General features: G+C 73.0%; 53 protein-coding genes (2 of these 53 running past the window's edge). 13 read left to right on the forward strand and 40 right to left on the reverse strand.

Going from position 1 to position 56316, the window contains the following annotated elements; translation table 11 throughout:
• From SGUI_RS04020 to SGUI_RS04030, 3 genes are all read right to left on the reverse strand, one after another.
• Nucleotides 1-634, reverse strand: the 5' portion of a protein-coding gene (locus SGUI_RS04020) for an acetyl-CoA C-acetyltransferase (protein WP_066636606.1). 575 nt of this gene lie to the left of the window's left edge; the window shows 634 of its 1209 coding nt (coding positions 1-634); the start codon lies at nucleotides 632-634; its stop codon lies beyond the left edge, outside the window.
• Nucleotides 635-666: 32 nt separating this feature from the next.
• Nucleotides 667-1815 carry an acyl-CoA dehydrogenase family protein gene (locus SGUI_RS04025; RefSeq protein WP_066636609.1) on the reverse strand — a complete coding sequence of 383 codons (1149 nt, stop codon included), beginning with the start codon at nucleotides 1813-1815 and terminating at the stop codon, nucleotides 667-669.
• A gap of 107 nt (nucleotides 1816-1922) precedes the next feature.
• Nucleotides 1923-3413: an aldehyde dehydrogenase family protein gene (locus tag SGUI_RS04030; protein WP_066636611.1), complete on the reverse strand. Its 1491-nt coding sequence runs from the start codon at nucleotides 3411-3413 to the stop codon at nucleotides 1923-1925.
• Nucleotides 3414-3504: 91 nt separating this feature from the next.
• Between SGUI_RS04030 and SGUI_RS04035 the strand changes: the two genes are divergently transcribed.
• On the forward strand, nucleotides 3505-3981 hold the full coding sequence (locus tag SGUI_RS04035) for a type II 3-dehydroquinate dehydratase (RefSeq protein WP_066636614.1): 477 nt from the start codon (nucleotides 3505-3507) through the stop codon (nucleotides 3979-3981).
• Between the two features lie 6 nt (nucleotides 3982-3987).
• Here the strand turns inward: SGUI_RS04035 and SGUI_RS04040 are convergent, their stop codons facing one another.
• The 3 genes from SGUI_RS04040 to SGUI_RS04050 all read right to left on the reverse strand — a co-directional run bounded on the left by SGUI_RS04040 (nucleotide 3988) and on the right by SGUI_RS04050 (nucleotide 10177).
• Nucleotides 3988-5544: a phytoene desaturase family protein gene (locus SGUI_RS04040; protein WP_066636616.1), complete on the reverse strand. Its 1557-nt coding sequence runs from the start codon at nucleotides 5542-5544 to the stop codon at nucleotides 3988-3990.
• A gap of 43 nt (nucleotides 5545-5587) precedes the next feature.
• Nucleotides 5588-7900 (reverse strand): DEAD/DEAH box helicase, encoded by a 2313-nt coding sequence (locus SGUI_RS04045; protein ID WP_237141448.1) that lies wholly within the window; start codon nucleotides 7898-7900, stop codon nucleotides 5588-5590.
• A 168-nt stretch (nucleotides 7901-8068) separates the two neighbouring features.
• Nucleotides 8069-10177: a DNA gyrase/topoisomerase IV subunit B gene (locus SGUI_RS04050; RefSeq protein WP_191090943.1), complete on the reverse strand. Its 2109-nt coding sequence runs from the start codon at nucleotides 10175-10177 to the stop codon at nucleotides 8069-8071.
• Nucleotides 10178-10361: 184 nt separating this feature from the next.
• On the opposite strand from SGUI_RS04050, the gene SGUI_RS04055 reads away from it, so the two are divergent.
• Complete coding sequence (locus tag SGUI_RS04055) at nucleotides 10362-10577, forward strand: DUF7455 domain-containing protein (protein ID WP_066636621.1); 216 nt, start codon at nucleotides 10362-10364, stop codon at nucleotides 10575-10577.
• A gap of 91 nt (nucleotides 10578-10668) precedes the next feature.
• Nucleotides 10669-11157 carry a DUF456 domain-containing protein gene (locus SGUI_RS04060; protein ID WP_066636624.1) on the forward strand — a complete coding sequence of 163 codons (489 nt, stop codon included), beginning with the start codon at nucleotides 10669-10671 and terminating at the stop codon, nucleotides 11155-11157.
• Between the two features lie 92 nt (nucleotides 11158-11249).
• Here the strand turns inward: SGUI_RS04060 and SGUI_RS04065 are convergent, their stop codons facing one another.
• The 10 genes from SGUI_RS04065 to SGUI_RS04110 all read right to left on the reverse strand — a co-directional run bounded on the left by SGUI_RS04065 (nucleotide 11250) and on the right by SGUI_RS04110 (nucleotide 22326).
• Complete coding sequence (locus tag SGUI_RS04065) at nucleotides 11250-12041, reverse strand: class F sortase (protein WP_066636628.1); 792 nt, start codon at nucleotides 12039-12041, stop codon at nucleotides 11250-11252.
• Between the two features lies 1 nt (nucleotide 12042).
• Nucleotides 12043-12807 carry a CHRD domain-containing protein gene (locus SGUI_RS04070; RefSeq protein WP_066636631.1) on the reverse strand — a complete coding sequence of 255 codons (765 nt, stop codon included), beginning with the start codon at nucleotides 12805-12807 and terminating at the stop codon, nucleotides 12043-12045.
• A 160-nt stretch (nucleotides 12808-12967) separates the two neighbouring features.
• Nucleotides 12968-13738 (reverse strand): anti-sigma factor, encoded by a 771-nt coding sequence (locus tag SGUI_RS04075; protein WP_191090944.1) that lies wholly within the window; start codon nucleotides 13736-13738, stop codon nucleotides 12968-12970.
• An 11-nt stretch (nucleotides 13739-13749) separates the two neighbouring features.
• Nucleotides 13750-14394 carry an ECF RNA polymerase sigma factor SigK gene (gene sigK / locus SGUI_RS04080; RefSeq protein WP_083190482.1) on the reverse strand — a complete coding sequence of 215 codons (645 nt, stop codon included), beginning with the start codon at nucleotides 14392-14394 and terminating at the stop codon, nucleotides 13750-13752.
• Nucleotides 14364-14792 carry a DUF3040 domain-containing protein gene (locus tag SGUI_RS04085; RefSeq protein ID WP_237141449.1) on the reverse strand — a complete coding sequence of 143 codons (429 nt, stop codon included), beginning with the start codon at nucleotides 14790-14792 and terminating at the stop codon, nucleotides 14364-14366. Before SGUI_RS04085 ends, sigK begins: the two co-directional genes overlap by 31 nt.
• A gap of 184 nt (nucleotides 14793-14976) precedes the next feature.
• A complete protein-coding gene (gene dinB, locus SGUI_RS04090; protein ID WP_472537420.1) occupies nucleotides 14977-16170 on the reverse strand; it encodes a DNA polymerase IV in 1194 nt (397 codons plus the stop codon).
• The gene (locus SGUI_RS04095; RefSeq protein ID WP_066642720.1) at nucleotides 16137-20141 is read right to left on the reverse strand and encodes a DNA polymerase III subunit alpha; all 4005 of its coding nucleotides are present in this window, start codon (nucleotides 20139-20141) and stop codon (nucleotides 16137-16139) included. Before SGUI_RS04095 ends, dinB begins: the two co-directional genes overlap by 34 nt.
• Before the next feature lie 59 nt (nucleotides 20142-20200).
• Nucleotides 20201-20638 (reverse strand): SAV_6107 family HEPN domain-containing protein, encoded by a 438-nt coding sequence (locus SGUI_RS04100; protein WP_066636638.1) that lies wholly within the window; start codon nucleotides 20636-20638, stop codon nucleotides 20201-20203.
• A 70-nt stretch (nucleotides 20639-20708) separates the two neighbouring features.
• Complete coding sequence (locus SGUI_RS04105) at nucleotides 20709-21089, reverse strand: DUF6504 family protein (protein WP_066636642.1); 381 nt, start codon at nucleotides 21087-21089, stop codon at nucleotides 20709-20711.
• A 151-nt stretch (nucleotides 21090-21240) separates the two neighbouring features.
• Nucleotides 21241-22326, reverse strand: a complete 1086-nt coding sequence (locus SGUI_RS04110; protein ID WP_066636645.1) for an IS110 family RNA-guided transposase — start codon at nucleotides 22324-22326, stop codon at nucleotides 21241-21243.
• A 411-nt stretch (nucleotides 22327-22737) separates the two neighbouring features.
• Between SGUI_RS04110 and SGUI_RS04115 the strand changes: the two genes are divergently transcribed.
• The gene (locus tag SGUI_RS04115) at nucleotides 22738-23820 is read left to right on the forward strand and encodes a polyprenyl synthetase family protein (RefSeq protein WP_066636647.1); all 1083 of its coding nucleotides are present in this window, start codon (nucleotides 22738-22740) and stop codon (nucleotides 23818-23820) included.
• 41 nt (nucleotides 23821-23861) lie between these two features.
• On the opposite strand, the gene SGUI_RS04120 is transcribed toward SGUI_RS04115, so the two are convergent.
• On the reverse strand, nucleotides 23862-24167 hold the full coding sequence (locus tag SGUI_RS04120; RefSeq protein WP_066636651.1) for an Rv2175c family DNA-binding protein: 306 nt from the start codon (nucleotides 24165-24167) through the stop codon (nucleotides 23862-23864).
• A gap of 211 nt (nucleotides 24168-24378) precedes the next feature.
• Between SGUI_RS04120 and SGUI_RS04125 the strand changes: the two genes are divergently transcribed.
• Nucleotides 24379-25647 carry a LysM peptidoglycan-binding domain-containing protein gene (locus tag SGUI_RS04125; RefSeq protein ID WP_191090945.1) on the forward strand — a complete coding sequence of 423 codons (1269 nt, stop codon included), beginning with the start codon at nucleotides 24379-24381 and terminating at the stop codon, nucleotides 25645-25647.
• Between the two features lie 71 nt (nucleotides 25648-25718).
• On the forward strand, nucleotides 25719-27680 hold the full coding sequence (pknB, locus tag SGUI_RS04130; RefSeq protein WP_066636654.1) for a Stk1 family PASTA domain-containing Ser/Thr kinase: 1962 nt from the start codon (nucleotides 25719-25721) through the stop codon (nucleotides 27678-27680).
• An 18-nt stretch (nucleotides 27681-27698) separates the two neighbouring features.
• Here pknB and SGUI_RS04135 read toward each other — a convergent pair whose 3' ends face one another.
• The 4 genes from SGUI_RS04135 to SGUI_RS04150 are packed head-to-tail and all read right to left on the reverse strand — an operon-like array spanning nucleotide 27699 to nucleotide 31656.
• A complete protein-coding gene (locus tag SGUI_RS04135; RefSeq protein ID WP_066636656.1) occupies nucleotides 27699-28298 on the reverse strand; it encodes a molybdopterin-dependent oxidoreductase in 600 nt (199 codons plus the stop codon).
• Nucleotides 28295-29353 (reverse strand): threonine aldolase family protein, encoded by a 1059-nt coding sequence (locus SGUI_RS04140; protein WP_237141450.1) that lies wholly within the window; start codon nucleotides 29351-29353, stop codon nucleotides 28295-28297. Before SGUI_RS04140 ends, SGUI_RS04135 begins: the two co-directional genes overlap by 4 nt.
• A gap of 1 nt (nucleotide 29354) precedes the next feature.
• Nucleotides 29355-30722, reverse strand: a complete 1368-nt coding sequence (locus SGUI_RS04145; RefSeq protein ID WP_083190484.1) for a class II 3-deoxy-7-phosphoheptulonate synthase — start codon at nucleotides 30720-30722, stop codon at nucleotides 29355-29357.
• 43 nt (nucleotides 30723-30765) lie between these two features.
• Nucleotides 30766-31656: a 1-acyl-sn-glycerol-3-phosphate acyltransferase gene (locus SGUI_RS04150; protein WP_066636658.1), complete on the reverse strand. Its 891-nt coding sequence runs from the start codon at nucleotides 31654-31656 to the stop codon at nucleotides 30766-30768.
• A 118-nt stretch (nucleotides 31657-31774) separates the two neighbouring features.
• On the opposite strand from SGUI_RS04150, the gene SGUI_RS04155 reads away from it, so the two are divergent.
• A complete protein-coding gene (locus SGUI_RS04155) occupies nucleotides 31775-32236 on the forward strand; it encodes a hypothetical protein (RefSeq protein WP_066636660.1) in 462 nt (153 codons plus the stop codon).
• On the opposite strand, the gene SGUI_RS04160 is transcribed toward SGUI_RS04155, so the two are convergent.
• The 3 genes from SGUI_RS04160 to SGUI_RS04170 are packed head-to-tail and all read right to left on the reverse strand — an operon-like array spanning nucleotide 32237 to nucleotide 34944.
• A complete protein-coding gene (locus SGUI_RS04160) occupies nucleotides 32237-32923 on the reverse strand; it encodes an endonuclease/exonuclease/phosphatase family protein (protein ID WP_066636662.1) in 687 nt (228 codons plus the stop codon).
• Nucleotides 32924-32974: 51 nt separating this feature from the next.
• Complete coding sequence (locus SGUI_RS04165) at nucleotides 32975-33991, reverse strand: ROK family glucokinase (RefSeq protein ID WP_083190485.1); 1017 nt, start codon at nucleotides 33989-33991, stop codon at nucleotides 32975-32977.
• Nucleotides 33988-34944 (reverse strand): ROK family glucokinase, encoded by a 957-nt coding sequence (locus tag SGUI_RS04170; protein WP_066636664.1) that lies wholly within the window; start codon nucleotides 34942-34944, stop codon nucleotides 33988-33990. Before SGUI_RS04170 ends, SGUI_RS04165 begins: the two co-directional genes overlap by 4 nt.
• Before the next feature lie 79 nt (nucleotides 34945-35023).
• On the opposite strand from SGUI_RS04170, the gene SGUI_RS04175 reads away from it, so the two are divergent.
• Nucleotides 35024-36826 (forward strand): AMP-dependent synthetase/ligase, encoded by a 1803-nt coding sequence (locus SGUI_RS04175; RefSeq protein ID WP_066636667.1) that lies wholly within the window; start codon nucleotides 35024-35026, stop codon nucleotides 36824-36826.
• Nucleotides 36827-36842: 16 nt separating this feature from the next.
• On the opposite strand, the gene SGUI_RS04180 is transcribed toward SGUI_RS04175, so the two are convergent.
• Nucleotides 36843-37202, reverse strand: coding sequence for a hypothetical protein (locus SGUI_RS04180; protein WP_066636670.1), 360 nt, complete (start codon nucleotides 37200-37202; stop codon nucleotides 36843-36845).
• Nucleotides 37203-37350: 148 nt separating this feature from the next.
• Here SGUI_RS04180 and SGUI_RS04185 point away from each other — a divergent pair, with 148 nt between their 5' ends.
• Entirely contained in the window at nucleotides 37351-39147 is a 1797-nt protein-coding gene (locus SGUI_RS04185) for a DEDD exonuclease domain-containing protein (RefSeq protein WP_083190486.1), read from the forward strand.
• Between the two features lie 95 nt (nucleotides 39148-39242).
• On the opposite strand, the gene SGUI_RS04190 is transcribed toward SGUI_RS04185, so the two are convergent.
• From SGUI_RS04190 to ctaE, 6 genes are read right to left on the reverse strand one after another with little or no spacing between them, the layout of a single operon-like run.
• Nucleotides 39243-39524: an Lrp/AsnC family transcriptional regulator gene (locus SGUI_RS04190; protein ID WP_066636673.1), complete on the reverse strand. Its 282-nt coding sequence runs from the start codon at nucleotides 39522-39524 to the stop codon at nucleotides 39243-39245.
• A gap of 20 nt (nucleotides 39525-39544) precedes the next feature.
• The gene (locus SGUI_RS04195; protein WP_066636675.1) at nucleotides 39545-39880 is read right to left on the reverse strand and encodes a metallopeptidase family protein; all 336 of its coding nucleotides are present in this window, start codon (nucleotides 39878-39880) and stop codon (nucleotides 39545-39547) included.
• Between the two features lie 55 nt (nucleotides 39881-39935).
• Nucleotides 39936-41741, reverse strand: a complete 1806-nt coding sequence (qcrB, locus tag SGUI_RS04200) for a cytochrome bc1 complex cytochrome b subunit (RefSeq protein ID WP_066636677.1) — start codon at nucleotides 41739-41741, stop codon at nucleotides 39936-39938.
• Entirely contained in the window at nucleotides 41738-42850 is a 1113-nt protein-coding gene (gene qcrA, locus SGUI_RS04205) for a cytochrome bc1 complex Rieske iron-sulfur subunit (protein WP_066636679.1), read from the reverse strand. The genes qcrB and qcrA overlap by 4 nt, the downstream gene beginning before the upstream one ends.
• A 2-nt stretch (nucleotides 42851-42852) precedes the next feature.
• Nucleotides 42853-43656, reverse strand: a complete 804-nt coding sequence (qcrC, locus tag SGUI_RS04210) for a cytochrome bc1 complex diheme cytochrome c subunit (RefSeq protein WP_157621732.1) — start codon at nucleotides 43654-43656, stop codon at nucleotides 42853-42855.
• A 53-nt stretch (nucleotides 43657-43709) separates the two neighbouring features.
• Nucleotides 43710-44396, reverse strand: coding sequence for an aa3-type cytochrome oxidase subunit III (gene ctaE / locus SGUI_RS04215; RefSeq protein ID WP_472537422.1), 687 nt, complete (start codon nucleotides 44394-44396; stop codon nucleotides 43710-43712).
• A gap of 91 nt (nucleotides 44397-44487) precedes the next feature.
• Here ctaE and SGUI_RS04220 point away from each other — a divergent pair, with 91 nt between their 5' ends.
• From SGUI_RS04220 to SGUI_RS04230, 3 genes are read left to right on the forward strand one after another with little or no spacing between them, the layout of a single operon-like run.
• Nucleotides 44488-44904 (forward strand): response regulator transcription factor, encoded by a 417-nt coding sequence (locus tag SGUI_RS04220; protein ID WP_066636689.1) that lies wholly within the window; start codon nucleotides 44488-44490, stop codon nucleotides 44902-44904.
• Nucleotides 44901-45983 (forward strand): anthranilate phosphoribosyltransferase, encoded by a 1083-nt coding sequence (trpD, locus tag SGUI_RS04225; protein WP_066636691.1) that lies wholly within the window; start codon nucleotides 44901-44903, stop codon nucleotides 45981-45983. The genes SGUI_RS04220 and trpD overlap by 4 nt, the downstream gene beginning before the upstream one ends.
• A 24-nt stretch (nucleotides 45984-46007) precedes the next feature.
• Nucleotides 46008-46979 (forward strand): quinone oxidoreductase family protein, encoded by a 972-nt coding sequence (locus SGUI_RS04230; RefSeq protein ID WP_066636694.1) that lies wholly within the window; start codon nucleotides 46008-46010, stop codon nucleotides 46977-46979.
• A 103-nt stretch (nucleotides 46980-47082) separates the two neighbouring features.
• Here the strand turns inward: SGUI_RS04230 and SGUI_RS04235 are convergent, their stop codons facing one another.
• The 9 genes from SGUI_RS04235 to SGUI_RS04275 all read right to left on the reverse strand — a co-directional run bounded on the left by SGUI_RS04235 (nucleotide 47083) and on the right by SGUI_RS04275 (nucleotide 55995).
• Entirely contained in the window at nucleotides 47083-47484 is a 402-nt protein-coding gene (locus SGUI_RS04235; protein ID WP_066636695.1) for a cytochrome c oxidase subunit 4, read from the reverse strand.
• Nucleotides 47484-49265, reverse strand: a complete 1782-nt coding sequence (ctaD, locus tag SGUI_RS04240) for an aa3-type cytochrome oxidase subunit I (RefSeq protein ID WP_157621733.1) — start codon at nucleotides 49263-49265, stop codon at nucleotides 47484-47486. The genes SGUI_RS04235 and ctaD overlap by 1 nt, the downstream gene beginning before the upstream one ends.
• A complete protein-coding gene (ctaC, locus tag SGUI_RS04245; protein WP_237141451.1) occupies nucleotides 49265-50095 on the reverse strand; it encodes an aa3-type cytochrome oxidase subunit II in 831 nt (276 codons plus the stop codon). Before ctaC ends, ctaD begins: the two co-directional genes overlap by 1 nt.
• Nucleotides 50096-50208: 113 nt before the next feature.
• Nucleotides 50209-50910 carry a leucyl/phenylalanyl-tRNA--protein transferase gene (gene aat, locus SGUI_RS04250; protein ID WP_191090946.1) on the reverse strand — a complete coding sequence of 234 codons (702 nt, stop codon included), beginning with the start codon at nucleotides 50908-50910 and terminating at the stop codon, nucleotides 50209-50211.
• Nucleotides 50911-50942: 32 nt separating this feature from the next.
• Nucleotides 50943-51293, reverse strand: coding sequence for an iron-sulfur cluster insertion protein ErpA (gene erpA / locus SGUI_RS04255; RefSeq protein ID WP_066636700.1), 351 nt, complete (start codon nucleotides 51291-51293; stop codon nucleotides 50943-50945).
• Between the two features lie 85 nt (nucleotides 51294-51378).
• On the reverse strand, nucleotides 51379-52479 hold the full coding sequence (locus tag SGUI_RS04260) for a glycerate kinase (RefSeq protein ID WP_066636703.1): 1101 nt from the start codon (nucleotides 52477-52479) through the stop codon (nucleotides 51379-51381).
• A gap of 11 nt (nucleotides 52480-52490) precedes the next feature.
• Entirely contained in the window at nucleotides 52491-53630 is a 1140-nt protein-coding gene (trpS, locus tag SGUI_RS04265) for a tryptophan--tRNA ligase (RefSeq protein ID WP_472537421.1), read from the reverse strand.
• A 24-nt stretch (nucleotides 53631-53654) separates the two neighbouring features.
• The gene (locus tag SGUI_RS04270) at nucleotides 53655-54617 is read right to left on the reverse strand and encodes a glutathione S-transferase family protein (protein ID WP_083190487.1); all 963 of its coding nucleotides are present in this window, start codon (nucleotides 54615-54617) and stop codon (nucleotides 53655-53657) included.
• Entirely contained in the window at nucleotides 54610-55995 is a 1386-nt protein-coding gene (locus tag SGUI_RS04275) for a dipeptidase (protein ID WP_066636704.1), read from the reverse strand. Before SGUI_RS04275 ends, SGUI_RS04270 begins: the two co-directional genes overlap by 8 nt.
• A 78-nt stretch (nucleotides 55996-56073) precedes the next feature.
• Between SGUI_RS04275 and SGUI_RS04280 the strand changes: the two genes are divergently transcribed.
• A protein-coding gene (locus SGUI_RS04280) for a DUF3043 domain-containing protein (protein WP_066636705.1) crosses the window boundary here: on the forward strand, nucleotides 56074-56316 show its beginning. It continues 366 nt past the right edge of the window; 243 of the gene's 609 nt are visible here — the first part of the coding sequence; the start codon lies at nucleotides 56074-56076; its stop codon lies off the right edge, out of view.

Below are 56316 nucleotides of genomic sequence, written 5' to 3' on the forward strand. Positions count from 1 at the left end.
CCTCCGGCCTGCGGTGCTCGTCGGTGGCGAGGACGGGGACCCCGTTGAGGTCGCTGACCGGGACCACGCTGCCCGCGAAGCGGCCCTCGGCCCAGGCCTCCTCGGCGCGCCGCTGGGACTCCACGGCATACGCGTCGACGTCCTCCCGGGAGAAGCCGTCGAGGGTGGCGATGAGGTCGGCCCCGATGCCCTGCGGCACGAAGTAGTGGTCGTAGGCGGTCGCCGGGTCCTGGTGGTATGCCCCGCCGTCCGATCCCATCGGCACCCGCGACATGGACTCCACGCCCCCGCCCACGACGATGCCGTCACCGGCGAGCACCTTGGCGGCCGCCGTGTTCACCGCCTCCAGGCCGGAGGCGCAGAAGCGGTTGAGCTGGACCCCGGCGACCGTCTGCGGAAGACCGGCGACCATCGCCGCGCTGCGGGCGATGACGCTGCCCTGCTCCCCCACGGGGGAGACCACACCCAGCACGACGTCGTCGATCGCGTCCGGGTCGAGCCCGGGGTTGCGTGGCGCGAGCTCGCGCAGCAGCCCGGCGACGAGGTCGATCGGTTTGACGGTGTGCAGCGAGCCACCGCGGTTCTTCCCCCGGGGGGTGCGCAGGGCGTCGTAGATGTAGGCGTCCTCAGGCATGGTGCTCCTCCCTCTCGTCGGTCCGCGGTCGCTCAGAGCCCGAGCCCACGGCCGACGATCTCCTTCATGATCTCGGTGGTGCCGCCGTAGATGGTCGACACGCGGGCGTCCTCGTAGTCGCGGGCGACCTGGTACTCCCGCATGTAGCCGTAGCCGCCGTGCAGCTGGAGGCAGCGGTTGACCACCCGCTGCTGCAGCTCGGTCGACCACCACTTCGCCATGGCGGCCTGCTCCGGCGTGAGCTCGCCCTGCAGGTGCTTGCTCACGCAGTCGTCGGCGAAGCTGCGCGTCACCGCCAGCTCGGTCGCGACCTCGGCCAGCACGAAACGCGAGTTCTGGAAGGAGCCGATCGCCGACCCGAAGGCCTTGCGCTCGGTGACGTACTCCAGGGTGCGCCGGAAGGTCCCCTCGGCGGCCGCCAACGACCCCAGGGCGATCGACAGCCGCTCCTGCGGCAGGTTGCTCATGAGCCCGGCGAAGCCCTGGCCCTCCTCGCCGAGCAGGTTGGTGACCGGCACCCGCACGTCGGTGAAGCTCAGCTCGCTCGTGTCCTGGGCGTGCAGACCGATCTTGTCCAGGTTGCGACCCCGCTCGAAGCCCTCCATCCCGCGCTCCAGCACGAGCAGCGACAACCCGCGGTGCGGGTCCTCCCCGGTGCGCACGGCGGTGGCCACCAGGTCGGCGTTCTGGCCGTTGGAGATGAACGTCTTGGCGCCGTTGACGACGTAGTGGTCGCCGTCCCGCACGGCGCTGGTGCGGATCCCGGAGAGGTCGCTCCCCGTGCCCGGCTCGGTCATGGCCACGGCCGTGATCAGCTCGCCGGCAGCGATTCCGGGCAGCCAGCGGGAGCGTTGCTCCTCGTCGGTGAGGTCGGTGAAGTAGGGGAAGACGATGTCGTTGGACAGGCTGATCCCGCCCATCCCGTTGCTGGCCCCGGAGCGGCCGAGCTCCTCGTTCATCACCGCGTTGAACCGGAAGTCCTCCACCCCGGCTCCGCCGAACTCCTCGGGGAGCCCAAACCCGAGCAGCCCGTCCTGCGCGGCCTGGGTGAACAGCTCCCGGTCCACCTTGCGCTGCTCCTCCCAGCGCTGGGCGTTCGGCGTCACGTGGCGCTCCACGAACGCCCGGACCGTCGCCCGGAAGGCCTCGTGCTCCTCGTCGTACAACGCCTGCGTCGCCATCTGTCGCCACCACCTCTGATGTGAACGGATATTCACATCATAGGTGAACCACGGTTCACTCCGCTAGGGCTCCTGCCACCACCGTGTCCGCGGCCCCCGACGGGCCGTCACCACCGGGCGTTGATCTGCTGGATCTGGGTGAAGCCCTCGAGCATCCCCTCGAGCGAGAGCTCCCGCCCCTGACCGCTGCCCTTCATCCCGCCGTAGGACTGGCCGACCTGCTGCGCGCCACCCTGGTTGACCTGCACCCACCCGGACTCGATGCGCTGCGCGGTGCCCAGCGCCATACCCACGTCCCGGGCGAAGACGAAGGCGGCCAGGCCGTAGTGGCTGTCGTTGGCCATGGCGACCACCTCGTCCTGCTCGCGCCAGCGCAGCACGGACAGCACCGGCCCGAAGATCTCCTCCCGCGCGATCCGCCAGCCGTTGTCGACCTGGGTGAGGATCATCGGGGCGTGGTAGAAGCCGGGCTCCCCGACGGTGAGCCGCTCCCGGCCGTCGTAGGCCACCCGCACGCCCTCGGTCGCCAGCCCCTCGTCGATGAAGCTCTGGACCCGGTCCCACTGGCGCTGGTTGATGATGCAGCCGATGTCGGTCGACTCCTCGCGCGGGTCGCCGACACGCAGCTGCGAGACCTTGGCCACCAGCTTCTCCAGGAAGCTGTCGTGGATGTCCTCGTGCAGGAAGAGGCGGGACCCCGAGGTGCAGCTCTGCCCCTGGCGCGCGAAGCGGGTGGCCAGCAGCACCTGCTCGACCACGTCGTCGGTGTCGGCGTCGGGGAAGACGATGCACGGGCTCTTGCCCCCGAGCTCCAGGCTGACCTGGGCCAGCCGCTCCCCCGCCGTGGCCGCGACCCCGGCACCGGTGGCGGTCGAGCCGGTGAACGAGACCTTGTCCACCCCGGGGTGCTCGACCAGCGCCTGCCCGACCTCCGGGCCGTAGCCGGTGAGGACGCCCAGCACGCCGGCCGGCAGGTGACGGGCGCAGACGGCGGCCAGCTCCAGGATCGTCGTCGGGGCGTCCTCGGCGGCCTTGAGCACCACAGCGTTGCCGGTCACCAGCGCGGCCGGGACCTTGAAGGCGGCGATCATCAACGGGCTGTTCCACGGCAGGATCCCGGCCACCACCCCGACCGGGAGCCGCCGGGTAAGCGACAGCTCGTCCGCGCCGACGGGCAGGGTGACGCCCTTGACCTCCCCGGCGAGCCCGGCGAAGTAGCGGAAGGCGCGCACCAGCAGCTGCGCCTCGGGCCGGGCCTGGGTGCGGATCGCGTTGCCGGTGTCGAGGGCGGTGAGGGCGGCGAGCTCCTCGACGACGTCCTCGAGGTCGTCGGCGATCCGGAGCAGCGCGCGCTGCCGCTCGGTGAAGGGCAGCGCCGCCCACCCCGGCTGGGCGGCCCGCGCGGCGGCGACCGCACGGTCGGCGTCCTGCGCCCGGGCCCGCGGCACGGTCCCGATCACCCTCGTCCGGTCCACGGGCGTGATGACCTCGATCGTCTCCCCGGAGACCGCGTCCACCCAGTCCTCGCCGATGAGCATCCGGTATGCGCTCGGTGAGGTGGCCTCGGAGGTGGACGCAGCGTCGGTGCCGGTGCTCATGGTGCTCCTCGTGGACGGGGCGGGCCGGGGACAGGAGGGACACTAGTCAACCTCACCCGGGCCCGGAGAGGCCGTGTGAGAGCGTAGGCGCATGGCGCGGCGCATCGTGGTCCTCAACGGCCCCAACCTCAACCTGCTCGGCACCCGTGAGCCGCACATCTACGGCACCGCGACGCTGGCCGATGTGGAGGAGCTGTGCGCCGGACGGGCGGCCGCGCACGGGCTCGAGGTGAGCTGCCGGCAGAGCAACCACGAGGGGGAGCTGGTCGACGCGCTGCAGGAGGCGGGAGCGGACCCGGAGTGCGTCGGCGCCGTGCTCAACGCCGGGGCCTACACGCATACCTCGATCGCGCTGCACGACGCCGTCAAGGCCACCGGGCTGCGCCTCGTGGAGGTGCACCTGTCCAACCCGCACGCCCGCGAGCCGTTCCGGCACACGTCCTTCCTCTCCCCCGTCGCGGAGATGGTGGTCGCCGGCGCCGGGATCGACGGCTACGGCTACGCCGTGGAGCACCTCGCCACGACCCCCGGCCCCCGGGCGGAGAGCTCGGCCGACCCGCGCGGCTGAGCGCGCTCAGGCGTCCTCGAGCAGGGCGCGGACGGCGTGGTAGCCACCCAGCCCGCTGACCCCTCCGCCGCGCCGTGACCCCGCGCCGGCCAGCAGCACGCCGGGGTATGCCGTCTCCACGCCCCAGCGCTGTGCCGCGGTCTCGAGCGGGGCGTCGTCGTCGGCGAAGGGCCACTCCAGCGGCCCGTGGAAGATGTTGCCCCCGGGCATCGCCAGGCTGGCCTGCAGGTCGCGGGTGGTCCGGGTCTCGATGCACGGCCGACCCTGCGCGTCGGGCAGGACGACGTCGTCGATCGGCTCGGCCAGCACCGAGGACAGCGAGTCGAGCACCGCGCGCTCCAGCTCGGCCCGGACCTCCTCGCCCCGCCCGTCCAGGAGCCGGTCCGGGGTCTGCAGGGTGAAGACGGTCATCGTCTGTGCCTCCGGGTGCTGCTCGCGCAGCTGCGGCGTGAGGATGCTGGGGTCGGTGAGCGAGTGGCAGTAGATCTCGGCCGGCATCGGGCTCGGGACCTGCCCGCGCTCGGCGGCGGCCGCGGCCTCCTGCAGCTGGGTGTAGGTCTCGTTGATGTGGAAGGTCCCGCCGAAGGCGGCCTCGGGTGCGACACCCGCCTCCCGCAGCCGCGGCAGCCGCGAGAGGAGCAGGTTGACCTTCACCTGGGCCCCCTCGACCCGCTCCCCCGGCTGGCCCCCGGCGACCTCGTCGAGCACCGCCGGGGCCGCCGCCCACAGGATCCTGCCTGCGGTGGCGCGCTGCGGCCTACCCTGCGCGTCCTGCCAGGTGACCGCACCCTCCTCGAGCCCGGTGACGGTGGCATCGGTGACGAGCTCCGCCCCGGCCTCGCGGGCGGCCCGCTCCAGCTCCCCGGAGACCTGGCCCATGCCCCCGATGGGCACGTCCCAGTCCCCGGTGCCACCGCCGACGACGTGGTAGAGGAAGCAGATGTTGTGCCGCAGGTGGGCCGCGTGGGCGTCGGCGAAGGTGCTGATGAGGCCGTCGGTGAGCAGCACGCCGCGCACGAGGTCGTCGGCGACCCCCGCCTCGATCACCTCACCGAGGGGACGCTCCAGGAAGTCGCGCACCAGCCCCGGGTCGCCGATGCGCCGCGCCATGTCGCGCCGCCGCACCAGCGGCTCGGTCATCGTCGGCCACACGGCCCGGGCGAGCTCGCCCACCCGGGCGGAGAAGTGCTCCCAGCGGGGGGCGTCGGCGGCGGCGCCCACGGCCGTGAACGAGGCGGCCGAGGCCTCCGGGTCACCGTGGTCGATGAGCAGACCCGTGTCCCCGCCGGGCACCGGTGTGTAGGAGGAGTAGCGCCGACGACGCAGCGACAGGGACAGCCCGAGGTCGTCCACGACCTGCTGCGGCATGAGGCTGACGAGGTAGGAGTAGCGCGACAGCCGCGCACCCATCCCGGGGAAGGCCTCGGCGGAGACGGTGGCGCCTCCCAGGCTCGGCGAGCGCTCCAGCAGGAGCACCGAACGGCCTGCGCGGGCCAGGTAGGCGGCTGCGGTGAGGCCGTTGTGCCCACCACCGACCACCACGACGTCGTGGCTGGAAGTCATGGGGCCGATGGTAGGCGTTGCCCGTCAGTCGCGCGGGCGCCGGTCAGTCGCGCGGGCGCCGGTCCTGTCGCCGGTCGCCCTGCCGGCCTGCCCCACGGCCCTGGCCCGGGCCACCGCGGCCCTGCGGGCGGCGGCCGCCCTGTCGCGGCCCACGCGGACCGCGCGGACCGCCACGGCCGGGACCGCGCTTGGGGCGCATGACGTCGTCCAGCCGGCTCTGGGGCACCGGCTCGGCGTCCGGGACCGCACCGCCGGCGGTCTCGATGACCGCGTGGTCCTCGGGCGCCACCGTGCGCGGCTCGGTCTCCACGCCCGCGGCGTCCAGCATGCGGGCGACCTGGCGCTTCTGGTGCGGCAGCGCCAGGGTGACGACCACGCCGTCCTCGCCGGCCCGGGCCGTCCGGCCGGAGCGGTGCAGGTAGTCCTTGTGGTCGGCCGGCGGGTCCACCTGCAGGACGAGCGAGACGTCGTCGACGTGGATGCCGCGGGCGGCCACGTCGGTGGCCACGAGCACCGGCAGCGTGCCGGACTTGAAGGCGTCCAGCACCCGGGTGCGCTGGGCCTGGTTGAGCCCGCCGTGCAGGGCGGCCGCGAAGACCCCGGACTCGCGCAGCTGCAGCGCGACCCTGTCGGCGCCGAGCTTGGTGCGGCAGAAGACGACCGTGCGTCCGGACCGGTTGGCGATCGCGGCGGTGATCGGCTTCTTGTGGTGCGGGTGCACGAGGAAGACGTGGTGCGCCATCGTCGTGACGCTGGCGCGCGCGTCGTCGGTCGAGTGGGTGACCGGGTCCTTGAGGTAGGTCCGCGCGACCTGGTCGACCCCGTGGTCCAGCGTGGCGGAGAAGAGCAGGCGCTGCCCGCCGGACGGCGTGAGGTCGAGGACCTGTCGGATCGCCTCGACGAAGCCCATCTCGGCCATGTGGTCGGCCTCGTCGAGCACCGTCACCTCGACCTCGGAGAGGTCCGCGGCGTTGCGCTCGATGAGGTCGATGAGACGGCCCGGGGTGGCGACGAGGACGTCCACGCCCTTCTCCAGCGCCTTGAGCTGCGGGGTGTAGGACATGCCCCCGGCCACGAGGACGAACCGGCGGTCGACCGCGCGCATCAGCGGCGCCAGCGCGTCGACGATCTGCATGGCCAGCTCACGGGTCGGCGTGAGGATCACCGCGCGCGGGCGGTGCGGCACGGCACGGGGCCGGGCGGCGAGCCGGTCCAGCAGCGGCAGCCCGAAGGCCATCGTCTTGCCCGAGCCGGTCTGGCCACGACCCAGCAGGTCGCGCCCCGCCATCGCGTCGGGGATGGTCGCCGCCTGGATCGGGAAGGGGGTCGTGATGCCGATCCGCGCCAGCGTCGTCACCAGCTCCTCGCGGAGCCCGAGCGGGGCGAAGCCGTTGTCCGCCTCCACCGCGGCCGACACGTCCTCGCTGTGTGCCGCGGACACCCGGTCCTGGTATGCCGCGTCCGCCGCGTCGCGCTCGGCCTCGGCCTCGGCGAAGGCGTCGTCGGCGCTGCCGCGCTCCCACGAGTGGGACGGCCTCCCGCGCTCACCGCCGCGGCGGTCCTCCCAGCGGTCACCGCGCGGACCACGGTCCTCGCGCCGGCGCCCCTCGTCCCAGCTGCGACCCTCGTGCCGCCCGCGGCCCGGGCGACCTTCCCGCTCCTCGCGGTGCGAGCGCCAGGTCCGCTCCTGGTAGCCCGAGCCCTGCTGCCGACCCTGGCCCTCTCGCGAGCCACCCCGGTCGTCGCGGCGGTAGCCACCGCGGTCGTCACGGTCGTCCCGGCGGTAGCCGCCGCGGTCGTCGCGCTCACGGCGGTAGCCGCCGCGGTCGTCGCGCTCACGGCGGTAGCCACCCCGGTCGTCACGGTCGTCGCGGCGGTAGCCACCGCGGTCTCCCCGGTCGTCACGGTCGTCGCGGCGGTAGCCACCGCGGTCTCCCCGGTCGTCCCGGCGGTAGCCGCCCCGGTCGCCCCGGTCGTCCCGGCGGTAGCCGCCCCGGTCGTCACGGTCATTCCGGCGGTAACCACCGCGGTCGTCCCGGCGATAGCCATCTCGGTCGTCCCGGCGGTAGCCGCCCCGGTCACCCCGGTCGTCGGCGCCGTCGCGACGACGCTGCGCCCGCTCGCCCTGCCCGCGGGGGTCCCGCTCGTCGCGGTCGCGCCACCGCTGCTTGCCGCCCGGACGCTCGTCCTGGGCGCCGCGGCTCGAACCGCGCCGGTCGCCACGACCGCCCTTGAGCTGGGCGCGGGCCTGCTTCTCCCGCGCCTGGCGGGCGGCCTTCTTCTGGGCGGCGGTGTGGCGGGGCTTCTTCTTGCCGGACGCACCGGCGCGTGCTGGTTTGGCCATGGTGAGGCTCACCTCTTCGAGTGGGTCGAGGTGGGTTCTCGCCTCGACGCCTCTGGCGTGACCGGACCTACCTCCAGGCGCTCGTCACGGCGCCCGATCTCCCCCGAGGATCGGATCGTCCTGAGGGGTTCGCCCGGTCGCGCACAAGCGGATACCGGGGAAGGACCAGTCTACCGCGCCTCAGGCGTCGATCCGTTCACGGTCCAGGTCGTGGGCGGACTCGACGATGAAGTCCTTGCGCGGCGCGACCGAGGACCCCATGAGCAGATCGAAGACCTCGTCCGCCCGGGCGGCGTCGGCCAGCGTGATCCGCCGCAGCGTCCGGTGCCGTGGGTCCATGGTGGTCTCTGCCAGCTGGTCCGCGTCCATCTCGCCCAGCCCCTTGTAGCGCTGCATCGGTTGCTTGACGGTGCGCCCCTTCTTCTCCAGGCCCGCCACGGTGCGGCGCATCTGCGCCTCGGTGTAGGTGTAGAGGAACTCCCGCTCGCGGCCCTTCCCGCGCCCGCCGGCGACCTCGATCCGGTGCAGCGGGGGCATCGCGGCATACACGCGGCCCGCCTCGACGAGCGGGCGCATGTAGCGGAAGAAGAGGGTGAGCAGCAGGGTGCGGATGTGGGCGCCGTCGACGTCGGCGTCGGTCATGATGATGACCTTGCCGTAGCGCACGAGGTCGAGGTCGAAGGACCGGCCGGAACCGGCACCGATCACCTGGATGATCGCGGCGCACTCGGCGTTGGCGAGCATGTCCTGGACCGAGGCCTTCTGCACGTTGAGGATCTTGCCCCGCAGCGGCAGCAGCGCCTGGTAGTCGCTGCTGCGCGCGAGCTTGGCGGTGCCGAGGGCGCTGTCGCCCTCGACGAGGAACAGCTCGGAGCGGTCGGTGTCGTTGCTGCGGCAGTCGGCGAGCTTGGCGGGCAGCGAGCTGGACTCCAGGGCGTTCTTGCGGCGCTGGGTCTCCTTGTGCAGCCGCGCCGAGATGCGCGACTTCATCTCGGCCACGACCTTCTCCAGCAGCAGCGAGGCCTGCGCCTTGTCGCCGCGGTGCGAGCTCGTGAGCCTCTCGGTCAGGGCCTTCTCGACGGTGCGGGACACGATGGTGCGCACGGCGCTGGTGCCGAGCACCTCCTTGGTCTGTCCCTCGAACTGCGGCTCCGGGAGGCGGACCGTCACCACGGCGGTGAGGCCCGCGAGGATGTCGTCCTTCTCGACCTTGTCGTTGCCGACCTTGAGCTTGCGCGCGTTGGTCTCCAGCTGCTTGCGGAAGACCTTCATCAGCGCCTGCTCGAAACCGGCGACGTGGGTGCCGCCCTTGGGGGTGGTGATGATGTTGACGAAGCTGCGCACCACGGTGTCGTAGCCGGTCCCCCAGCGCAGGGCGACGTCGACCTCGCACTCGCGCTCCACCTCGCGGGACACCATGTGGCCCAGCTCGTCCAGCATCGGCACGGTCTCGCTGAAGCTGCCGGTCCCCTGCAGCCGCCACACGTCGGTCACCGCGACGTCCGGCGCGAGGTACTCGGCATACTCCGCGATGCCGCCGGAGTAGGCGAAGGTCTCCTCCGTCGGCCCCTCGGCCCCCGGCGTCCCCGGCAGCCGGCGCTCGTCCCGGATCACCATGGTGAGGCCGGGGACGAGGAAGGCCGTCTGCCGGGCGCGCGCGACGAGCTCGTCGTGGGCGAACTGCGCCTGCGCCAGGAAGATCTGCGGGTCCGCCCAGTAGCGCACCCGGGTGCCGGTGACCCCGCGCCGTGCCTTGCCCACGACGGCGAGCTCGCTGCTGCGCTCGAAGGGCGTGAAGGGCGCGGTCGGGTCCGGTGTCCCGCGGTCCGCGAAGGTGCCCGGCTCGCCGCGCCGGAAGCTCATGCCGTAGGTCTTGCCGGCGCGGTCGACCTCGACGTCCAGCCGGGCGGACAGCGCGTTGACCACCGAGGCGCCGACGCCGTGGAGACCGCCGGACGCGGCGTAGGAGCCGCCCCCGAACTTCCCGCCCGCGTGCAGCTTGGTGAAGACCACCTCGACCCCGGACAGGCCGGTGCGCGGCTCGATGTCGACGGGTATGCCCCGCGCCCGGTCCCGCACCTCGACCGACCCGTCCGCGTGCAGGATCACCTCGATCCGGTCCCCGTGGCCGCCCAGCGCCTCGTCGACCGCGTTGTCGATGATCTCCCAGAGGCAGTGCATGAGACCCCGGGCGTCGGTGGACCCGACATACATGCCCGGGCGCTTGCGCACCGCCTCCAGGCCTTCGAGGACCTGCAGGTGCCGGGCGGAGTAGTCCTGAGTGGTCACGTCCGGCAGGCTAGCGCGGGCCGCCGACAGGCCCCGGGAGGCGCGGCGCGCGGGTGGACGGGAGCCCGGGCTTACGCGCAGAGCGAAACGTGCCCCACCCGGGGCACAAAGACGCGGTCCGGGGACGTTGGCATGTTTGACTGTGACGACCAACCGTTGGTTGGCCACTGGAGAGGAGACCGCCGTGAACGCCACTCTGACCCCTGAACTCAACGCTGCCGACCGCTGCGACCGCTGCGGGGCCCAGGCCTACGTCCGGGCCCGCCTGGGCGACGGCCTCGAGCTGCACTTCTGCGCCCACCACGGGCGGGAGCACCTCGACAAGCTGCGCGCGGTGGACGACGTGGACATCACCGACGAGACCCACCGGCTGCAGGAGCAGGAAACCCCCGCGGTCTGAGGCCTCGCCCGACGCGCCCCTGAGCCGCACCGACGCCCGTCCGGCACCCGTGCCGGGCGGGCGTCGGTCTGCGTCGGGCACAATCTGCTCCATGGAGCCGGCCGAGATCCTCATCCTGGTGTTCATGGCGATCGGCGTCGTGGGGATCGTCCTGCCGATCCTGCCCGGTCTGCTCATCGTGCTCGTGGGGTCCCTCATGTGGGCGCTGACGCAGCAGAGCACGCTGGGATGGGTGGTCTTCGCGCTCTCGGCGCTGGTCTACGCGCTCGGCGTCGCCCTGCAGTGGGCCATCCCCGGCCAGCACATGCGCCGCGCCGGGGTCCGCACCTCGACCCTCGTCATCGGCGTGCTCTGCGCGCTGGTGCTGGGCTTCGTCATCCCCGTCGTGGGCCTCTTCCTGGGCTTCCCCCTCGGGATCTTCCTCGTCTCCCTCGCCCGCACCCGGGACCGCCGTGAGGCGCTGGGCCACACCCGGCTGGCGTTGCGGGCGGTCGGCCTCAACATCCTCATCGAGCTGGCGACGGCCTTCGCGCTCATCGCGATGTTCGTCGTGAGCGCGCTGGTGCTCACCCCCTCGTGAGCACGAGAGACGTCCTCCGGTGCCTGTCTCCCTGCGGACGGCACCGGAGGACGTGGTTCGTGGGTCCTGCCTGTGATCGGTCGCTGCGCCGGTCAGCCCTCGACCATGCGGGCATACGCGACGGTGTTGTCCTCGTGGTGTCCCGTGGACTCGTCGAACTCACCGCCACAGGTGATGAGCCGCAGCTCGGGCTCCTCCGTCGGTCCGTAGACGTCGACGGTCGGGAACTCGTCCTTGGGGAACTGGTCGACACGGTAGACCTCGTAGGTCACCGTCCGGCCGTCCTCGCGGTCCACCTCGGCGGTGTCCCCGGGCTCCAGGGCGCCGAGCTCGAAGAAGATCGACTCGATGCCTCCGGCACCCGTCACGTGGCCCTCGATGATGGTCGGTCCGACCTCACCGGGAGTCGGTGAGCCGTCGTACCACGCGGCCTCGTGGTAGCGGTCGCCGCTGGGCACCTCCAGGGTGCCGTCGTCGGCGAGACCGAGGGCGTGCAACGGGCTGGTGACCGAGATGGAGGGTATGCGCACCTCCACCGGCTCCGAGGGCTCCAGACCCTCGACGGTCGGCTCGGCGTCGGACCCGTCCTGCTCCTCCGACTCCTCGGGACCCGGCACCGCACCCGCGGCCTCGTCGGAGGCCTCGGCCTCCGCCGTGGTGGGCGCGGCGTCGCTGTCTGACCCGCTGTCGGGGTCCTGCGTGGCCGCGGCGCCGTCCTGCTCCGGAGCGGTCTGCTCCGCGCTGGCCGGGGTCGGCGAGGGCGGGTCGGGCCGCTGCGTGCCGAAGCCGACGCCGACGAGGACCACACCGACGAGGACGGCGAGCACGGCCAGGGCCGTGAGGACAAGGCCCCCACGGCCCCGGTCGGTGTGCTCGGCAGACATGTCAGCTGTCGGTGCGACGACGCTGGTTCAGCGCGAAGGCACCGGCACCGGCAGCGAGGAGCAGGGCACCGCCGGCGATCATGCCGGAGTTCTCCATCCCGCTGGTGCTGCCACCACCGGTCTCCACGCCACCACCGGGGGCGCTCATCTGGCCCATCTCGAAGGCGCCGCACAGGGCCGGGTCGGTGGCCTCCGAGGGCAGGCTGTCGTCCAGGTCGGACATCTGCTCGCCGTCGTACTCGCCGGAGCCGTTGTGGTCGACACCGTGGACGACCACGACACCCTGGCCGTCGTGCAGGCTCTGGGCGATGTCGTCCGGCACCTCGAAGGTGCGCTCGTAGGTGTAGGTGCCGTCGGACGGGAAGTTGGCGACGTCCAGCGCGCCGGCCTCGGAGGTGTCCGCGTCGTTGCCGGTCAGCGAGACCCGGACGGCGCCGTAGCTGTCGATGGCGTCGGTGGTGCGGATGGCACCCTCGAAGCCGCTGCCCTCCATGTCGGGGTCGGGGCACTCGCCGGCGCCACCGAGGTGGATGTGCTGGGCGTGCGGGGCGCCCTCGAGCAGGCCCTGCACCTCGACCTTGATCCAGACCTCGTTGCCGGTGACCTTGGCCCAGGCCTCGCCGCTGCCGCCCGAGTCGTTGAGCTCGGTGAACGTGGTCATGAGCTCCACGGTCTCGTCCTCGTGCGCGGCCAGCGCCGGGGCGGCGCTCACCGCGAGCAGGGCCGGGGCGGCCAGGGTGGCCATGGCTGTCGTGAGCTTCTTCATCCGGGGGTCACTCCTCCAGTTGGTGCCGCTGCAGCCGTGTGCCACAGCGTGAGTACACCGGGGATTCGGCGCGGGCCCAGGAACGGATTGGAGTTGTGACGGAGATCACATCGTGACGCCGAGGGCCCCTGCGCCGTCGTCGGCGGCAGGGGGCGGCGGCTCAGGTGAGGGGGACGACGACAAAGGGGTCGGTCGTCGGCTGGGTCGAGCCTCCCGTGGGCTCCACGGTGAAACCGACCGCGACCGCGTCGTCGGGCGAGCCCTCGAGCAGGGCCTGGCCCTCCTCGAGCATCTCGGGCTGCAGCACCCCGGCGGAGCGGGCCGAGCCGTCGGCCCCGACGAACCAGGCCTGGTAGACGCTGCCGGCCTGCGGTCCGGCGAAGTCGGCGGGCAGCTGCACCACCGCCCGACCCTCGGTCGCGGACACGACGACGGCCAACGGGCCGTCGGCGGTGTCGGCGGTGTGCTCGGAGGCGTCGTCGGCGCGGATGACCTGCGTCGCGGCGTCCGGGTTCAACGCCTGAGACACACCCCATACCCCACCGGCGAGCACCACCGCGGCGGCGGCCGCGGCCAGCCACCGGCCGGGCCGGGCCCGGCGACGCTGCTCGCGGGCCTGACGGCGGGAGGTCAACGAGGTGACCTGGGCGACGTCGGGCCGGTCTTCGCCACGGTCCTCGTGCGTCGTGACGGTCGTGGTGTCGCGACCGCTCCCCTGTCCCCCCGCCTCCGCGGCGATGAGGTCGAGCACGGTGGTCCGCAGCTGAGCGGGCGGCTCGACCTCGAGGTCCTCGCTGAGCAGGACGGACACGTCCTGCAGCTCCTGGACCTCGCGGCGGCACTGCGCGCAGGACTCCAGGTGAGCCTCGAACGCGGCGCGCTCCTCGGGGTCGACGGCATCGACGGCATAGGCCGCCGCCAAGTCGTGCATGTCGCCCTCCTTCATCCCTGCTCACCTCCGTCCAGCTGCTTGCGCAACTTCGTCAACCCGTCCCTGATGCGAGTCTTGGCCGTCCCCAGGGGGACGTCCATCCGCTGGGCCACCTCACGGTGGGTGAGCCCGGAGAAGTAGGCCAGGGCCACGGTGGTCCGGTGCGGCTCACCGATCCGGTCCAGTGCCGTGCGCACCCTGGTCGCCTCCATCCGCTCGACTGCCTCCTCAGCGGTCGCGTCGTACGGCGGTGTTGTCTGCTGGGATTCGTAGCGGTCCAGCCGATCGGATTGGGCCTGTTCGGAACGGACCCGATCCACGGCCCGACGATGGGTCAGGGTCAGCACCCAGCCCAGCGGCGATCCCCGCGAGGGGTCGACCTCGCCGGCCTGGCGCCAGATCTGGAGGAAGACGTCCTGGACGACCTCCTCGGCCATCGCCCGGTCCCGGACGACGCGCAGGGCCAGGCCGAACACGCGTGGTGACAGCAGGTCGTAGAGCTGCGCGAGGGAGGTCTGGTCACCGTCCGCGACGAGACCGAGCAGCTGGATCAGGTCCGGCCGCCCGGCCTCGGAAACGTCGACGACCCGGGCGTTGCCCGGGTCGTGGTCGTGGGTGTCGGAGGTCAGAGACCCTGCTCCCGTCGCCGGTCCCACTGGTGCTCCATCCGCTCCATGAAGGAGCCGGAACGGGAGGTCTTCTTCTTGACCGTCCCCGACGTGCCGGACCGGCGGACCGAGCCGTCCTTGCCCACGACACCGCGGGGGCCGGAACCTGCCTTGCCCGAGCCGGTCTTCCCGGAGCCCGTGCGTGCCGGTGACGCCGCCCAGGCGCCCCCCATCACCATCGCGAGGAAGCCCAGGGCACCGACCCAGATCATGGAGGACATGACGCCCACCACCACCAGGGCGAGACCGCCGAGGGCGGAGAGCACCCCGAGGACGAGCCGACGCCGGTCCAGCCCGCCGGCTGCACCGCCCGTTGCCGGGCGCTTGAGCTGGCTGGCGAGGCGAGGATCCTCGGCGTAGAGGGCCTGCTCCATCTGCTCGAGCACACGCTGCTCGTGATCTGAGAGCGGCACGTTCACCTCCGGTGGTGCGAGTCGAGGGTCGGTGACACGGAGACCGACACCATGTCCTGACATCAAGGATAAGACGTGAACGAGCGGAGCACTACCCGGAGTTCCCCGACCGGGTCGACGAGGGTCTGCGGTGCGTCGACCGGACCCGTCGGAGGGGTCAGCGGCACAGCAGGCTGGCCGGGCGCACCGCCTGGTGCCCGAACCGGGCGACCGCCCGGTCGGCGGCCCGCTCGGCCTCGCGCCAGCCCCGCTCGGGCTCGTCCAGCCTGCCCTGGACCAGGGTCTGCCCGACCTCGGTGATGCCCTCCACCCGCACCCCGAGCATGCGGATCCGGGCACGCTGCAGGCCCAGCGCGGCGTACAGCGAACAGGCGGTGCCGTGCACCTCCCGGGTGACGTCGGTGGGGACGGCGACGGTGCGGGACCGGGTGATGGTGGTGAAGTCGGAGAAGCGCACGGTCAGCACCACGGTGCGGCCCAGCACCCCGGCGTGACGCATGCGGCTGGCCGTGCGTTCGGCGAGGTGCAGCAGCTGCCGACGGACGAGGTCGGGATCGTCCACGTCATGGCTGAACGTCTCCGAGGACCCGACGCTGCGCTCCCGGCGCTGCGGCACGACCGGGTCCTCGTCGATCCCCCAGGCCAGGGTGTGCAGCCGCGCGGCGGACTGCTCGCCGAAGGCGCGGCGCAACGTCGTCAGGGGCACGTGGGCCAGCTGGGCCACCGTGTGCAGACCCAACCGGTGCAGCTCGGCCTCGGTGGCCTCCCCCACCCCCCACAGGGCACCCACCGGCATCGGGTGCAGGAAGGGGACGACGTCCTCCCGGGCGACCATCCTCATGCCGTCCGGCTTGGCCGCCCGGGAGGCCATCTTGGCGACGGCCTTGGAGGGAGCGGCGCCGACCGAGCAGGTGATCCCCTGCTCGTCGGCCACGGTGTCGCGGATCCAGCGACCGATGGCCTCGGGCCCGGCCCAGCGCCGCCCGGTCGCGGAGAGGTCGAGGAAGGCCTCCTCCATCGAGACCGGTTCGACCTGGGGGGTGACCTCGGCGAAGATCGCCATCACCGCCTCGGAGACACGGGCATAGCTGTCCGGGTCGGGCCGGACCACGACCAGGGGCGGGCACAGCCGGCGCGCGGTGGCCATGGGGATGCCGGACCGCACGCCGTAGGCCCGGGCCTCGTAGGTCGCCGCGAGCACCACGCTGCGCCAGCCTCCGCCGACCACCACCGGCAGGCCGCGCAGGTCCGGTCTCTCCAGCAGCGAGACCGCCGCGTAGAAGGCGTCCATGTCGACGTGCATCACCCACCCGCGGCTCACCACCCGGAGCTCCCCGGGCTGGAGTGCCACAGCTTGGTGCCCGGCTGCCGGGTCGCCTCACCCGCGGGCGCCACGTCGGCATACGGCGACTGGGCGAAGCCGGAGGCGTGCAGCAGCACCCGGCGGCCCGCCGGGGCACCGGCCTGCTCCGAGGCCCGCCGCGAGGCGTCCTCCGCCTCCTGCGCCACCAGGCGCGCGGTCCGCTCGGCCTGCTCCATCGCCTCGAGCGCCGCGGCGCGACCACCGAGCTCCCAGGCCTGGGCGACCTCACCCAGCTCCCAGGCCGCGGTCGCCCTGATCGACACCCCGCGCGGACCGGTGCGGCGCACCACACCACGCACCATGAGCAGCCAGGAGTGGAACACGGTCGCGGCGTAGGGACCCTGGACGTCCTCGAAGAAGGTGGCGTCCGCCGGTCCGCTGCCGTCGTCCACGGTGAGGAAGACCACCCGCCTCCCGGACCGCACCGGCGGGGTCTGGGTCGCCACCTTGGCACCGGCCACGAGCACCTCGGCACCGCCGCGGTAGGAGAGCAGGTCCCGGGACCGGGTCACCCCGAGGTCGGCCAGCATCGGGCCGAAACCGGCCACCACGTGCTGGCTGACGTCCATGCCGAGCACCTCCAGCTCGGCCCGCAACTGCTCGGACTCGCTCATCTCCGGCAGGCCGCTGCCGACGAGCGGTGCGGGGTCGTCACCGAGCTGCAGCGTCAGCTGCGTGGTCGCGGCGGCGGAGGCCTGGTGCCAGGACCGGCGCCCGACCGCCTGGTCCTCCGCCCGCGCGGCCACCTCGCCGGCCCCGAGGGTGGGGGCGGTCCGGAGGCGTCCGGAGCCGGTCCGGCCGCGGCCGCTGCCGGCGTGACGCGACCAGCGCTCCAGGTCGCGGACGTGCAGCATGAGGTCGCGCCGGGTCAGCCCGGCCCGGCCGGCGCCTGCTCCGCCCCGGGCCCCGGGACGTGCGGGGCGGGGGGTGCGCCGACCGACCCGGTGCAGCTCGTCCAGCCCTCCGGCCAGCACCAGCCGTTCGGCCGTCGGGCGGCTGGGGCGGGCCCGGTGCCACAGGTCGGACAGGGAGTCGTAGGGCTGGCCGGCGACGATCCTCGCGACCTCGTCCTCGCTGATGCCCTTGACGTCGGACAGGGACAGCCGGATGCCGTACCCACCTGCCCGGCGCTCGACCAGCCCCATCACCGCGTCGACCCGGTCGGGGGTCCGTCGCACCGTGCCCTGAGCCGTGGGTGACCGGTCCACGGCGGCGAGGAAGCCGTCGGGCACACCGGACCCGGATCCGGGCCTGCTGCCGGGCGCAGAGGGGTCGCCGTCCGCCCCGCGCGGGTCCACCCGCTCGACCCGGTAGGTCGCGCCCGAGGCGTTGACGTCGAGCCCGAGCACGTGGACCCCCATGGTCCTGGCCTCGTCCAGGATGAGCCGCTTGGGGTACATCCCCGGGTCGTGGGTGAGGACACCGGCGAGGAAGGCCGCCGTGTGATGCGTCTTGAGCCAGGCCGACTGGTAGGTCGGGAGCGCGAAGGCCGCGGCGTGCGCCTTGCAGAAGCCGAAGGAGGCGAAGGCGGCCAGCACCTCCCAGATCCGGTCCACCTCGTCCGGGCGGTAGCCCCGTGCCGTGGCCGCCGCACGCCACCACATCTCCACCTCCTGCTGCCCCGCCGGGCTGCCCATCGCCCGGCGCACCTCGTCGGCCTGGGCCAGCGTCACGCCGGTGGTCTCGGCGACGATCTGCAGCACCTGCTCGTGGAAGACCACCACCCCGCACGTCTGCTCCAGGTAGGGCACCAGGCTGGGGTGGAGGTACTCCGGCTCCCCCCACCCCTGACGTGCGTGGAGGAAGGGCCGGATCATGTCGGACTTGACCGGGCCGGGGCGGAAGAGCGAGATGTCGATGATGATGTCGGCGAAGTTCTCGGGCGCGAACTTGCCGACCAGCTCCCGCTGCCCGGGCGACTCGATCTGGAAGCAGCCGAGGGTACGGGTGGACTGGATCAGGGCGAAGGTGTCCGGGTCGTCGAGCGGCACCTGGGCCCGGTCGTCCAGGTCGATCCGCGCACCGTCGACCCGCTCGACCTCGTCGAGGGCGTGCGTCATCGCCGACTGCATGCGGATGCCCAGCACGTCGAGCTTGAGCAGGCCCAGCTCCTCGACGTCGTCCTTGTCGAACTGGCTCATCGGGAACCCCAGCCAGCTGGACTCGACCGGGGTGCGGTCGAGCAGCCCGGTGTCGGACAGGACCACCCCGCACGGGTGCATCGCGATGTGCCGGGGCAGGCCGTCCAGCGACTCCACCAGCTCCATGAGCAGCTGCATCCTGGGGGCGTCCAGCCCCTGACGGCGCAGCTCGGGGAGGTCACGGATCGCGGCGCGGGCGTCCCGGGCGCGGATGTGCGGGAAGGCCTTGGCGATGACGTCGACCTCCCCCGGCGGCATCCCCAGCGCGGCGGCGACGTCCCGCACCGCGTGCCGCACCCGGTAGGTCTCGGTCATCGAGACGCAGGTCACGCGTTCGGAGCCGAAGCGTTCCAAGATGCGCTCGTAGAGCTCGGTGCGCCGGGCGGACTCGACGTCGATGTCGATGTCCGGCAGCTGGGCGCGCAGCGGTGAGCAGAAGCGCTCCATGAGCAGGCCGTGCTCCAGCGGGTCCACGCCGCTGATGCCCAGCAGGTAGGTGACCAGGCTCCCGGCCCCCGACCCGCGGGCCGCCACCCGCACGCCCTGCTCCCGGATCAGGTCGCACACCTGGGCGACCGTGAGGAAGTAGGTCGGGTAGCCCAGCCCGGCGATGACGCCCAGCTCGTCCTCGAGCCGGTCGTGGATCCGGCGCAGGGACGAGGACCCCGTCCCGGGGTAGCGGGTGGCGACGGCCTGGGTGCAGCGCTCGGTGAGGACCTGGTGCACCTGCCCGACGCCCTGCACCCCCAGCACCTCCGGCTCGGGCAGGTGGACCGCCCCGATGCCGAGGTCGGACCGGGCGTCCTGGTGGCAGGCGGCCGCCAGCTCCAGCGTCTCGCGCAGCAGCTCCTCGGCACGGGCCCCGGGGCCGGCCGCGTGCTCGAGCTGGCGGGCCAGGCCGTGCATGGCGGAGGTCGTCGCCAGGTGACCGGCGCTGCTGACCCGGTCCAGGTGACGCTCGTCGAGCGCGACCCGCCGTCGGGCCGCGTCGAGGACGTCGACCACCCGGGCCTGCTCGGGTCGGGCGTGCCGCACCGCGGCCGTGAGCACGGCGGGGACCCCCACCTCCCGGGCCAGCGCCCAGGACGCCGTGGCGTGCGCCAGGCTGCCCGGCGTGCCGTCGGGTCCTCCGTGGCAGACCACCTCGACCCGCACCGCCCCTGCCGGGAGCAGCCGGACCCAGGCCAGGAGCAGCTCCCGGGCCCGGTCACGGCGGCGGGCGAGCAGCGCCCTGCCCACGTCGGAGTCCGGACCGAGCAGCAGCACGACCGGAGCCGCCCCGGCCGTGCCGGCCGCCGCCCGGGCGACCAGCTCGGGGGTGACCCGGGGGACGGAACGCTCCCCCGCCAGGTGGGTCTGGGTGACCAGGCGGCACAGCCTGGCCCATCCCGCCCCGGCCTCGGCGCCACCCCGCTGACCGCGGGCCAGCAGCACCACCCGCGGCTGCTGGTCGTCGACCAGCGTCCCTCCCTTGACCGGGCTGCGCGGGCCACGGCGTTCCGGGCGGGCGTCCGGGCCCTCGCCCCACCCACGCCCCGGGGCCACCTGACGCCGGTCCTTCCGCTCCTCGGTCCTGAGCCCGGTGACGAACGGGCTCCGGGCGACGTCGAGGTGGCCGGCTCGTCCCACCGGCCCGGACGGCGGACCCGCCAGGGCGAGGTCCACCCCCAGCACCGGCGCGACCCCGGCCTCGCCGCAGGCACGGACGAAGCGCACCGCGCCGTAGAGGCCGTCACGGTCGGTCAGCGCCAGCGCCGACTGCCCCAGCCCGGCGGCTCGGGCCACCAGCTCTGCCGGGTGGGACGCGCCGTACCGCATCGAGGCGCTGGAGGCGACGTGCAGATGGACGAAGTCGTCGCCGGCCCGGGTCACCGGGCTCACCCGTGACCCAGCGGGACCAGCTCGGCGTGCACCGGTACCTCGCACGGCAGGTGCAGCGAGGCACGCACCAGCTCCAGGAAGCGCTCCCCCGCCCGGACCAGGTCGTCGGCGTCCCGCGCGGTGACGGTGACGCTGCCGGCGCCGCGCTCCAGGGCGACCCGCCGCCGACCGGAGGCGGCGAAGAACGCGGCCCACTCGGTCAGCTCCGGTGCGACCGAGGAAAGCACCTCCCAGACGCTGCGCGGCCGGCTGCGGGGGACCGGCGTCGTGCGGGCGGCCAGCAGCGCCGCCCCGGCCCGCAGCGCAGCCAGGTGGGCACAGGTGTAGCGCTCGGCCGCGGTGGCGCTGTGGCACGCCTCCAGCAGCACCCCCCGTGATCGTTCCAGCAGGTCCAGCACGGCTCCGGCCGTGACCCCTGTCTCGATGACCGTCATCTCGTCGTCCTCTCCGTCGCTCTCGTCCTCGTGCTCATGTCGTCCTCACGTCCTCACGTCGCCTGCCCGCCTAGTCGGCCACCCGTTCCAGCCACCACCGCCCGCCCTGGACCAGGTCGTAGACCCCCGTCCCCGACGCCCTCCCGGCACCTGCCTCCACCCGCCAGACCACCCGCTCCAGCTCCGGCCGGGCTGCGGCGGGCTCCTCGTCCGCCGGGTTCGCCGGGTTCGCGCTCGTGCGCGCGTCCTCGCTCCGCCACCACGGCACCCGCTGGGTCCACCGGCCCAGCACCGCACGCACGAGATGCACCCGGCCCCGCCAGAGGAAGACGGTGGGGACCGGCGGGGACCCGCCGTCGGGGTCGAGCACCACCGCCCCGTCCAGCCGGACCCCGTGCTCGTCCGCGGCCCCGGTCCTGACCTCGACCGGTTCGTGATAGCTCCTGCTCATGCTGCGCCTCCTCGCGGACGATGAACCCAGGTCGATCACGAGGTCGCGGACGACCTCGTGATCGAACTTCTGTTCGATAGATGGGTACAAATGTACGACTCGGCTCCGACAGACTCAACCCCTCAGGTGAGCCTGATGCTCCTATGACCTGTCAAGCGGCTGGATCGAGGGTTGATGGTGCTTGCGGTGGGGCTGTGTCGTGGGCGAGTTCGGCGCGGATGGTGGGCAGGAGCTCGCGGATGAGGTAGCGCTTGAGGCAGCGGATGATCTCGGGTTTGCTCAGGTTCTGCTCGCTGCGTCGGGCCCGGTAGGCCTTGGTCCTGTCGTCGTGGCCGAGACGGACCATGATGATCCGCCAGAGGGCTTCGTTGGCGTGTCTGTCGCCGCCGCGGTTGAGCCTGTGGCGGTCGGTGCGTCCGGAGGATGCGGGTAGTGGGCTGACCCCGCACAGTGCGGCGAAGGAGGCCTCGGAGCGGATGCGGTCGGGGTTGTCTCCGGCGGTGATGAGCAGCTGGGAGGCGGTGTCGGGGCCGACTCCGAAGTGGTCCAGCAGACCGGGGGCGGTGTGCTTGACCAGGGCGTCGAGGTCGGCGTCGGCCTCGGCGATCTCCTCGGCCAGGACCAGGCAGCGGCGGGCGGTGCGGCGTAGCGCGAGCTTGACCGCCTGCTCGGGCTCGTGCAGGCGGTCGCGGTCCGGGCGCAGCCGCGCACACGCCTGGACGCGGGTGGTGCCGCTGAGTCCGTGCAGCTGCCCGCGGACCGGGTGCGGCGCGGTGATGACCAGCTGCACCAGGGCGGAGCGGGCAGCGACCATCGCCTTCATCGCGGCCCTCTTGGTCGCCTTCAGCGCGCGCAGCGACTCCACCGGCCCGGTGCGCGTCTTGGGTGTCGTCGTGGCCGTCCTGGCCAGCACGGCCCGGGCTGCGGCCTCGGCGTCCAGCGGGTCGCTCTTGCCCCGCTGACGACGCTGCTTGCGATCGGCGCGGTCGACCTCGACCACGTCCACGTCCTGGGCTGTGAGGTAGCGGGCGAGCTGGGCACCGTAGGACCCGGTGCCCTCGACCCCCACGCGGTCGACCTGCCCGTGCGAGCTCAGCCATCCCAGGGCTCGCCTGTTACCCGCCGCGGTCGCCGGGACACTCCTGGTGCCCAGCAGCCGGCCCTGGGCGTCGAGCGCGGCCAGGGTGTGCGTGTCGGCGTGGGTGTCGACCCCGCCGATGACGGTAGATGTCACCATGATTGGCGTCCTTCCGACTCTGATCCAGTTGGTTGGACACGCACCACCGGTCGGGCGGACAGCACAGTGACGAGGCCTACGCCAGGCTCCTATCAGGTCACGATCCGTCCGGCTGGTGCGTGCGCCCCGCCCGGCGACAGATCAGGCCAAAGGCACCAAGCCGGTGGACAACAGGGTCAGCCGGGCGGGACTTCCATCGAGCGTAACGACGGCACCAACAGCATCACTGTGGACAACTTCTGCGCCCGACGCAACGTCCGCAGCACGATGGACCCGTCGGCAGGTCCGGGTCGCAGGAGGGGGTGACCCGGACCCGCCGGCGCAGCGGATAGGCTCGGGTCAGGGCGACCAACCGGGCCACCGCCCTCCCGGCCCACCACCGGCGACCCCGTCCGCACAGGAGGACTCGTGATGCTCGTCCTGGACGGCGTGGACCTCCGCCCCCGCGTGCAGCGGGCCCTGGACGAGCACCTCGCCCGCCAGCGCACGGTGCTCGACGAGCTCGGTCCCCCGATGACCCCCCTGGTGGACGCTGTCGCCGAGCTGCTCTCCGGCGGAAAGCGGCTCCGGGCGGCCTTCCTCTACTGGGGCTGGCGCGCCCTGGGGCAGCCGGACGACCCCGCCGTGGTCCGCGCCGCCAGCGCCATGGAGATCTTCCAGGCGGCCGCGCTCCTGCACGACGACGTCATGGACAACAGCGACCTGCGCCGTGGGCGGCCCGCCGCCCACCGCACCTTCGCCACGTGGCACCAGCAGCGCGGATGGTCCGGGGACCCGGTCCGTTTCGGCCATGCGGCGGCGATCCTGGCCGGCGACATCTGCCTGAACTGGACCGACGAGGTCTTCTCGGCCAGTGGGCTGCCCCCCGCCGCCCTGCAGCGGGCCCGGCCCGAGTTCGACCGCATGCGCACCCAGCTCATGGGTGGCCAGTTCCTCGACATCCTCGAGGGCGCCCACGGGTGGGGCGACCTGGACCTCGCCGAGCGGTTGGACCGCTGCCGCACCGTGATCCGCCACAAGAGCGCCCGCTACTCCGTCGAGCAGCCGCTGCTCATCGGCGCGGACGCCGCCGACGCCCCGGAGGAGACCCGTGCCGGGCTGGCCCGCTACGGCGCGGCGCTCGGCGAGGCCTTCCAGCTGCGCGACGACGTCCTCGGCGTCTTCGGCGACCCCGAGCAGACCGGGAAACCCGCGGGCGACGACCTCCGCGAGGGCAAGCACACGGTCCTGGTCGCGTATGCCCTCGCCCACGCCGACCCCACCGGCGCCGCCCTGCTCGAGGCCTCCCTGGGCACCCCCGACCTGGACGAGCAGGCGGTGCAGTCCCTCCGCGACGTGCTCGTGCGGTCCACCGCGCTGCAGCGCACCGAGGACATGGTGAGCAGCGGCGCCGCCCGCGCCCTGGAGGCGCTGGACCAGACCCCCGGTCTGACCGACGAGGGGACGCAGGCGCTCCGGGAGCTCGTCGCGGTCTGCACCGACCGCGCCGTCTGAGGCGCCGTCGTCCCCGAGGCACCTCCCGACGACCGAGAAACCTAGAAGGCCTGCTCCTGGGCGCGGCGTCGCACCTCGGTCTTGGCGCCGGCGTGCAGGGAGGCGATCGCGCTGCCGCCCGGCAACGACTCGTCGGGGGCGTGCAGCCAGTCCACGATCTCCTCGTCGCTGTGCCCACCGTCACCGAGCACCGTGATGGTGCCGCGCAGCGCAGGCAGCGGGCCGTCGTCGACGAAGAAGGTGGCCGGCACCATCACCACCCGGTCCGGCCCCCGTCGCACCCCCACGACGTCGCGCTCGTCCAACCAGCGCCGCACGACCGGAAGGGTCGCGCCGGTGCGCTTCATGACGTCGGGGACGGTCAGCCACTCAGGAATCACATCGGTGTCACTTACCACATCTTCCAGTCAATCACATGATCCGACACGCCCAAAAGGTGGCGCGACGGACCACCGACGGGTACTGTCCCTCGTGCCTCACCGGTCACGCTGTCCCCGTGACCCACGGGAGGTGACTGAGATCATCGCCAACCTCATACGTCCCCCTGGAGGACACGACGTGAGTCCGCTCTTCGCCGCCCTGCCGCCCGGAGACCTTCCTTCCCACGCCTACGTCGCGCCCACCGGGGTGCACGCCACCGCTCCCCTGGCCCTTCCCACGGCCCGGGACACCACGCACACCGTGCAGGCCGGCGACACCGTCTACGACATCGCGGCGCGCTACGACGTCAGCGCCCGCGCCATCGTCCGGGCCAACTCCCTGCGCGACGGGGGCCGCTGGATCATGCCCGGCGCGACACTGCGGATCCCGGCCGGCGGCGGCACGAGCGCCGCCCCCGAGCCGTCGGCGTCCGACGCCTCGTCCGGGAGCGAGGGGAAGGGCTCGGGCTCCAAGGCCCGCGGTGGCACCACCATCACGGTGCGGCCGGGCGACACGCTGTCGCACCTCGCCGTGCGGCACGGGGTCAGCGTCGAGCAGCTCGTCGACGTCAACGCGATCAGCAACACCCGGCTCATCTACCCCGGGCAGGTCCTGCGGCTGCCCGGCTCCGGCGGCGGCTCCGCGCCCCGGGAGCAGGCCGCCCCCGCGCAGCGCCCGTCCTCCTCGGAGAACTCCTCGGGAACCACCGTCACCGTCCGCAGCGGGGACACCCTGACCGACATCGCCGCCCGGCACGGCGTGAGCGTGGCCGCGATCGCCCGGGCGAACGACCTGCAGGACACGCGCCTGATCTACCCCGGGGAGAAGCTGCGGCTCGATGGGTCGGCCCCGACGACCGGCGGCACCACGACCATGGACCGCCCCTACGACGAGCGGACCATCGGTGACCACCGCGCCGGTGAGAAGGTCCCGGACACCTTCCTGCACTACCGCTACAGCGACGGGGTCGCGCGGTCCGCCGCCGGCAACCGCGACTACCTCGCGCAGGTCGACGTGCCGAGCCAGGAGGCCGTGCGCGACCTCATCGTGCGGACCAGCGAGCGCCACGGCGTCGACCCGACCCTCATGCTCGCCCTGTCCTACCAGGAGTCGGGCTGGAACCACCGCGCCGTCTCCCCCGCCAACGCGATCGGCGCCATGCAGGTCATCCCGAGCTCCGGCGAGTGGGCCTCCGGCCTCGTCGGGCGCGAGCTGAACCTGCTGGACCCGCAGGACAACGTCACCGCCGGGGTCGTCATCATGCGCACCCTCATGCGGTCCGCCGACAGCACCGAGGAGGCCATCGGCGGCTACTACCAGGGGCTGGCAAGCGTGCGTCAGCACGGCCTGTTCGCCGACACCCGGCAGTACGTCCGCAACATCAAGCACTTCCAGAAGACGCTCTGAGGGACCGGCCGACGGCATACCGTGGCGGTCACGTCCCACGGTCCGGCGGCCCGGCTTCGTAGACTCGGGACGTGAGTGCCCCGACCCCCACCCTCTACGACCGCGTCATCGACGGTCGCTACCAGGTGGAGGCCGAGCTGGCCCGGGGTGGGATGGCCACCGTCTACCGGGCCCGTGACCTGCGGCTAGACCGACCCGTCGCGCTCAAGGTGATGCGGCCGGACCTGGCCGACGACGACTCCTTCGTCCGCCGGTTCGTCGCCGAGGCGCGCGCGGCCGCCCGCCTCTCCCACCCGCACGTCGTGGGCGTCTTCGACCAGGGCGAGGACGGGGACGTGGTCTTCCTCGCGATGGAGCTCGTCGAGGGGCCGACCCTGCGGGACGTCATCACCGACCACGCGCCGCTGTCGACGCGGCGGGCGATGGCGCTGCTGCTGCCGGTCACCGAGGCGCTCGCCGAGGCGCACCGCCACGGGCTGGTCCACCGCGACATCAAGCCGGAGAACGTCCTGCTCGCCGGCGGACGGGAGAGCGGGGTCAAGGTCGCCGACTTCGGTCTCGCGCGCGCCGTGTCCGCGTCCGGGCAGCGGGCGAGCACCGAGATGCTCTGGGGCACCGCGGCCTACCTGGCGCCGGAGCAGGTGGAGCACGGCGCGATCGACGCCCGCGCCGACGTGTATGCCGTCGGCCTCCTCCTCTTCGAGCTCCTCACCGGGCGCAAGGCCTTCCCGGGCGGTGACCCACTGCGGGTCGCCTACGAGCACGTGCACGGCGCCGTCCCGCGGGCCGGTGACCTGGTGGACAGCGTACCCGCCGCGGTGGACGACCTCATCTCGCGGGCTGCGGCCACCGACCCGGCGGACCGCCCTCGCGACGCCTCGGCGCTGCTCGTCCACCTGCGCGCGGTCGTGCGCGACCTCTCCGACGAGGAGCTGGACCGGGTCCCCAGCCCACCACGCACCGCGCCGGAGTCCGGGGACGGTGCCGGGGACCTCACCCAGGTCGTCGGCGCCGACGCCGGGTCGACGCGGCAGCTGCCGGTGCAGACCGCGCGGGGCGAGGGCCACTACGCCCGCACGACCGGCAACCGGAAGGGCAGGCCGCCCGCCGCGGCCCCGCCGACGAAGCCGCGCGAGCGTCGCCGGCGCCGGGGCGGCGTCGTCCTCACCCTGCTGTTCCTCCTGCTCCTCGGCGGCGGTGGGTATGCCGCGTGGTGGCTCCTGGAGGGGCCCGGCGTCCACTCGCCGATGCCGCAGGTGGTCGACCTGCCGGAGGAGGATGCGCGCTCGTCGCTCGACGCCGAGCAGCTCGACCCGGTGATCAGCTATGCCTACTCCGAGGACGTGGCGAGCGGCACCGTGATCTCCGCCGAGCAGCAGCCGGGCACCCAGCTGCGCCACGGCACCGACGTCCCGCTCGTCGTCTCCCAGGGTCCCGAGCGGTATGCCGTGCCGCCCCTCGCCGGGCTGACGCTGGAGTCCGCGCAGGAGGCGCTGGCCGGGGCCAACCTCGTCCTGGGCGAGCAGAGCCGCGAGCACCACGAGTCCGAGCCGGAGGGGCGCATCCTGCGCATCTCCCCCGAGGCCGGCGAGCCGCTGCCGCCCGGTGCCACGGTGGACGTCGTCATCAGCGACGGCCCCGCACCCGTCGAGGTCCCGGAGGTGACCGGCCAGCCGGAGGAAGCGGCCGTCACCGCCCTGCGGGACGCCGGTCTGAGCGTGACCGTGGCCCCCGAGCCGGTCTTCGACGACGAGGTGCCCGAGGGCGCGGTCGTCAGCCAGTCCCCGTCCGCGGGGTCGGTGGAGCGCGGCAGCACGGTGACGATCACCCTGTCCCAGGGGCCTGAGCTGGTCACCGTGCCCCAGGTGGTCGGGCGGCAGTTCTCCGCGGCCGAGGAGGAGCTGAGCGAGCTGGGGCTGGTCGTCACGCGCGAGGACGTGCGCGGGGGCTTCTTCGGCACCGTCCGCGAGCAGTCGGTCGAGCCCGGCGAGGAGGTGCCGACCGGCACCGAGATCGTCCTGGCCGTCGTCTAGGACGCAGCGGCGACCCGCTCACCCCTGGTGCGCGAAGCGCTCCTCCCGGGCCACCCGACCGCGCGGGTGGTAGCCGTGGGACTCCCACCATCCCTGCTGCGGCTGCCGGTGGTAGGTGATCTCGACGACCCACTTGGGTCCCTTGAAGCCGTAGAGGTGCGGGAGCACGACCCGCGCGGGCCACCCGTGCTCGGGGGTCAGCGGCTCACCGTCGACGCTGTGCGCCAGGAGCGCGTCCGGGTGACGCAGCTCGTCCAGGTGCACCCCCGCGGCGTAGCCCCGCACGGCGGCGAGGAGCACGTGCTCGGCACCCGGCGCCGGTGGCGCCAGCGCGAGCACGTCGCGCATCCGCACCCCGCCCCACCGCAGCCCGAGCACGCTGTGCCGGTCCACGCAGTGCAGGTCGGCCTCGACCTCGGCACCGGGCAGCTCGGCCAGGGAGTCCCAGGTGAACACCCTCACCCCGCCGTCCTGCGTCTCCCCGCCCACGCGCAGGGTCCAGCGCTCGGCGTCGAGGGTGGGCACCCGGCCGTAGTGGGACGCGCGCCACGTCCGGGTCGCCCGCTGCCCGGGCGGCAGCTCGCGGCCGTCGTCGCGGCGGCACCCCTCGGCAGTCACGACGCGGGGCCGGGCCGCCGCTCACGGAGCGCGTCGACCAGGACGTCGGCGGTGTGCTCGGTCATCGCGTCGTCGACGTCGAGGTGCCACACGAAGCGGGCGTGCCGGGTGTCGGTCGGGTACCCGAGCACGCCCCGCTCCCCCACGGTGGCCACGAACTCGGCCGCGGGCCAGCCGGCAGCGGCCACGTCGAGCACGAGGATGTTGGTCTCCACGGTGCCCGGGTCCACGGCCTCGGGCACGTGCCGGCCCACCGAGGCCGCGCGCGCATGGTCCTCGGCGAGGCGCTCCAGCTGGTGGGCCAGGGCATACCGTCCGGCGGCGGCGAGCAGCCCGACCTGCCGCATCCCACCGCCCATCCGCTTGCGCAGGATCCGGGCCTGCGCGATCCGCTCCGCGGAGGAGACGAGCACTGACCCGACGGGGGCGCCGAGGCCCTTGGACAGGCAGACCGAGACGGTGTCGGCGCAGGCCCCGTAGTCGGCGAGCGCGACCCCGGTGGCCACGTGCGCGTTCCACAGCCGGGCTCCGTCGAGGTGCACCCCGATCCCCACGGCCTGCGTCTCCCGCCGCAGCCGCTGCAGGTCCGGAAGCGGCTGGATCGTGCCGCCGCCGAAGTTGTGGGTGTTCTCGACCACGACGCACGCGGTGCTCACCTGGTGGGCACCGCCGTCGGGCACCATCACCCGCAGCGCGGTGTCCACGTCCAGCCGCCCGCGCTCGGCGATCCAGCTGCGCGTGGTGATGCCGGAGTATGCCGCGGCGGCGCCCAGCTCGGCCCGCAGGACGTGCGCGAGGTGGTCGCCGATGATCTCCTGGCCGGGCCCGGCGTGCAGGCGCAGACCGATCTGGTTGGCCATGGAGCCGGTGGGCATGAACAGCCCCGCCTCGTGGCCGAGCAGCCGGGCCGTCTCCTCCTCGAGCTCGACGACGGTCGGGTCCTCGCCGTAGACGTCGTCGCCCACCTCGGCGGTGAGCATGGCCTCGCGCATGCCGCGCGTCGGACGGGTGAGGGTGTCCGAGCGCAGGTCGGCGACCAGTCCCTTGCCTCCCACGTCAGCGCCCGCCCCGCTCCAGCATCTCGGCGACCACGAAGGCCAGCTCCAGGCTCTGCTGGTGGTTGAGCCGCGGGTCGCACAGCGTCTCGTAGCGCAGCCCCAGGTCGTCGAGGTCGACCGGCGTCGTGCCGCCGACGCACTCGGTGACGTCGTTGCCGGTCAGCTCGACGTGGATGCCGCCCGGGTGCGTGCCGGCCTCGCCGTGCGCCTCGAAGAAGCCGCGCACCTCGTCCACGACGTCCTCGAAGCGACGGGTCTTGAAGCCGCTGGGCGAGGTGAAGGTGTTGCCGTGCATGGGGTCGCAGACCCACGCGACCCGGTGGGCGTCCTCGCCGAGCGAGGTGAGCAGCGGCGGCAGCACGTCGCGGATGCGTCCGGCGCCCATGCGGGTGATGAACGTCAGCCTCCCGGGGCTGCGCTCGGGGTCGATGCGGTCCATGAGCGCCAGCACGGTGTCCCGGTCGGCGCCCGGTCCGAGCTTGACCGCCACCGGGTTCTGGATCCGGGAGACGAAGTCGATGTGCGCGCCGTCGAGGTCGCGGGTGCGCTCCCCCACCCAGACCAGGTGGCTGGAGGTGTCGTAGAGCAGCCCGGTGCGGTGGTCACGGCGCACCATCGGGCGCTCGTAGTCCAGCACCAGCGCCTCGTGCGCCGAGTAGAACTCGACCCGGCGCATCTCCTCGGCGTCGGCGACGCCGGAGGCCTCGAGGAAGCGCACGGCACGGTCGATGTGCCCGGCCATCTGCTCGTAGCGCGCCTGCGCCGGCCCGGTGAGGAAGCCCTTGTCCCAGGCGTGCACGCTGCGCAGGTCGGCGAAGCCGCCGCTGGTGAAGCCGCGCACGAGGTTGAGCGTGGCCGAGCTGGCGTGGTAGCAGCGCAGCAGCCGCTCGGGGTCGGGACGTCGTGCCTCCGGGGTGAACTCGAAGCCGTTGACCATGTCGCCGCGGTAGGCCGGCAGGGTGACGCCGTCGCGGGTCTCGGTGTCCGAGCTGCGCGGCTTGGCGAACTGGCCCGCCATGCGCCCGACCTTGACGATGGGCATACCCGCGCCGTAGGTCAGCACCACGGCCATCTGCAGGATGGTCTTGATCCGGTCCCGGATGTTGGGCCCGGTGACGTCCGCCAGGGTCTCGGCGCAGTCCCCGCCCTGGAGGGTGAAGGCCTGCCCTGCCGCGACGGCGGCCATCCGCTGGCTCAGCTGGTCGCACTCCCCGGCGAAGACGAGGGGCGGGAAGGTCGAGAGCGTCGAGAGGGTCCGGTCCAGGGCGGCAGGGTCGGACCAGGTCGGCTGCTGCCGCGCCGGCAGGTCGGGCCAGTCGATGTCGTGACCACCGGAGGTGGCCAGTCCGCTCAGGTCGGTGCTCACCGCACCATGGTAGGAGACGCCGCGAGGGGTCTCTGACGCGGCGTCAGTCCGACGCCGGGGGCTCGGGATCGGTATGCCGTCGCGCCCGTCGGTCGGCGAGGTTCTCCCGGGCCCGCTCCCGGGCGTCGGCGAGGTCGTCCTTGGCCTGGCCGAGACCCTCCTTGGCGCGCTCCCCGGCCTGCTCCAGCCCCTCCTTGGCGCGCTCGGCGGCCTGCTCGATCCCGACCCTGGCCTGCTCGACCCCTGCCCGGGCCCGCGCGGCGAGCCGCTCCTTGACGGTGGCGGCATACTCGTCGACGTACTCCTGGCCGGAGAGCCGCTGCAGCTCGGCCATCACCTCGTCGGTGATCTGCCGCAGCACGGCGTGGTCCTCGGTGCGACCGGCATGCTCGGGGAAGGACAGGGGGCGACCGATCCGCACACCGACCTGCACGACGTTGGGGATCCGCTGCCCGGTGGGCTGCGCCTTGTCGGTGTCGATCATCGCGCAGGGGATGATCGGGACATTGGCCTCCAACGCCAGCCTCGCCATCCCCGTCTTGCCGCGGTAGAGCTTGCCGTCCGGGCTGCGGGTGCCCTCGGGGTAGATGCCGAAGAGCTCGCCGCGGCGCAGCACCGCCAGCCCCTGCTCGAGAGCCGCCATGGAGGCGGGACCGCCGGAGCGGTCGATGGGGATCTGGCCGGTGGAGGTGAAGAACAGCTTGGTGAGCCACCCCTTGACCCCGGTGCCGGTGAAGTACTCCATCTTGGCCGGGAAGGTGATGCGCCGGTGCACGAGCAGCGGCAGGAAGATCGAGTCGGAGAAGGACAGGTGGTTGCTGGCCAGGATCGCCGCGCCCTGCTCCGGGATGTGCTGCCTGCCCTCGATCCACGGGCGGAAGACCGCCTTGATCGGCGGTCCGACGACGAGGTGCTTGAGGATCCAGTAGATCATCGTCGTCCTCCTGGTGGCGTCGTCGCCGCAGGGCTGCGGGGCCGGTGTGCGCGCCGACTCTACCCCGCATCCCCCGATCGACCACGCCGGCGCCCGGGTGCCGTGCGAGACTGGAATCGTGAGTCCTTCCAGCCCCGAGAACGGCCCGGGCGACCCCGAGGTCGACCGGACCTTCCACGAGATCGTCGCGGGGCTGCGCGACGAGGGCGCCGGCTCCGGGACGCACGAGGTGAACCCGCCCTGGCCGATGGAACGCGAGCGCCCGGCCTCCCACCACGGGACGCGCACGCCCGAGGGGATGGCGACCGACCACCGCTCCTACGAGCCGCCGGAGGAGGAGGACCACTTCGTCCCTCCCCCGCCACCGCCGCTGCCGGCCGGTGACCTGCACTTCTGGGCCATCGTCGTCGGGCTCGTGGTCGGTCCCCTGCTCGTGGTCCTCTCCGCGATCGTGCCGCTGCTGGACCGGTGGTTCGCCGTCCTGGGAGCGCTGCTCGCCGTCGCGGGCTTCGTGCTGCTCGTCCTGCGCCAGCCCCGGCGCCGGCAGCCCTACGACGGGGACGACGGCGCCCGGGTCTGATCAGAGCTCGAGGTCGACCCAGACCGGCAGGTGGTCGCTCGCCCGGGTGACGGGCAGGCCCTCGAGCAGCGCCGGGTCGCCCGGGGTCGCGGCGCGGTGCCCCCGGGCGAAGATCGCGTCGATGTAGCGGTGCGGCTGGTGCGCGGGGAAGGTCGGCCGCTCCGCCGAGACCTCCACGAGCGTCCCGCCGAGGGTGCCCCACGCCTGTCCGTCGCGACCCTCGTTGAGGTCGCCACCGACGACGAGGACCTCCTCGCCGGTGAAGCGGGGGTCCTGCGCCAGCTCGGCCAGCACGGTGCGCGCGTGCACCGCGCGCTGCTCGGGGCGCAGCGAGAGGTGGATCGAGACCACGCCGGCCGTCGTCCCGTCCGGCAGCCGCACCTGGGTCACGGTGTAGCTGCGCGGGTTCTCCCGCAGCCCGACCGCGAGCCGGCGGTCCTGCGAGTCGGCGGCGGTCACCCGCAGCGCCGTCATGAGGCCGGTCCCGCTCACCAGCCGCGTGCGCCCCGACCACAGCAGGTCGCAGGAGCGGGCGAAGGCGCTGATGGCATACCCGGACCCGGGGTAGCGCGGGACCTCCTGGAGCAGCAGGACGTCCGGCGCCAGGGCCCGCACGACCTCCGCGGCCGCGCCGGCGTCGTCCTTGAGGCCGCGCAGGTTGTAGGAGGCGACGCGCAGAGAGGGCATGGGGTCATCCTCCCCCAGCCCGCACGGGAGGGAGGTATGCGGGTGCCGCGCTCACCCCCGCGGCTCGCCAGGGCGGTCGTGGGCGGCCGTGCGGGCGAGGTCGGCGGCACCCACCAGACCCGCGGAGGCACCGAGGGCGGCCGCCACCACGGTGGGGATCGGGCGGTGACCCCGGCCCACGAGCCGTCGGGCCAGGGTCTCGCGCGCGGGGCCGAGCAGCAGCTCGCCGGCCAGGCTGGCGCCGCCGCCGACGACGACCGTGCCGGGGTCGAGCGCGGCGACCACCCCGGCCAGCCCCGTCCCGAGCCAGCGGCCGACGTCGGCCAGGATCTCCCGGGCCGCCGGGTCACCCTCCTGGGCCGCCTGCGTGACGTGCTCGCCGCGGAACGCGTCCGGGTCGCCCCCGCACGCACGGGTCAGCCCGGCGGCGTGCTCGCCGCCGGCCAGGACGACCTCGCGCGCCGTCCGGGCCAGCACCCCGGCCGAGGCGTACTGCTCCCAGCAGCCCCGGTTGCCGCACGGGCAGCGCCGTCCGTCCGGGACGAGCTGCTGGTGCCCGAACTCCCCCGCGAGACCGTGGCGTCCCCGCTGCAGCCGTCCGTCGACCAGGATCGCCCCGCCGATGCCGGTGCCCAGGGTGAGCACCACCAGGTGGCTCTCGCCGCGGCCCGCCCCGAAGCGGTGCTCGGCCCAGGCCGCGGCGTGGGCGTCGTTGTCGACGAGCACCGGGCGGCCCAGCCGCCCCGCGAGGCGTCGCTGCAGCGGTTCGTCGCGCCAGGCGAGGTGCGGGGCGAAGACCACCGTCCCGCGGCGTGCGTCCACGAAGCCCGCGGCACCGACCCCGACGGCCACCACCTCCGCGCCGCGCGTCGCCGCGAGCCCGAGGAGGTCGGCCACCAGCCCGGCGATGACCCCCTCGACCTCGACCGCCGGGGTCGTGCGTCCCGGGGTCGGGCGGACCCGGGTGGCGAGGATCGCACCTCCGTCGTCGACCAGCCCACCCTTGACGTGGGTGCCCCCGACGTCGACGCCGACGGCCAGGGTGCCGACGGCGGGCAGGTCGCTCACACGCGACGCGAGGCCAGGTCGGCCGCCCCGATCATGCCGGCGTCGTTGCCGAGCTCGGCGAGCACCACCGGGGTGACGTCGCGGTGACCGCGCCCGGTGAGGTTGCGCGCGAAGGCCCTCCGGGCCGGGGCCAGCACGAGGTCGCCCGCGGCGGACACGCCACCCCCGATGACCATGAGGCCCGGGTCGAGGATCGCGGCGAGGCTGGCCAGACCCTCTCCGGCCCACCGCCCGACGTCCTCGAGCAGCTCCTGCGCCGCCGGATCACCCTCCTGCGCCACGGTGGTCACCAGGACCCCGCTCAGCTCCTTCGGGTCGCCGCCGCAGGCGTCGGCCAGCGCACCGGCGTGCGGGCTGCCGCCGGCCACGAGGTCGCGGGCCTCGCGCACCAGCGCGCTGCCGGAGGCATACACCTCCCAGCACCCCTTGTTGCCGCAGCCGCAGCGATGCCCGTCCGGGACCATCCGCATGTGCCCCACCTCGGCGCCCATCCCGTGGCTGCCGCGCACCAGCTCGCCGTCGACGACGATGCCGCCACCGACGCCGGTCCCGAGGGTGATGAGGACCATCTCCTCCACGTCGCGGGCGGCGCCGAAGCGGAACTCCCCCCAGGCGGCGGCGTTGGCGTCGTTCTCGAGCACCACGGGCAGCCCGGTGGCCTCCTCCAGCCGGGCGCGCAACGGCTCGTCCCGCCAGGCGAGGTTGGGCGCGAAGACCACGACGTCGCCGCTGCGGTCGATGAACCCGGCGCAGGCGACGCCCACCGCCTCGACCGGCCGGTCCTCCCCGAGCCGCTCCTGCAGCTCCCGCACCACGTCGCCGACGGCCGCGACGATGTCGTCCGGTGCCTGGGCCGGGGTCTCCCGCAGCGCCTGCTCCAGGATCTTCCCGTCCGACACCGCGCTCGCCGCGATCTTGGTCCCACCGATGTCCACGCCGACACAGATGCTCATCCCGGCAGTCTATCCGGCACGGGTAAGGTGACCAGGCCGAACGCACCACGACCTGACCACCGTGAACTGGAGATCCCGCGTGCCCGAGGTGTCCGTGCCCCCTCTCGTCCCGACCGCCGTGCCGGGCACCGTCGCCGACTACCCGCGGCGCTGGGCGCGGACGCAGCCGGACCGGGTCATGCTGTCGGTCCGCACGGCACCGGGCACGTGGCAGGAGGTCACCGCGGCCGAGCTGCAGCGTCGGATCGACACCCTGGCCAAGGGCCTCCTCGCCGCGGGCATCGAGGCCGGCGACCGGGTGGGGCTCATGAGCCGCACCCGGTGGGAGTGGACCCTCACCGACCTGGCCCTGTGGACGGTGGGTGCCGTGCCGGTGCCGATCTACGAGACCAGCTCGCGGGACCAGGTGCGGTGGATCTGCGAGGACTCGGGCGCCGTCGCCGTGGTGGTCGAGGACGCGGCGATGACGGCCACGGTCTCCCGGGCCCGCGACGGGCTGGACGCGCTGCGCGACGTCTGGCAGATCGAGGCCGGCGCGCTGGACGAGCTCGCCGTGGCGGGGGCCGAGGTGCCCGACGAGGAGCTGGCGCGTCGTCGGGAGGAGCTGGACCGCGGCGACCTGGCGACGATCATCTACACCTCGGGCACGACGGGGCGCCCGAAGGGCTGCGAGATCACCCACGACAACCTCATGTCGCTGGTGGAGAACGCCACCGAGCGGCTGGCCGAGATCGTCGACGCCCCCGGGGCCGCGAACCTGGTCTTCCTGCCCCTGGCGCACGTCTTCGCCCGGTTCATCGAGGTGGTCTGCCTGCACTCGGGGGTCCGGATGGGGCACACCCCGGACGCGAGCTCGGTGCTGGAGGACCTGGCGGACTTCCGGCCCACCTTCCTGCTCGCCGTGCCCCGGATCTTCGAGAAGATCCACACCTCGGCGGAGCAGACCGCGGCACGGGGCGGCACGGCGCGCCTCCGTCTCTTCCGCTGGGCGACCGGGGTGGCCGAGGACTACAGCCGGGCGCTCGACCGGGGCACGGTCGGACCGGCCCTGCGGGTGCGGCACGCGGTCGCCGACCGGCTCGTGCTCGCCCGGCTGCGCTCGGCGCTCGGTGGCCGGGTCGACTACGCCATCTCCGGCGGGGCGGCGCTCGGCGAGCGCCTCGGGCACGTCTTCCGGGGCACCGGGCTGGTCGTGCTCGAGGGCTACGGGCTCACCGAGACGACGGCTCCCGCGACGGTCAACACGCCGGACATGATGCGCATCGGCACGGTCGGGCGTCCGCTGCCGGGCACGGCGGTGCGGATCGAGGACACCGGGGAGATCCTCGTGCGCGGGGTCGGGGTCTTTCGCGGCTACCGCGGCGACGAGGAGGCGACGCGGGCGGCGATGGTCGACGGGTGGCTCCGGACCGGGGACCTCGGCGAGCTCGACGACGACGGCTTCCTGCGGATCACCGGGCGGCTGAAGGACCTCATCGTCACCGCGGGCGGCAAGAACGTCTCCCCCGGCCCGTTGGAGGACGTGGTGCGGGCCCACCCGCTGGTCTCCCAGTGCGTCGTCGTGGGCGAGGGCCGGCCCTTCGTGGCCGCCCTCGTCACCCTGGACGAGCAGGTCCTGCCCGGCTGGCTCGAGACGCACGGCCTCACCGGCCTGCCGCCGGAGGAGGTGGTCGGCCATCCCCGGGTGCGGGAGGAGCTGCAGCAGGCGGTCGACACCGCCAACGCCGGCGTGAGCCGCGCCGAGTCGATCCGCTCCTTCGTCGTGCTGCCGGAGGACCTGAGCGTCGCGTCGGGGCTGCTCACGCCGTCCCTCAAGGTCCGGCGCTCCCGCGTCGTCGAGGAGCTGGCCGGGCAGATCGAGGCGATCTACTCCCGCCGCTGAGGCCTCGCCGCGGACCTCAGCCCGTCGCCCGGCGCGGCCGGTCGAGGACCGCCCCGGCCGCCCGGGTCGCTGCGGCCTCCTCCGGCGCGACCAGTCCGGCGCGCACGAAGGCACCGACCGCGGCCAGCTCGTCGCTGTCGAGGGCCGCGACCCGCTCACCGCGCTCCGGCACCGCCGGGACGGCGCCGGGGTCCGCTGTCCGGGCCGCGGCGGCGGCCCCCTCCTCCGGGGCCGTGGCGGTGGGGGTCTGCAGCCAGATCCGTCCCAGGACGGGCACGAAGCAGTCGCCGCAGTGCCGCCCCCGCACCGGGCAGGTCTCGCAGTCGATGAGAGCCGTGGACGCGCCCTCCGGGTGGGGTGGTGTGGTCGGGGTCATGTCTCCACCTCCTTCGCCGACGACGCTAGAGGGGGGCACCGACATACCCCCTCCCCCGAGCCCCGCCGGACCGCACCGACGCGTCCACCTCCTCTCCCCGCCGCCCCGCCTCCCCGGGTCTGTCGGTGGCCTCACCTAGCGTCGCGGTATGCAGATGGTGCACCACGGGTTCACCCAGGAGACCTTCGACGACCTGGGCACCGCCCTGTCCGACGTCACCTTCGTCGTCGTCGACCTGGAGACCACCGGCGGGTCGCCCTCCGGGTCACAGATCACCGAGGTGGGCGCGGTCAAGGTGCGCGGTGGCGAGGTGCTCGCCGAGTTCCAGACGCTGGTGCGTCCGAGCAGCCCGATCCCGGCCTTCATCACCGTCCTCACCGGCATCACCAACGCGATGGTGGTCGAGGCACCGCGGATCGCGACGGTGCTGCCGCAGTTCCTGGAGTTCGCGCGGGGCAGCGTGCTGGTCGCGCACAACGCCGGCTTCGACGTCTCCTTCCTCAAGGCCGCCGCGCAGGAGACCGGCCACCCGTGGCCGGGCTTCGCGGTGCTCGACACGGTGCGGCTGGCGCGGCAGCTGGTGCACAAGGACGAGGCGCCCAACCACAAGCTCGCGAGCCTGGCCCGGCTCTTCGGCGCGACCACGACACCGGACCACCGGGCCCTGCACGACGCCCGGGCGACCGTGGACGTGCTGCACGGCCTGGTCGAGCGGGTGGGCAACCTGGGTGTGCACACCCTGGAGGAGCTGCAGTCCTACAGCTCCCGGGTGAGCCCGGCACAGCGCCGCAAGCGATTCCTGGCCGAGGCCATGCCCTCGGCCCCCGGGGTCTACGTCTTCCGGGACGCCACGGGCGCGCCCCTCTACGTCGGCACCGCCACCGACCTGCGCCGGCGCACCCTCACCTACTTCACCGCCTCGGAGTCGCGGCGCCGGATGGCCGAGATGGTCGGCCTGGCCGAGTCGCTGACCCCGATCGTCTGCGCCACGGCGCTCGAGGCCTCGGTGCGCGAGCTGCGGCTCATCGCCGAGCACCAGCCGCGCTACAACCGCCGCTCGCGCCACCCGGAGAAGGCCGTGTGGGTCCGCCTGACCGACGAGGCCTTCCCCCGCCTGTCGGTGGTGCGCTCGGTCAAGGAGCGGGACAGCGCGCAGTATGCCGGGCCCTTCGGCTCCCGGCGCAGCGCCGAGGCGGCGATCACGGCGCTGCACGAGGTCGTGCCGCTGCGCCAGTGCACCCGCCGGCTCTCGGCGCGCACCCCCGCCGGTGACTCCTGCGTGCTCCTGGAGATCGGCCGGTGCGGGGGCCCGTGCGTGGGCGCGCAGACCCAGGAGGACTACGCCGAGGTCACCCGCCGGGCCGGGCAGGCGCTCACCGGCGCCACGTCCGACACCGTCGGGACGCTGCGCCGGCGGCTCGAGGAGCTGGCGGCGCAGGAGCGCTTCGAGGAGGCCCGCACGTTGCGCGACCGGATGATGGCGCTGGTGCGGGCCACCGCGCGCAGCCAGCGGCTGCGACCCCTCACCGCCGCGCCGCAGCTCATCGCCGCCCGCCGCGGGGAGGGGGGCGGGTGGGAGCTCGTCTGCGTGCGTCACGGCAGGCTCGCCGGGGCCTGCGTCAGCCCACGGGGCGCCGACCCGATGCCCTACGTCGCCGCGCTGCGCGAGACGGCGGAGGTCGTCGAGCACCCCGGCGGGGGCACCGCCCCGGGGCAGCTGGCGGCGCTGCCCGAGGAGACCGAGCTGGTGCTCCGCTGGCTGGAGTCCCCCGGCGTCCGGCTGGTGGACCTCGAGGGCGAGTGGACCTGTCCGGTCCGGGGCGCCGGGGCCAGCCGGGCCGAGCTCGAGCCGCAGGCGACCTCGTGGACCGACCAGGGCGAGAGCCGCCCGCCCCTCACCTCCGGCCGGTTGCTGGACCGCCCGGTCGGCGCCCTGCCCGCGTGAGCCGTCGCGCGGTGGACGTGCGGTGCACGCGCCGACCCGGGCCGGCCGCCCGGTCGGTCACCGCCGGCCCTCGGTCAGCCGCAGCCCTGCGCCGGTCAGTGCTCGAGACCGAGCGAGAAGCCGGCCTCGAGGTCGGAGGAGGAGTAGGTCCGGAAGGAGATGTGCGTCGTCGTCTCCCGGACGCCCTGCACCTTGTTGAGCCGGTCGGCGATGACGTCGGCGAAGTCCTCGTGCCGCTCGACCCGGGCGATCGCGATGAGGTCGACGTCACCGGTGACGGAGTAGACCTCGCGGATGCCCTCGATCTCGGCGATCTCCTGGGCGACCTCGGGGATGCGGCCGACCTCGGCCCTGATGACGACGATGGCTGAAATCACAGCGTCACTCTAGCGCCCGGTCAGCCCCACCCGAGCTGGTGCAGCCGGGCGTCGTCGATCCCGAAGTGGTGGGCGATCTCGTGCACGACGGTGACCGCGATCTCGTCCAGCAGCTCCTCCCGGTCCTCGCACATCCGGAGCAACGGGCCCCGGTAGATGAAGATCCGGTCCGGCAGCTGCATCCCCAGGTCGCGCTCGGTGAGCGGTATGCCGTCGTAGAGTCCGAGCAGGTCGGGGTCCTCCGGCGGGGGCTCGCCCTCGACGAGGAAGACGACGTTGTCCAGCCGGTCCATGAGCGCGCTCGGCACGAGGTCGAGGGAGTCACCCACCGCGTCCTCGAACTCCTGGGCCGACATCGTCAGCGCCCCGCCGTCCTCCTCGGGGGCGGGGCGCTGCGCGTCGTGCGGGTGCTCAGTGATGACCGGGCGTCTGCACGGCCGAGCCGTGCGTGTCGCTGAAGTCGTCGTCACCGATGCTGTCGTTGACCGGGACCCCGAGCTGCGGCGTCTCCGCCTCCTCCAGGGCGTCGTGCTCACCGTGGTGGTGCGCTGCTGCCAGCTCGGCGGGCGTGACCGCCGTGACGGTGTCCTTGTAGAAGAACGAGGACAGGGCGTCGCGGGCACCGGCGAGCGGGTTGCGGCGACGGGCCACGCCACGCTCGTCCACCTCGGGGCCCTGCGTGAGCCCGATCGGCGTGGGCGTGTCGTAGTCGACCAGCGCCCAGCGCTCGTACTCGTCCAGCGGCTCGTGCGCCTCGAAGAACCGGCCCTCGGGGGTCCGCACGATGCGCCCGGTCTCGTTGCCGTGCAGCACGCGCTCCCGGTCGTGCCGCTGCAGCGACAGGCACAGACGCTTGACCACGAAGAAGACCAGCACCGGCAGCACGAAGAAGAGCGTCCGGAAGAGGATCGTCAGGTCGTTGATCGAGAGCCCGAGCTTGATCGCGAGGATGTCGTTGACGCAGGCCAGCGCCAGCACGAGGTAGATCGAGATCGCCGCGGCGCCGATCGCGGTCCGGGTCGGGGCGTTGCGGGGACGCTGCAGGATGTGGTGCTCCCGCTTGTCCCCCGTGATCCAGGCCTCGAGGAAGGGATAGACACCGAGCACGACCCACACCAGCGGCAGCAGCACGAGCGACCCGAGGAAGATGTTGAAGCTCCACACGGTGTCGAAGATCGTGAGCTCCAACCAGCCCGGGAGCAGGCGCAGCGCGCCGTCGGAGAACCACATGTAGAAGTCCGGCTGGCTGCCCGCCGTCACCTGGGTCGGGTCGTAGGGACCGTAGACCCAGACACCGTTGATCTGGACCAGCGCCGAGACGAGGGCGGTGATGCCGAAGACGACGAAGAAGAAGCCGCCCGCCTTGGCCGCGTAGACCGGCATGATGGGGAAGCCCACCACGTTGTTGTTGGTCCGCCCGGGCCCGGGGTACTGGGTGTGCTTGTGGATGACGACCAGGGCCAGGTGCGCCACGAACAGACCGACGATGATGGCCGGCAGCAGCAGCACGTGCGCGATGTAGAGACGGGGGATGATCGACTCCCCGGGGAACTCCCCGCCGAAGACGAAGAAGGTCATCCAGGTGCCGATGACCGGGGCCGACATCATGAAGCCGTTCATGGCGCGGATCCCGGTGCCCGAGAGCAGGTCGTCCGGGAGGGAGTAGCCGGCGAAGCCCTCGATGATGGCCAGCAGCGACAGGACGACGCCGATGACCCAGTTGATCTCGCGCGGCTTGCGGAAGGCGCCGGTGAAGAAGACGCGGGCCGCGTGCAGCGCGATGCCGACGATGAAGAAGAGCGCCGACCAGTGGTGCAGCTGCCGGATGAGCAGGCCGCCCTTGACCTCGAAGCTGATGTCGAGGGTGGAGGCATACGCCTCGGACATGCCGACACCCTTGAGCGGCACGTAGGCCCCGTCGTAGGTGACGTGACCCATGCTCGGGACGAACCACAGCGTGAGGAAGGTGCCGGTGACCAGCGCGATGATCATGGAGTACATCGCGATCTCGCCGAGCAGGAAGCTCCAGTGGTCCGGGAAGACCTTCTTCAGCGCGAAGCGCAGCCCCTTGGCCGCGCCGACCCGCTCGTCGGCCCAGACCAGCGCACCGGGGAACTTGGCGTCCGGGCTGGACTGGTCGGTCTGGTCGAAGGGTCGCTCCGGGGGCGTGTCGTCGGACCGCAGGCCGCCCGCTCCCTGGGGAACATGTGTCGTCATGTCTCGTCAACTCCCAACAGCCCGGGACGGTTGCGCTCCCAGAAGCTCGGTCCGATCGGCTCGCGGAATGCGCCGGCGGCCACGATGTAGCCCTCGCCGTCGACGGTGATCGGCAGCTGCGGCAGCGGCCGCTTCGCCGGTCCGAAGATCACCTTGCAGTCGTCGGTCATGTCGAAGGTCGACTGGTGGCAGGGGCACAGCAGGTGGTGGGTCTGCTGCTCGTAGAGGGCTACCGGGCACCCGACGTGGGTGCAGACCTTGGAGTAGGCCACGATCCCCTCGTAGCCCCAGTCCCGCTGCTTCTGGCTCTGGATGATCTCGGGGTCCAGCCGGACGAGGATGACCTGGTCCTTGGCCTTGGCGAGCATCGCCTCCTCGGCCCCGTGCTCCTCGACCGCCGCGTGGCCGACCCAGCCGTCCGGCATGACGTGGAAGACCGAGCCCTGGGTGACGTCCGCGGCGCGGATCGCGGCACCGGAGGGGTCGATCATGAGCCGGGTCCCCTCCTCCCAGTTCGTGGTGTAGAGACCCCGGCCCGGGCGCGGGCCCAGCCCCGCCACGACCGGGAGGACCAGCGGGAGCGCGAAGAGCCCGAGCGCGCCACCGGCCGACCCGAGGATGGCCGCGCGGCGGTTGAGCTGCGAGCTGCGCCAGCCGTGCGAGAGCTGACGGCCCACCGCGAGCCGGTCGTCGTCGTCCGAGGCCTGCGGGTGGCGCTCCTCGACGACCTCCTCGTCGGGCATGAGGGTCTTGGCCCAGTGGATGGCACCCAGCCCGATGCACAGCAGGGACAGGCCCATGGTGACGCCGAGCGCGACGTGGTAGAGGTTCACCTCGCCGATGCCGAGCAGGTAGCCCTTGAGATCAGGGTCGATCGCGAAGTAGGCGACGACGAAGGCGATCGAGGCGAGCGCGGAGATGGTGAACAGCCCCACGACCTGCATCTCGGCGCGGCGGGCGGCCTTGGGGTCGTCGTCGGCGCGCCGCGGCACGTGCGGCGGCAGGCCGGGGTTCTCGAACCGGTCGGTCAGCGCCGGCGCCGCCCCGTGCTCACGGGTGGCCGGGGCGGTGCTGTCGTGGTCCGGGGTCGGGTTCGTCGGGTTGGTCACGGTCAGGCCGCCTTTCGTCCGAGCCACACGGCGGCACCGATGAAGGCCAGGATGCCGATCGTCCAGGCGAAGAGCGCGTCACCGGCCGGACCGAGGCTGCCGAGCGTGTGCCCGCCCTGGTCGTTGGCGCCGTCCTCGACGCTCTTGAGGAAGGCGATGACGTCGCGCTTCTCCTCGGGGGTGATGTTCTGGTCGTTGAAGACGGGCATCGACTGCGGCCCGGTGAGCATGGCCTCGTAGATGTGCTGCGGCTCGACACCCATGAGCGTGGGCGCGTACTTGCCGCGGGTCAGGGCGCCGCCGGTCCCGGAGGAGTTGTGGCACATCGCGCAGTTCGTGCGGTAGACCGCACCACCGGCGGCGGGGTCACCCTGGGAGACGTCCAGCCACTGCGCCTCGGGCACGTCCGGCCCGGGGGCGAGGGAGTCGATGTAGACCGCGAGGGAGGTGATCTCCTCGTCGCTGAACTTCACCTGCGAGATGTTGCGCTCGGCCTGGACGTCCGGCGCCGGGAGCGGCATGCGCCCGGTGGCGACCTGGAAGTCGACGGCCGCGGCACCCACGCCGTGCAGCGAGGGGCCGGCGCTGCCGTTGCCCTCGGCGTTGGCACCGTGGCAGGAGGCGCAGTTGCCGAGGAAGAGCTGCCGCCCCTCGGCCAGCTGCTCCTCGGTGGCGCCCTCGGAGGAGGTGCCGGGCGGCACGTTGGCCTGCATCGCCGCGTAGGCCGTGCCGGTGAAGGCCAGGCCCAGGAAGATCAGCACCAGCAGCGCCAGGGGGCTGCGGCGACGGGCGGCGAGGAAACTCACGCGGCGGTCCTTCCGGGGTGCGGGGGCGGGGTCGGGACGGTGCGGCATACCGCTCACTGCACCAGGTAGATCACGGCGAAGAGCGCGACCCAGACGACGTCGACGAAGTGCCAGTAGTACGAGGTCACCACCGCGCCCGTGGCCTGGGCGTGGGTGTAGCGCTTGGCGGTGAAGCTGCGCCCGATGATGAGCAGGAAGGCCAGCAGGCCGCCGGTGACGTGCAGGCCGTGGAAGCCGGTGGTGATGTAGAAGACCGAGCCGTAGGGGTCGGCCGTGGGCGTCACGCCCTCGCTCGTCAGGGTTGCGTACTCCCAGACCTGGCCGGCGATGAAGGTGGCGCCGAAGAGGTAGGTGAGGACGTACCACTCGCGCATGCCCCAGCCGGTGTCGCCGAGCGGGTTGCCGATCTTGAACAGGCTGCCGGTGCGGTGCGGGATGCCGCGCTCGGCCTTCCAGACGCCGAACTGGCACCACACCGAGGAGACGACCAGGATCATCGTGTTGATCGAGGCGAAGGTGACGTCGAGGTAGGAGGTGCGGTCGGCCCACAGGTCGGGGGACACCGAGCGGATGGTGAAGTACATCGCGAACAGCCCGGCGAAGAACATGATCTCGCTGCCCAGCCACACCATCGTGCCCACCGCGACCATGTTGGGTCGGGTGGCCGGGCCGTGCGCCGTCGCATGGAACCGTTCGGCATCGCTCAGGGTCGCCGCAGAAGTTGTCGCCACGGGAGTCAGTCTAGGCCACTTCCGGCACCCTCGCGCGACCACCCCGCCGCCGTCCCGGGCATGCTTTCTCCGACCCGCCGGCCTCGGTAGGATCACGGCCATGAGTTCTCCTGCGGTCCCCTCCACCCCCACGGGCACCACCTCCATCTCGATCCTGCTCTACAGCAACGACCGCAGCGTGCGCGACGCCGTCCGGATCGGCGTGGGCGAGCGGCCCGCCGACGACGTGGTCGTGGAGCGGTGGATGGAGTGCGCCACCCCGGAGGTCACCCTCATCGAGGCGCAGACCGGTGACTACGACCTGCTCGTGCTCGACGGGGAGTCCCAGCCCTACGGCGGGATGGGCGTGTGCCGTCAGCTCAAGAACGAGCTCTTCGACTGCCCGCCCGTCCTCGTGCTCACCGGCCGCCCCGGCGACGGCTGGCTGGCGACGTGGTCGCAGGCCGACGCGGTGCTGTCCCGGCCGCTGGACGAGGCCCGGCTGACCGCGGCGATCGCCGACCTGGCCCGCCGGTGACCTCCGGCGCCGCGACGGGCGCCGCGGCGCACCCCACCTGGCCGGACGTCCTCACCTCGCTGACCCGCGGCGAGGACCTCTCCTCCGAGGTGGCGGGCTGGGCCATGGACCAGGTGATGTCCGGCGCGGCCAGCGACGCCCAGCTCGGCGGCTTCCTCACCGCGCTGCGGGCCAAGGGCGAGACGGCCCAGGAGATGTCGGGCCTCGCGGCCATGATGCTTGAGCACGCGCACCGCTTCGAGGTGACCGGACCCACCGTCGACATCGTCGGGACGGGCGGGGACCGCGCGATGACGGTCAACATCTCGACGATGTCCGCCGTCGTCATGGCCGCCGCGGGCGCGACCGTGGTCAAGCACGGCAACCGCGCCGCCTCCAGCCGCTCCGGCTCGGCCGACATGCTCGAGGCCCTGGGGATCGGGCTCGACCTCGCCCCGGAGCGGGTGCGGTCGGTCGTCGAGGAGGCGGGCATCACCTTCTGCTTCGCCCTGACCTTCCACCCCGCCATGAGGTATGCCGGTGCCGTCCGCCGCGAGCTGGGGATCGGGACCGCCTTCAACTTCCTCGGCCCCCTCACCAACCCGGCCCAGCCGCGGTACGCCGCGGTCGGGTGCGCCGACGCGCGCATGGCCCCGCTCATGGCCGAGGTCTTCGCCGGGCGCGGCACCCGGGCCGTCGTCTTCCGCGGCGACGACGGGCTGGACGAGATCACCACGGCCACGACGAGCACCCTCTGGTGGGCCGACGACGAGGGGGCCGTCCGACGATGGTCGCTCGATCCCGGCGACCTCGGGCTGGAGCGCCACCCGGTGGAGCTCCTGCGCGGCGGGGACGCCGAGCACAACGCCGAGGTCGCCCGTCGGCTCTTCGCCGGCGAGCAGGGGCCGGTGCGCGACGCCGTGCTCCTCAACGCCGGCACGGCGCTCTCGCTCGTGGCCGCCGGCGAGGAGGGCGCCCACCCGGCCTCCGAGGGCGAGCTGCGGGAGGCCGTCCGGGCCGGGATGGCTCGGGCCGCCCGCGCGCTGGACGACGGCTCGGCGGCGCAGGTCGTGCAGCGCTGGGTGCGCGCGACGGCCTGATCCCGCTCGGGTAGCGTCGCCGTCATGCGTGCGATCGTCGTGGAAGAGACCGGTGGGCCGCAGGCCCTGACCCTCGTGGACCGCCCCACGCCCGAGCCCGGACCGGGCCAGGCGCTGGTCGACGTCGCCGCGGGCGGTGTGAACTTCATCGACACCTACCAGCGCTCCGGCGCCTACCCCCTCCCCACCCCCTTCGTGGTCGGCAGCGAGGGCGCCGGCACGGTGCGCGCCCTCGGCCCGGACACCTCGGGGGTGTCGGTCGGGGACCGCGTGGCGTGGGCGATGGTGCCGGGCACCGGCTACACCGAGCAGGCGGCGATCGACGTCGACCGGCTCGTCGTGGTCCCGTCCGAGGTGGAGCTGGAGACGGCCGCCGCCGTCATGCTGCAGGGGCTGACCGCGCACTACCTCGCCCGCAGCACCTTCCCCGCCGAGCCCGGGCATACCGCGCTGGTCACGGCTGCCGCGGGCGGTGTCGGGCTGCTGCTGACCCAGCTCCTGCACCGTGCCGGGGTGCGCGTCATCGGCACCGTCGGCTCGCCGGAGAAGGCCGAGCTGGCCACCGCCGCCGGGGCCGACGAGGTGGTCCTCTACCGCGAGAACGACCTGGTCGAGGCGGTCCGCGACCTCACCGGGGCCGAGGGCGTGCACGTGGTCTACGACGGGGTCGGCAAGGACACCTTCGACGCCGGGCTGGAGCTGCTGCGCCCACGCGGCACGATGGTGCTCTTCGGCGCGGCCAGCGGGCCGGTGCCACCGATCGACCCCCAGGTGCTCAACCAGAAGGGCTCGCTCTTCCTGACCCGCCCCTCCCTCGCGCACTACGTCGCCGACCGCGCCGAGCTCACCGCTCGCGCCGACGACATCCTGCACCTCATCGCCAACGGCGAGCTGGACGTGCGGATCTCGGGCCGCTACCCGTTGGCGGAGGCCGCCCGCGCGCACGAGGACCTCGAGGGCGGCGGCACCACCGGCAAGCTCATCCTCGTGCCCTGAGCCACCGGGGGCCGGCGGCGGCACTGCGCACAGCTGAACGCCGGTTCGTCACTCGTCAGCCTCCTGGAGAAGGCTGCCGAGTGACGAACCGGCGTTCAGTTGGTCAGATGGCCTTCTCGCCGCGGAAGAACTCGAAGGTCCAGCCCAGGATGGAGATGAGCAGGAAGGGCACGGCGCAGATGAGCAGCCACCACCCCACGGCCAGCCCGAGGGCCACCACCGCGATCGACATCCCCAGCCACAGCGGCCACCACGAGTAGGGGGCGAAGTGGCCGTAGTCCCCGGACAGGTCCCCGATCTCGCCCTCGAGGTCGTCCTCCGGGCGCAGGTCGGTCTTGCGGCCGGTCACCCAGAGGTAGAACGAGATGAAGGCGGAGAAGAGCGTCGTCAGCATCAGCCCGACGATGCCCACCCACTCGCGGGGATCGGTGAAGTAGGCGTACAGCGCGGTCGCCAGCGCGAAGAACGGGACGAGGAGACCGAAGACCTTGACCTCGGCGCGCATCAGCGACCTTCCTTCCCGGTGTAGCCACCGGACTCGGTGCCGACCCGGCCGTCCGGGTCGGTGTCAGGACCGCCGAGCAGCTTCTCGGCGACGCCCTTGTCGGGCTCCGGAGACTCCAGCGTCCCGATCTGCGGGTGGTGCAGGTCGAAGGCGGCACGCTCGGAGCGGATCCGCGGCAGCGAGTCGAAGTTGTGGCGGGGCGGCGGGCACGAGGTGGCCCACTCCAGCGACATGCCCCAGCCCCACGGGTCGTCGCTCGTGACCTTGGGGGTCTTGAAGCTCTTCCACACCGCGTAGAAGAAGGGGAGCATCGAAGCGGCGAGGAGGAAGGAGGAGATTGTCGACAGCTGGTTCATCCAGGTGATGCCGTCCTCGGGGAGGTAGTCGGCATACCGGCGGGGCATGACCTTGACACCCAGCCAGTGCTGGATGAGGAAGGTGCCGTGGAAGCCGAGGAAAAGCATCCAGAAGTGGATCTTGCCCAGCCGCTCGTCCAGCATGTGGCCGGTGAACTTGGGCCACCAGAAGTAGTAGCCGGCGAACATCGCGAAGACGACGGTGCCGAAGACCACGTAGTGGAAGTGCGCTACGACGAAGTAGGTGTCCGAGACGTGGAAGTCCAGCGCGGGGCTGGCCAGGATGACGCCCGTCAGACCACCGAAGAGGAAGGTCACGAGGAAGCCGACCGCCCACAGCATCGGGGTGTCCAGCTTGATGGAGCCACGCCACATGGTGCCGATCCAGTTGAAGAACTTCACCCCGGTCGGGACGGCGATGAGCATCGTCATGATGGCGAAGAACTCGAGCAGGACCGCGCCGGTCGCATACATGTGGTGGGCCCACACCGAGACCGACAGTGCGGCGATCGCCATGGTGGCCATGACGAGCGTCTTGTAACCGAACAGCGGCTTGCGGGAGAAGACCGGGATGACCTCGGAGATGATCCCGAAGAACGGCAGCGCGATGATGTAGACCTCGGGGTGGCCGAAGAACCAGAACAGGTGCTGCCAGAGCATGGCGCCCCCGTGCTCGGGGTCGTAGATGTGCCACCCGAAGATGCGGTCCGTCGCCATCCCGAACAAGGCGGCGGCGAGCACGGGGAAGACCACGAGCACCAGGATCGAGGTCACCAGAACCGTCCAGGTGAAGAACGGCACCCGGAACATCGTCATGCCGGGTGCCCGCATGCAGACGATCGTCGTGATGAAGTTGACGGCGCCGAAGATCGTGGCGAAGCCGCTGACCGCCAGGCCCACGACCCACAGATCGCCCCCCAGGCCCGGGCTGTGCGTGGGCCCGGCCAGCGGCTGGTAGGCGAACCAGCCGAAGCTCGCCGCACCGCTGGGGGTGAGGAACCCCCCGACGGCGATGAGGCTGCCGAAGAGGAACATCCAGAAGGCCAGCATGTTGAGTCGCGGGAAGGCCACGTCCGGGGAGCCGATCTGCAGCGGCACCAGCGCGTTGGCGAAGCCGGCGAAGAGCGGCGTCGCGAACATGAGCAGCATCACCGTGCCGTGCATGGTGAACATCTGGTTGTAGATCTCGGGGTTGTCCACGACCTGCAGGCCGGGGACGAAGAGCTCGGCGCGGATGACCAGCGCCATGAGGCCACCGAGGATGAACCAGCCCATGGTGGCGACGAAGTAGAGGTTGCCGATGACCTTGTGGTCCGTCGTCGTGATGACGCGCACGAAGTTGCGGACGAAGGAGCTGCGCTCGACCCCGGCCGGCACCTGCGTGCCGGTGGCGGTGGTGGCCGTGCGCTCGGTGGTGATGGCCATCAGTTCCTCACTCCCTCGGGCAGCTTGTCCTGCTGGTCCGGCTGCAGCTCGTACATGTCCAGATCGGGTCCGAGCTGACCGGTGTTGCCGGACTCCTCGAGGTCGGCGATGAAGGCGTCGTACTCCTCCTGCGAGACGACCTCGACCTGGAAGAGCATCTCGGAGTGGTATGCACCGCACAGCTCGGCGCACTTGCCGGCGAAGGTGCCCTCCTCGGTGGTCGTCACCTGGAAGATGTTGACCCGCCCGGGGACCATGTCCATCTTCTGCAGGAAGTTGACCACCCAGAACGAGTGGATGACGTCGCGGGAGGTGAGCACGAACTCGACCCGGCTGTCCACCGGCAGCACCAGCGTGGGCAGGGTCTCGGGCACGCCCTCCGCGCCGTCGTTGAGGTCCTGGGCCTGCTGGCCGGAGACGTAGACCTGCTCGTCGACGTAGTTGAAGTCCCAGCTCCACTTCTTGCCGACGACGTTGACGGTGACGTCCGGCTCCGGGTCGGTGTCGAGCATGGCGTTCTGCAGGTTGACGGTCTGCCCGAACATCGCCGCGACCATGAGGACCGGGACGACGGTGTAGAGGATCTCGAACGGCACGTGGTAGCGGAACTGAACCGGGATGTCGTCCTCGCTGCGGCGCCGGTAGGCGAAGACCGCCCACAGGATGAGCGCCCACACGAGGACACCCACGGCCAGGGCGGCGATCCACGTGGCGTTCCAGAAGCTGACGACGTCCTCGCCGACCTCGGTCGCGGGCTCGGGCAGGTAGCCGCGGGTCAGCGACTCACCACAACCCGACAGGGCCAGCGCCCCCGCCGTGACGGCGAGCACGACCCCGATCCTGCGGGTGCGGGGCCGCGGCTGACGACCCCTCTCCTCACGCCGTTGCACTGAGCCACCTCTTGCTGCTGGGACGGACGAGCATCACGCAGGACACTCTACCCTCATGCACTCCCGTCGGCCTCTGCGCAGGGGGGTATGCCGCGCCATCGCCGGGGCAGCTCGCGCACCGAGTGTTCCCGCACCATCCGGAGATAGCCGGGGCGGTCGAGGGTGCGCACCCCGAGGGAGCGCAGGTGGGGCGTCTGCCACTGGGTGTCCAGCACCCAGGGAGCCCCGTCCTCGGAGAGCACGTCGACGAGTCCCGCCAGGGCCGCCTTGGAGGCGTCCGGCGCGCGGTGGAACATCGACTCCCCCGCGAACACGCGCCCGAGCGCCAGCCCGTAGACCCCACCCACGAGGTCGTCCCCGTCCCACACCTCGACCGAGTGGGCCCACCCCAGGTCGTGCAGCCGGCAGTAGGCCTGCGCGATCTGCGCGGTGATCCAGCCGCCGTCCCTGGTCGGGTCGGCACAGCCCTCGATCACGTCGTCGAAGGCCCGGTCGACCGTCGTCGTCCAGGACCGCCGGGAGCGCTGCGCGGAGCGGCTGAGGTGGAGGTCACCCGGCAGCAGCACGCCGCGCGGGTCCGGTGACCACCAGCCGAGCGGGTCGGCGCCGCCCTCCCCCAGGCCCATGGGGAACAGGCCGGCACGGTAGGCCGCGAGGATCGTGCCGGGTTCGAGGTCGGCACCGATGCCGACGAGGTCCTCGCCCGGGGCGGCGCCCGCCGTCGTGAGGTCCCAGACGGAGGGCGGCGGCTCCACGGGGCAGCCGCCGCTCCCGTCGTCTCGCGGGATCAGCTGAAGCTGTCCCCGCACGCGCAGGAGCTGCCTGCGTTGGGGTTGTCGATCGTGAAGCCCTGCTTCTCGATGGTGTCGGCGAAGTCGATGGAGGCGCCGTCGAGGTAGGGGGCGCTCATCCGGTCCACGACGACCTCGACCCCGTCGAACTCGGCGACCAGGTCGCCGTCGAGGGTGCGCTCGTCGAAGTAGAGCTGGTAGATGAGGCCGGAGCAGCCACCCGGCTGGACGCCGATGCGCAGCCGCAGGTCGTCGCGGCCCTCCTGCTCCAGCAGGCTCTTGACCTTGCCGGCGGCGAGGTCGGTGAGGGTGACGCCGTGCGTCTGGGTCGTCTGGATGTCGGTCATGCGCCGCGGGTCCTCTCGTGAGGGGAAGTCGTGAAGGGTGAACGTCGGCCGGTGCCGGTCCTGTTCCCGTCCCGACCAGCGTACGTCACGCCTGCACGCCCGGTGTCCAGGTGCGGGCCACCCGCGCCGCGAGCGCCGCGAGGTCCTCCTGCCCGCGCGGGGCGTAGGAGCCGCTCACGCCGAGGGACATCCCCTCCCGGCGGCCGACGGAGACCTCGCGGGCCAGGACGACCGTCGGGGCAGCGACCTCGAGCGCGGCCCGTGCGGTGTCGGCCACCACGCCCTCGTGCACGGTCGTGTAGTCGTAGGCGTCCGTGACCAGGACGACGAGGGCCCCGGCGAGCCGGTCGCGGATGCCCAGCTCGTCGAGCAGCAGCCTCGCCCCGGTGTCGGTCCGCGCCCCGAGCAGCTGGAGGGCATACCCCACTCCCCCTCCGGCCCCGGCGCCGGCGGCGCGCTCCGGCCTGCGCGGGAGCCCGGTGAGCAGGTCGCGCTGCGGGGGGAGCAGCGCGTTGACCCGGTCGCTCAGCTCGCCCAGCCCGGTCTCCAGCCGTTGCGTGACCTCGGCGGGCACCCCGTGCTCCCCGAGCGAGGCGCTGGCGCCGTGGAAGCCCAGCAGCGAGGCCTCGGTCGTCGTCGCCAGCACGAGCCGGGTCCCCGACCAGCCCTCGCGGACCGTGGCCAGCGACCTCAGGTCCTCCCCCGCCCCCAGGTGGCGCAGCAGCCCGACGCCACCGTCGTGGCAGGCGAGGTCCCCGACCCCCACGACGACGCGACCCACCCCGAGGTCCCGGGCGCAGCGCAGCAGGACGCCCACGCCCTCGCTGCTCAGCGCTGCCGGGTCGGCCAGGGCCTCCTCGTCGACGAGGTGGCGTCCCGCGACCTGCGCCGTGTCGAGGTATGCCGTCGCACCGTCCGGGCGCTCGACCACGGCGACGTCGGCGGGCACCTCGCGACCGGTCGGGTCGGGGACGAGCACCGGGTGGCTGCTCACGGACAGGCCGGTGACCGCGGCCCGTTCGGCGACGAGGGTGGCGAAGCCGGCCCCGCCGTCGTGCGAGGCGTGCGCCCCGACGTCGGCGTGCGGGGCCGACGCGGCCCAGCCGCCGGCGACGTCCTCGGCGGTGCCCGGGGCCAGCCGGCCGCCGGAGCGGTCGACGACGACGGTCACGCGGGGTGCGGGCATACCGGCGGGGGTCAGGCGTAGACCATCTGCATGGCCTCGCGCACCTCGTCCAGCGTCGCGTCGGCGACGTCCCGGGCGTGCGCGTTGCCGGCCGCGAGGACGCGGCGCAGCTCGGCGGGGTCGGTCTCGAGCTCGGCCCGGCGGGCCCGCACCGGGGCCAGGTGCTCGTTGACCGCCTCGGTGACGAGCGCCTTGAGCGCCCCGGATCCGGAGCCGCCGATCTCCTCGGCCACCGCACGCGGGTCGCGCCCGGTGGTGAGCGAGGCCAGCAGCAGCAGGTTGGACACCTCGGGCCGGCCCTCGGGGTCGTAGGTGATGTGCCGGTCGGCGTCGGTGACCGCCTTCTTGATCGCCCGGGCCGTCTCGTCCGCGCTCATCCGCAGCTCGATGACGTTGCCCCGGGACTTGCTCATCTTCTGCCCGTCCGTGCCCAGGAGGTTCGGCACCTCCGAGAGCAGCGCGTCGGGGGCGGGGAAGACCGGGGCGCCGCCGTCGCCCGCCCGGCCGTAGCGCTCGTCGAAGCGGCGGGCCACGACCCGGGTCTGCTCCAGGTGCGGCAGCTGGTCCTTGCCGACCGGCACGACGTTGGCTTTGCAGAAGAGGATGTCGGCCGCCTGGTGCACGGGGTAGGTGAGCATGAGGCCGGTCATGGGTCGCCCGCCGGTGGCGTCCTGCTCGGCCTTGACGGTGGGGTTGCGGCGCAGCTCGGCGTCGGTCACCAGCGACAGGAAGGGCAGCATGAGCTGGTTGAGCGCCGGCACCTGGGAGTGGGCGAAGATCGTCGTGCGGCTCGGGTCGATCCCCACCGAGAGGTAGTCGGTCAGCAGCGAGTAGACCCGCTCCTGGATCGAGTCGACGGTGTCCCGGTCGGTGATCACCTGGTAGTCGGCGATGAGGACCCAGGTGTCCACACCCTTGTCCTGCAGGGCGACCCGGTTGCGCAGGCTGCCGAAGTAGTGCCCCAGGTGCAGGTGGCCGGTCGGGCGGTCGCCGGTGAGCATGCGGTAGCGCCCCGGGTGCACGTCGAGGTCGGCGGCGATCTGCGCCGAGCGCACGACGCTGCGCTGCAGGGAGGCGTCGGAGGTCGAGTCGGCGAGGTCGGCGCCCGTGCTGCCGGAGGGGTCGTCGGGCTGCTGGGTCTGGTCAGTCACGAGCGCCGATCGTATCGGGACGGCTCAGCCGAGCTCCTCGCGACCGTGCGGCGTGGTCCAGCCGCTGGTGTCCGGGCCGAGCGGCACGACACCGGTGGGGTTGATGTCGCGGTGCGTGGCGTAGTAGTGCGCCTTGACCTGGTCCAGGTCGGTCGTCGAGCCGAAGTCCCAGGTCTGCCAGAGGTCGCGGGCGTAGGCCCAGAGCACCGGCATCTCGGTGAGCTTCTGCCGGTTGCACTTGAAGTGGCCGTGGTAGGCCGCGTCGAAGCGCGCCAGGGTCGGCCAGAGCCGGACGTCGGCCAGGGTGAGCTGGTCGCCCACGAGGTAGCGCTGGTGCTCCAGCCGCTCCGAGAGCCAGTCCAGGCGGGAGAAGAGCCGCTGGTACGCCTCCTCGTAGGCCTCCTGGCTCCCGGCGAAGCCGCACTGGTAGACGCCGTTGTTGACGTCGGCGTAGACGAGGTCCGAGACCTCCTCGATCTCGTCGCGCAGGTGCTCGGGCCACAGGTCTGGGGCGTCGGCGCGCTGGTACTCCCCCCACTCGGTCACGAGGTCCTTGACCATCTGGTGGAAGTCGTTGGTGACCACGCGTCCGGTGGTGGTGTCGACGAAAGCCGGCACGGTGATGCCGGAGTCCGGGTAGCCCTCGGGGCGCGCGTCGTAGGCGTCCTTGAGCTTCGGTATCCCCAGGACCGGGTCGACCTCGCCGGGGTCCAGGTCGAAGGTCCAGGAGTCCTCGTCGTGGACCGGGCCGGCCACGCCCATACCGATGACGTCCTGCAGCCCCAGCAGGTGGCGGGTGAGGATCATGCGGTGCGCCCAGGGGCAGGCGCGGGACACGACGAGGCGGTAGCGGCCCGGCTCGACCGGGAAGCCGTCGCGCCCGTCGCGGGTGATGCGCTCGGGGATGTAGCGGCTCTTGCGCTCGAAGCTGCCGGAGCTCACGTAGCCCGACGACCCTTCGGACTGGGTAGTTGAATCGTCACTCATCATGGTCCCCATCATGCCCGGTCGCGGCGAGACGTTCCAGCAGGAGCGCCTCGGCCAGGCAGACCCGCTCGAACTCCCCGAGGTGCAGGCTCTCGTTGGCCGCGTGCGCCCGGGTGTCCGGGTCCTCCACGCCGGTGACGAGGATCGCGGCGTCCGGGAAGCGCTCGGCGAAGGCGGCGACGAAGGGGATCGACCCGCCGACGCCGATGTCCACGGCGTCGACCCCGTCCCAGGCGTCCCGGAAGGCCGAGCGCGCCGCGTCGTAGACCGGCCCCTGCGCGTCCGCCGAGAAGCCGGAGCCGTCGTCGACGACCTCGACGTCGACCCGGCAGCCCCAGGGCGCGTGCTCCAGCAGGTGGGTCCGCAGCGCCTCGGCGGCGGTCGCCGGGTCCTCCTCCGGGTGCAGCCGCATGGACAGCTTGGCCCGGCCGACCGGGGTCAGGAGGTTGGCCGCGGTGTCGACCGAGGGGGCGTCGATCCCGATGACCGTCATCGAGGGGCGCGTCCACATGCGCGACAGGAGCGAGCCGGTGCCGATCGGCTGGACGCCCTCGGGCAGCCCGGCGTCCGCGCGCAGGTCCTCCTCGGTGAAGTCGAGGTCGGCCGCCTCGGACGTGCGCAGGCCGGGGATGGCCACGTCGCCCGCCTCGTCGTGCAGCGTCGCGAGCAGGCGGCAGAGCGCGGTCAGCCCGTCGGGCACGACGCCGCCGTAGAGGCCGCTGTGCAGCCCGTGCTCCAGGGCCCGCACCTCGACCACCACGCGGACCATCCCGCGCAGCGTGGTCGTGAGAGCCGGGACCCCGATCTTCCAGTTGTGCGAGTCGGCGAGCACGATGGCGTCGCACCGCAGCGACTCACCGTGCTCCTGCAGGATCGTCGGCAGCGAGTCCGAGCCCACCTCCTCCTCGCCCTCGACGAAGACGGTGACACCGACCGGCGGTCGCCCGCCGTGCGCCCGCAGCGCGGCCACGTGCGCCATGACCCCGGCCTTGTCGTCGGCGACACCACGGGCGTAGAGGCGCTCCCCCACCTCGGTCGGCTCGAAGACCGGGGTGTCCCAGTCCTGCTCGGCGCCGGGCGGCTGGACGTCATGGTGGGCGTAGAGCAGGACCGTGGGCGACCCGGGCGGACCGTCACGGTGCCCGATGACCGCCGGTCGCCCGCCCTCACGCACGATCCGCACGTCCAGGCCCTCGCCCCGGAGCAGGTCCGCGGTGGCCTGGGCGCTGTCGTCCACGTGCCGCTGGTCGAAGGAGTCGAGGGACACCGACGGTATGCGCGTGAGCGCCTCGAGGTCCGAGCGCACCCCCGGCATGAGGTCGCTGACCCGGGCGGCCAGGTCGGAGGTGCGGTCGGCGTCGTCGGCGCGATGTTCCATGGGGCGCAGGCTAGCCCTCCCGCTCCGGCCCGCGGGGAGCGCGCCGGCCCGACCGCAGCAGCACCTACACTTCCGAGGGTGAAGTTCGGGAAGAGGTCGAGCGAGCTGACCGAGGACCACCTCGAGGCGGCCCAGAAGCAGGCGCAGGAGCCGGTGGACCGTGCCCGCCCCGCGGGCAAGGGTCGCCCGACGCCGAAGCGGCGGGACGCCGAGCGGGCCAACCGCCGTCCCCTCGTGGTCGACAAGAAGTCCATGAACGCCGAGCAGAAGGCCAAGGTCCGCACCGAGCGGGCGAAGGTGCGCGAGGCCATGCTCCGCGGC

The organism is Serinicoccus hydrothermalis (assembly GCF_001685415.1).
Classification (GTDB): domain Bacteria; phylum Actinomycetota; class Actinomycetes; order Actinomycetales; family Dermatophilaceae; genus Ornithinicoccus; species Ornithinicoccus hydrothermalis.

Excerpts from the sequence above, each read along its gene's own strand:
- SGUI_RS04025 (WP_066636609.1), bottom strand. The coding sequence starts at position 1,815 with ATGGCGACGCAGGCGTTGTACGACGAGGAGCACGAGGCCTTCCGGGCG.
- SGUI_RS04030 (WP_066636611.1), bottom strand. The coding sequence starts at position 3,413 with ATGAGCACCGGCACCGACGCTGCGTCCACCTCCGAGGCCACCTCACCG.
- SGUI_RS04035 (WP_066636614.1), top strand. The coding sequence starts at position 3,505 with ATGGCGCGGCGCATCGTGGTCCTCAACGGCCCCAACCTCAACCTGCTC.
- SGUI_RS04040 (WP_066636616.1), bottom strand. The coding sequence starts at position 5,544 with ATGACTTCCAGCCACGACGTCGTGGTGGTCGGTGGTGGGCACAACGGC.
- SGUI_RS04060 (WP_066636624.1), top strand. The coding sequence starts at position 10,669 with ATGGAGCCGGCCGAGATCCTCATCCTGGTGTTCATGGCGATCGGCGTC.
- SGUI_RS04065 (WP_066636628.1), bottom strand. The coding sequence starts at position 12,041 with ATGTCTGCCGAGCACACCGACCGGGGCCGTGGGGGCCTTGTCCTCACG.
- SGUI_RS04070 (WP_066636631.1), bottom strand. The coding sequence starts at position 12,807 with ATGAAGAAGCTCACGACAGCCATGGCCACCCTGGCCGCCCCGGCCCTG.
- SGUI_RS04075 (WP_191090944.1), bottom strand. The coding sequence starts at position 13,738 with ATGCACGACTTGGCGGCGGCCTATGCCGTCGATGCCGTCGACCCCGAG.
- SGUI_RS04095 (WP_066642720.1), bottom strand. The coding sequence starts at position 20,141 with ATGCGGTACGGCGCGTCCCACCCGGCAGAGCTGGTGGCCCGAGCCGCC.
- SGUI_RS04100 (WP_066636638.1), bottom strand. The coding sequence starts at position 20,638 with ATGACGGTCATCGAGACAGGGGTCACGGCCGGAGCCGTGCTGGACCTG.
- SGUI_RS04105 (WP_066636642.1), bottom strand. The coding sequence starts at position 21,089 with ATGAGCAGGAGCTATCACGAACCGGTCGAGGTCAGGACCGGGGCCGCG.
- SGUI_RS04110 (WP_066636645.1), bottom strand. The coding sequence starts at position 22,326 with ATGGTGACATCTACCGTCATCGGCGGGGTCGACACCCACGCCGACACG.
- SGUI_RS04115 (WP_066636647.1), top strand. The coding sequence starts at position 22,738 with ATGCTCGTCCTGGACGGCGTGGACCTCCGCCCCCGCGTGCAGCGGGCC.
- SGUI_RS04120 (WP_066636651.1), bottom strand. The coding sequence starts at position 24,167 with ATGAAGCGCACCGGCGCGACCCTTCCGGTCGTGCGGCGCTGGTTGGAC.
- SGUI_RS04150 (WP_066636658.1), bottom strand. The coding sequence starts at position 31,656 with ATGATCTACTGGATCCTCAAGCACCTCGTCGTCGGACCGCCGATCAAG.
- SGUI_RS04160 (WP_066636662.1), bottom strand. The coding sequence starts at position 32,923 with ATGCCCTCTCTGCGCGTCGCCTCCTACAACCTGCGCGGCCTCAAGGAC.
- SGUI_RS04170 (WP_066636664.1), bottom strand. The coding sequence starts at position 34,944 with ATGAGCATCTGTGTCGGCGTGGACATCGGTGGGACCAAGATCGCGGCG.
- SGUI_RS04180 (WP_066636670.1), bottom strand. The coding sequence starts at position 37,202 with ATGACCCCGACCACACCACCCCACCCGGAGGGCGCGTCCACGGCTCTC.
- SGUI_RS04185 (WP_083190486.1), top strand. The coding sequence starts at position 37,351 with ATGCAGATGGTGCACCACGGGTTCACCCAGGAGACCTTCGACGACCTG.
- SGUI_RS04195 (WP_066636675.1), bottom strand. The coding sequence starts at position 39,880 with ATGTCGGCCCAGGAGTTCGAGGACGCGGTGGGTGACTCCCTCGACCTC.
- qcrB (WP_066636677.1), bottom strand. The coding sequence starts at position 41,741 with ATGACGACACATGTTCCCCAGGGAGCGGGCGGCCTGCGGTCCGACGAC.
- SGUI_RS04220 (WP_066636689.1), top strand. The coding sequence starts at position 44,488 with ATGAGTTCTCCTGCGGTCCCCTCCACCCCCACGGGCACCACCTCCATC.
- SGUI_RS04230 (WP_066636694.1), top strand. The coding sequence starts at position 46,008 with ATGCGTGCGATCGTCGTGGAAGAGACCGGTGGGCCGCAGGCCCTGACC.
- SGUI_RS04235 (WP_066636695.1), bottom strand. The coding sequence starts at position 47,484 with ATGCGCGCCGAGGTCAAGGTCTTCGGTCTCCTCGTCCCGTTCTTCGCG.
- ctaD (WP_157621733.1), bottom strand. The coding sequence starts at position 49,265 with ATGGCCATCACCACCGAGCGCACGGCCACCACCGCCACCGGCACGCAG.
- erpA (WP_066636700.1), bottom strand. The coding sequence starts at position 51,293 with ATGACCGACATCCAGACGACCCAGACGCACGGCGTCACCCTCACCGAC.
- SGUI_RS04260 (WP_066636703.1), bottom strand. The coding sequence starts at position 52,479 with ATGCCCGCACCCCGCGTGACCGTCGTCGTCGACCGCTCCGGCGGCCGG.
- SGUI_RS04270 (WP_083190487.1), bottom strand. The coding sequence starts at position 54,617 with ATGAGTGACGATTCAACTACCCAGTCCGAAGGGTCGTCGGGCTACGTG.
- SGUI_RS04275 (WP_066636704.1), bottom strand. The coding sequence starts at position 55,995 with ATGGAACATCGCGCCGACGACGCCGACCGCACCTCCGACCTGGCCGCC.